General features: G+C 73.6%; 50 protein-coding genes and 4 tRNA genes (1 of these 54 only partly in view). 22 read left to right on the forward strand and 32 right to left on the reverse strand.

From position 1 onward, the window contains the following. The first annotated feature begins 142 nt into the window (after nucleotides 1-142). Together ACIGW4_RS09605 and ACIGW4_RS09610 are read left to right on the forward strand one after the other, a co-directional pair. Entirely contained in the window at nucleotides 143-808 is a 666-nt protein-coding gene (locus ACIGW4_RS09605; protein ID WP_398708564.1) for a DUF4097 family beta strand repeat-containing protein, read from the forward strand. A 45-nt stretch (nucleotides 809-853) separates the two neighbouring features. Further along, a complete protein-coding gene (locus ACIGW4_RS09610; protein WP_399579528.1) occupies nucleotides 854-1,936 on the forward strand; it encodes a serine hydrolase domain-containing protein in 1,083 nt (360 codons plus the stop codon). Between the two features lie 18 nt (nucleotides 1,937-1,954). Here the strand turns inward: ACIGW4_RS09610 and ACIGW4_RS09615 are convergent, their stop codons facing one another. After that, nucleotides 1,955-3,583, reverse strand: a complete 1,629-nt coding sequence (locus ACIGW4_RS09615; RefSeq protein ID WP_185094551.1) for a beta-N-acetylhexosaminidase — start codon at nucleotides 3,581-3,583, stop codon at nucleotides 1,955-1,957. A 232-nt stretch (nucleotides 3,584-3,815) separates the two neighbouring features. Here ACIGW4_RS09615 and ACIGW4_RS09620 point away from each other — a divergent pair, with 232 nt between their 5' ends. Both ACIGW4_RS09620 and glmS read left to right on the forward strand, forming a co-directional pair. Next, nucleotides 3,816-4,091 (forward strand): hypothetical protein, encoded by a 276-nt coding sequence (locus tag ACIGW4_RS09620; protein ID WP_030210307.1) that lies wholly within the window; start codon nucleotides 3,816-3,818, stop codon nucleotides 4,089-4,091. A 58-nt stretch (nucleotides 4,092-4,149) separates the two neighbouring features. Continuing rightward, nucleotides 4,150-5,967 carry a glutamine--fructose-6-phosphate transaminase (isomerizing) gene (gene glmS / locus ACIGW4_RS09625; protein ID WP_123452597.1) on the forward strand — a complete coding sequence of 606 codons (1,818 nt, stop codon included), beginning with the start codon at nucleotides 4,150-4,152 and terminating at the stop codon, nucleotides 5,965-5,967. Nucleotides 5,968-6,124: 157 nt separating this feature from the next. Here glmS and ACIGW4_RS09630 read toward each other — a convergent pair whose 3' ends face one another. Together ACIGW4_RS09630 and ACIGW4_RS09635 are read right to left on the reverse strand one after the other, a co-directional pair. Further along, nucleotides 6,125-6,688, reverse strand: a complete 564-nt coding sequence (locus ACIGW4_RS09630; RefSeq protein ID WP_359587438.1) for a GPR1/FUN34/YaaH family transporter — start codon at nucleotides 6,686-6,688, stop codon at nucleotides 6,125-6,127. 214 nt (nucleotides 6,689-6,902) lie between these two features. Next, complete coding sequence (locus ACIGW4_RS09635) at nucleotides 6,903-7,424, reverse strand: universal stress protein (RefSeq protein ID WP_123452601.1); 522 nt, start codon at nucleotides 7,422-7,424, stop codon at nucleotides 6,903-6,905. 342 nt (nucleotides 7,425-7,766) lie between these two features. On the opposite strand from ACIGW4_RS09635, the gene ACIGW4_RS09640 reads away from it, so the two are divergent. The 4 genes from ACIGW4_RS09640 to ACIGW4_RS09655 all read left to right on the forward strand — a co-directional run bounded on the left by ACIGW4_RS09640 (nucleotide 7,767) and on the right by ACIGW4_RS09655 (nucleotide 10,703). Continuing rightward, on the forward strand, nucleotides 7,767-8,129 hold the full coding sequence (locus ACIGW4_RS09640) for a hypothetical protein (protein WP_398708557.1): 363 nt from the start codon (nucleotides 7,767-7,769) through the stop codon (nucleotides 8,127-8,129). A gap of 421 nt (nucleotides 8,130-8,550) precedes the next feature. After that, complete coding sequence (locus ACIGW4_RS09645; protein WP_359587437.1) at nucleotides 8,551-9,711, forward strand: helix-turn-helix domain-containing protein; 1,161 nt, start codon at nucleotides 8,551-8,553, stop codon at nucleotides 9,709-9,711. Between the two features lie 189 nt (nucleotides 9,712-9,900). Next, nucleotides 9,901-10,503 carry an oligoribonuclease gene (gene orn, locus ACIGW4_RS09650; RefSeq protein ID WP_093875966.1) on the forward strand — a complete coding sequence of 201 codons (603 nt, stop codon included), beginning with the start codon at nucleotides 9,901-9,903 and terminating at the stop codon, nucleotides 10,501-10,503. Nucleotides 10,504-10,630: 127 nt separating this feature from the next. Next, nucleotides 10,631-10,703, forward strand: a tRNA-His gene (locus ACIGW4_RS09655). Nucleotides 10,704-10,952: 249 nt separating this feature from the next. Here ACIGW4_RS09655 and ACIGW4_RS09660 read toward each other — a convergent pair. The 3 genes from ACIGW4_RS09660 to ACIGW4_RS09670 form a co-directional block, all read right to left on the reverse strand. Further along, on the reverse strand, nucleotides 10,953-12,476 hold the full coding sequence (locus ACIGW4_RS09660) for a cellulose binding domain-containing protein (RefSeq protein ID WP_399579536.1): 1,524 nt from the start codon (nucleotides 12,474-12,476) through the stop codon (nucleotides 10,953-10,955). A 229-nt stretch (nucleotides 12,477-12,705) separates the two neighbouring features. Continuing rightward, nucleotides 12,706-14,079: a sensor histidine kinase gene (locus tag ACIGW4_RS09665; protein ID WP_399579539.1), complete on the reverse strand. Its 1,374-nt coding sequence runs from the start codon at nucleotides 14,077-14,079 to the stop codon at nucleotides 12,706-12,708. Next, complete coding sequence (locus tag ACIGW4_RS09670; RefSeq protein WP_185094552.1) at nucleotides 14,076-14,777, reverse strand: response regulator transcription factor; 702 nt, start codon at nucleotides 14,775-14,777, stop codon at nucleotides 14,076-14,078. Before ACIGW4_RS09670 ends, ACIGW4_RS09665 begins: the two co-directional genes overlap by 4 nt. An 87-nt stretch (nucleotides 14,778-14,864) precedes the next feature. Between ACIGW4_RS09670 and ACIGW4_RS09675 the strand changes: the two genes are divergently transcribed. After that, nucleotides 14,865-15,443, forward strand: coding sequence for a hypothetical protein (locus ACIGW4_RS09675; protein ID WP_399579541.1), 579 nt, complete (start codon nucleotides 14,865-14,867; stop codon nucleotides 15,441-15,443). A 75-nt stretch (nucleotides 15,444-15,518) separates the two neighbouring features. Here the strand turns inward: ACIGW4_RS09675 and ACIGW4_RS09680 are convergent, their stop codons facing one another. Further along, nucleotides 15,519-16,385 carry a spermidine synthase gene (locus ACIGW4_RS09680; protein WP_398708552.1) on the reverse strand — a complete coding sequence of 289 codons (867 nt, stop codon included), beginning with the start codon at nucleotides 16,383-16,385 and terminating at the stop codon, nucleotides 15,519-15,521. A gap of 34 nt (nucleotides 16,386-16,419) precedes the next feature. Next, nucleotides 16,420-16,971 carry a hypothetical protein gene (locus tag ACIGW4_RS09685; RefSeq protein WP_399579543.1) on the reverse strand — a complete coding sequence of 184 codons (552 nt, stop codon included), beginning with the start codon at nucleotides 16,969-16,971 and terminating at the stop codon, nucleotides 16,420-16,422. 225 nt (nucleotides 16,972-17,196) lie between these two features. Between ACIGW4_RS09685 and ACIGW4_RS09690 the strand changes: the two genes are divergently transcribed. Beyond that, nucleotides 17,197-18,486 (forward strand): tetratricopeptide repeat protein, encoded by a 1,290-nt coding sequence (locus ACIGW4_RS09690; protein WP_359587430.1) that lies wholly within the window; start codon nucleotides 17,197-17,199, stop codon nucleotides 18,484-18,486. Between the two features lie 66 nt (nucleotides 18,487-18,552). Here the strand turns inward: ACIGW4_RS09690 and ACIGW4_RS09695 are convergent, their stop codons facing one another. Beyond that, on the reverse strand, nucleotides 18,553-19,149 hold the full coding sequence (locus tag ACIGW4_RS09695) for a histidine phosphatase family protein (RefSeq protein WP_123452626.1): 597 nt from the start codon (nucleotides 19,147-19,149) through the stop codon (nucleotides 18,553-18,555). Between the two features lie 143 nt (nucleotides 19,150-19,292). Here ACIGW4_RS09695 and ACIGW4_RS09700 point away from each other — a divergent pair, with 143 nt between their 5' ends. Genes ACIGW4_RS09700 through ACIGW4_RS09720 form a run of 5 tightly spaced genes read left to right on the forward strand, consistent with a single transcriptional unit; the run spans nucleotide 19,293 to nucleotide 24,332 of the window. Next, nucleotides 19,293-20,135, forward strand: coding sequence for a phosphatase PAP2 family protein (locus ACIGW4_RS09700; RefSeq protein WP_399579546.1), 843 nt, complete (start codon nucleotides 19,293-19,295; stop codon nucleotides 20,133-20,135). Beyond that, on the forward strand, nucleotides 20,065-21,219 hold the full coding sequence (locus ACIGW4_RS09705) for a hypothetical protein (protein ID WP_359587428.1): 1,155 nt from the start codon (nucleotides 20,065-20,067) through the stop codon (nucleotides 21,217-21,219). The genes ACIGW4_RS09700 and ACIGW4_RS09705 overlap by 71 nt, the downstream gene beginning before the upstream one ends. 37 nt (nucleotides 21,220-21,256) lie before the next feature. Continuing rightward, nucleotides 21,257-22,846, forward strand: coding sequence for a hypothetical protein (locus ACIGW4_RS09710; RefSeq protein WP_398708544.1), 1,590 nt, complete (start codon nucleotides 21,257-21,259; stop codon nucleotides 22,844-22,846). Beyond that, entirely contained in the window at nucleotides 22,843-23,004 is a 162-nt protein-coding gene (locus tag ACIGW4_RS09715; RefSeq protein ID WP_398708543.1) for a hypothetical protein, read from the forward strand. The genes ACIGW4_RS09710 and ACIGW4_RS09715 overlap by 4 nt, the downstream gene beginning before the upstream one ends. 2 nt (nucleotides 23,005-23,006) lie before the next feature. Further along, on the forward strand, nucleotides 23,007-24,332 hold the full coding sequence (locus ACIGW4_RS09720) for an AAA domain-containing protein (protein WP_399579635.1): 1,326 nt from the start codon (nucleotides 23,007-23,009) through the stop codon (nucleotides 24,330-24,332). Between the two features lie 166 nt (nucleotides 24,333-24,498). On the opposite strand, the gene ACIGW4_RS09725 is transcribed toward ACIGW4_RS09720, so the two are convergent. Continuing rightward, nucleotides 24,499-24,666, reverse strand: coding sequence for a hypothetical protein (locus ACIGW4_RS09725; RefSeq protein WP_185094555.1), 168 nt, complete (start codon nucleotides 24,664-24,666; stop codon nucleotides 24,499-24,501). A 335-nt stretch (nucleotides 24,667-25,001) separates the two neighbouring features. On the opposite strand from ACIGW4_RS09725, the gene ACIGW4_RS09730 reads away from it, so the two are divergent. The 3 genes from ACIGW4_RS09730 to ACIGW4_RS09740 all read left to right on the forward strand — a co-directional run bounded on the left by ACIGW4_RS09730 (nucleotide 25,002) and on the right by ACIGW4_RS09740 (nucleotide 26,218). Further along, complete coding sequence (locus tag ACIGW4_RS09730) at nucleotides 25,002-25,358, forward strand: hypothetical protein (RefSeq protein WP_030693847.1); 357 nt, start codon at nucleotides 25,002-25,004, stop codon at nucleotides 25,356-25,358. Between the two features lie 166 nt (nucleotides 25,359-25,524). Beyond that, nucleotides 25,525-26,154: a hypothetical protein gene (locus ACIGW4_RS09735; RefSeq protein ID WP_398708541.1), complete on the forward strand. Its 630-nt coding sequence runs from the start codon at nucleotides 25,525-25,527 to the stop codon at nucleotides 26,152-26,154. Then, nucleotides 26,145-26,218: transfer RNA gene (locus ACIGW4_RS09740), tRNA-Lys, on the forward strand. Before ACIGW4_RS09735 ends, ACIGW4_RS09740 begins: the two co-directional genes overlap by 10 nt. Before the next feature lie 50 nt (nucleotides 26,219-26,268). Here ACIGW4_RS09740 and ACIGW4_RS09745 read toward each other — a convergent pair. Then, entirely contained in the window at nucleotides 26,269-27,549 is a 1,281-nt protein-coding gene (locus ACIGW4_RS09745) for a M6 family metalloprotease domain-containing protein (RefSeq protein WP_398708539.1), read from the reverse strand. Nucleotides 27,550-27,873: 324 nt separating this feature from the next. Here ACIGW4_RS09745 and ACIGW4_RS09750 point away from each other — a divergent pair, with 324 nt between their 5' ends. After that, nucleotides 27,874-29,781: an EAL domain-containing protein gene (locus tag ACIGW4_RS09750; protein ID WP_123452635.1), complete on the forward strand. Its 1,908-nt coding sequence runs from the start codon at nucleotides 27,874-27,876 to the stop codon at nucleotides 29,779-29,781. 125 nt (nucleotides 29,782-29,906) lie between these two features. Here ACIGW4_RS09750 and ACIGW4_RS09755 read toward each other — a convergent pair whose 3' ends face one another. Beyond that, a complete protein-coding gene (locus tag ACIGW4_RS09755; RefSeq protein ID WP_123452637.1) occupies nucleotides 29,907-31,610 on the reverse strand; it encodes a glycosyl hydrolase family 18 protein in 1,704 nt (567 codons plus the stop codon). Nucleotides 31,611-31,851: 241 nt separating this feature from the next. Then, nucleotides 31,852-32,958: an LLM class flavin-dependent oxidoreductase gene (locus ACIGW4_RS09760; protein WP_359587423.1), complete on the reverse strand. Its 1,107-nt coding sequence runs from the start codon at nucleotides 32,956-32,958 to the stop codon at nucleotides 31,852-31,854. A 315-nt stretch (nucleotides 32,959-33,273) separates the two neighbouring features. Between ACIGW4_RS09760 and ACIGW4_RS09765 the strand changes: the two genes are divergently transcribed. Both ACIGW4_RS09765 and ACIGW4_RS09770 read left to right on the forward strand, forming a co-directional pair. Next, nucleotides 33,274-34,032: an IclR family transcriptional regulator gene (locus ACIGW4_RS09765; protein ID WP_017237127.1), complete on the forward strand. Its 759-nt coding sequence runs from the start codon at nucleotides 33,274-33,276 to the stop codon at nucleotides 34,030-34,032. An 87-nt stretch (nucleotides 34,033-34,119) separates the two neighbouring features. Continuing rightward, nucleotides 34,120-34,193 (forward strand) — tRNA-Lys (locus tag ACIGW4_RS09770). A gap of 164 nt (nucleotides 34,194-34,357) precedes the next feature. Here ACIGW4_RS09770 and ACIGW4_RS09775 read toward each other — a convergent pair. From ACIGW4_RS09775 to ACIGW4_RS09800, 6 genes are all read right to left on the reverse strand, one after another. Further along, nucleotides 34,358-35,020, reverse strand: a complete 663-nt coding sequence (locus ACIGW4_RS09775) for a response regulator transcription factor (protein ID WP_123452641.1) — start codon at nucleotides 35,018-35,020, stop codon at nucleotides 34,358-34,360. Then, nucleotides 34,951-36,258 (reverse strand): sensor domain-containing protein, encoded by a 1,308-nt coding sequence (locus tag ACIGW4_RS09780; RefSeq protein ID WP_123452643.1) that lies wholly within the window; start codon nucleotides 36,256-36,258, stop codon nucleotides 34,951-34,953. The genes ACIGW4_RS09775 and ACIGW4_RS09780 overlap by 70 nt, the downstream gene beginning before the upstream one ends. A gap of 210 nt (nucleotides 36,259-36,468) precedes the next feature. Beyond that, nucleotides 36,469-38,136: an AMP-binding protein gene (locus tag ACIGW4_RS09785; RefSeq protein ID WP_123452645.1), complete on the reverse strand. Its 1,668-nt coding sequence runs from the start codon at nucleotides 38,134-38,136 to the stop codon at nucleotides 36,469-36,471. 39 nt (nucleotides 38,137-38,175) lie between these two features. Then, nucleotides 38,176-38,769, reverse strand: a complete 594-nt coding sequence (locus ACIGW4_RS09790) for a lytic polysaccharide monooxygenase auxiliary activity family 9 protein (protein ID WP_359587418.1) — start codon at nucleotides 38,767-38,769, stop codon at nucleotides 38,176-38,178. A 126-nt stretch (nucleotides 38,770-38,895) separates the two neighbouring features. Next, entirely contained in the window at nucleotides 38,896-40,494 is a 1,599-nt protein-coding gene (locus tag ACIGW4_RS09795) for an SPFH domain-containing protein (protein WP_399579557.1), read from the reverse strand. A gap of 827 nt (nucleotides 40,495-41,321) precedes the next feature. Further along, entirely contained in the window at nucleotides 41,322-42,944 is a 1,623-nt protein-coding gene (locus tag ACIGW4_RS09800) for a peptidoglycan-binding protein (RefSeq protein ID WP_399579559.1), read from the reverse strand. Between the two features lie 183 nt (nucleotides 42,945-43,127). Here ACIGW4_RS09800 and ACIGW4_RS09805 point away from each other — a divergent pair. After that, nucleotides 43,128-43,201 (forward strand) — tRNA-Lys (locus ACIGW4_RS09805). A 73-nt stretch (nucleotides 43,202-43,274) separates the two neighbouring features. On the opposite strand, the gene ACIGW4_RS09810 is transcribed toward ACIGW4_RS09805, so the two are convergent. From ACIGW4_RS09810 to ACIGW4_RS09870, 13 genes are all read right to left on the reverse strand, one after another. Further along, entirely contained in the window at nucleotides 43,275-43,946 is a 672-nt protein-coding gene (locus ACIGW4_RS09810) for a class F sortase (RefSeq protein WP_398708525.1), read from the reverse strand. Further along, entirely contained in the window at nucleotides 43,943-44,539 is a 597-nt protein-coding gene (locus ACIGW4_RS09815; protein ID WP_398708523.1) for a hypothetical protein, read from the reverse strand. The genes ACIGW4_RS09810 and ACIGW4_RS09815 overlap by 4 nt, the downstream gene beginning before the upstream one ends. A gap of 73 nt (nucleotides 44,540-44,612) precedes the next feature. Beyond that, nucleotides 44,613-45,392: an HAD-IIA family hydrolase gene (locus tag ACIGW4_RS09820; protein ID WP_123452652.1), complete on the reverse strand. Its 780-nt coding sequence runs from the start codon at nucleotides 45,390-45,392 to the stop codon at nucleotides 44,613-44,615. A 93-nt stretch (nucleotides 45,393-45,485) separates the two neighbouring features. Continuing rightward, nucleotides 45,486-47,039, reverse strand: coding sequence for an alkaline phosphatase family protein (locus tag ACIGW4_RS09825; protein ID WP_399579562.1), 1,554 nt, complete (start codon nucleotides 47,037-47,039; stop codon nucleotides 45,486-45,488). A gap of 166 nt (nucleotides 47,040-47,205) precedes the next feature. After that, a complete protein-coding gene (locus tag ACIGW4_RS09830) occupies nucleotides 47,206-48,264 on the reverse strand; it encodes a 2-aminoethylphosphonate ABC transporter substrate-binding protein (protein ID WP_399579563.1) in 1,059 nt (352 codons plus the stop codon). Nucleotides 48,265-48,344: 80 nt separating this feature from the next. Further along, nucleotides 48,345-49,142, reverse strand: a complete 798-nt coding sequence (locus ACIGW4_RS09835) for an ABC transporter permease (protein ID WP_123452656.1) — start codon at nucleotides 49,140-49,142, stop codon at nucleotides 48,345-48,347. Beyond that, nucleotides 49,129-50,025, reverse strand: coding sequence for a 2-aminoethylphosphonate ABC transporter permease subunit (locus ACIGW4_RS09840; protein ID WP_359587410.1), 897 nt, complete (start codon nucleotides 50,023-50,025; stop codon nucleotides 49,129-49,131). Before ACIGW4_RS09840 ends, ACIGW4_RS09835 begins: the two co-directional genes overlap by 14 nt. Next, nucleotides 50,018-51,070 (reverse strand): ABC transporter ATP-binding protein, encoded by a 1,053-nt coding sequence (locus ACIGW4_RS09845; RefSeq protein ID WP_398708514.1) that lies wholly within the window; start codon nucleotides 51,068-51,070, stop codon nucleotides 50,018-50,020. The genes ACIGW4_RS09840 and ACIGW4_RS09845 overlap by 8 nt, the downstream gene beginning before the upstream one ends. Then, complete coding sequence (locus tag ACIGW4_RS09850; RefSeq protein WP_398708513.1) at nucleotides 51,067-51,753, reverse strand: phosphonatase-like hydrolase; 687 nt, start codon at nucleotides 51,751-51,753, stop codon at nucleotides 51,067-51,069. Before ACIGW4_RS09850 ends, ACIGW4_RS09845 begins: the two co-directional genes overlap by 4 nt. After that, the gene (locus tag ACIGW4_RS09855) at nucleotides 51,750-52,871 is read right to left on the reverse strand and encodes a TIGR03364 family FAD-dependent oxidoreductase (protein ID WP_399579567.1); all 1,122 of its coding nucleotides are present in this window, start codon (nucleotides 52,869-52,871) and stop codon (nucleotides 51,750-51,752) included. The genes ACIGW4_RS09850 and ACIGW4_RS09855 overlap by 4 nt, the downstream gene beginning before the upstream one ends. Before the next feature lie 134 nt (nucleotides 52,872-53,005). Next, nucleotides 53,006-53,764: a GntR family transcriptional regulator gene (locus ACIGW4_RS09860; protein WP_123452664.1), complete on the reverse strand. Its 759-nt coding sequence runs from the start codon at nucleotides 53,762-53,764 to the stop codon at nucleotides 53,006-53,008. Between the two features lie 50 nt (nucleotides 53,765-53,814). Continuing rightward, nucleotides 53,815-54,687, reverse strand: a complete 873-nt coding sequence (locus ACIGW4_RS09865) for a hypothetical protein (protein ID WP_399579569.1) — start codon at nucleotides 54,685-54,687, stop codon at nucleotides 53,815-53,817. Nucleotides 54,688-54,949: 262 nt separating this feature from the next. Continuing rightward, nucleotides 54,950-55,816: the 3' portion of an ROK family protein gene (locus ACIGW4_RS09870; protein ID WP_399579571.1), read on the reverse strand. The gene runs 180 nt beyond the window's last position; the window shows 867 of its 1,047 coding nt (coding positions 181-1,047); its start codon lies off the right edge, out of view — the gene reads right to left on this strand; it ends in the stop codon at nucleotides 54,950-54,952.

The raw sequence follows: 55,816 nt of genomic DNA on the forward strand, positions 1-55,816 counted from the left end.
CGTTATCTCCAGAACCGTTGCAACGATATTCGTGCTTCTACCTGCACTTTCTCCGTTTTGACGCAACAAGCTCGTTGCCTGATACGAGAACGCAACGTAGCGTTTGTCCTGTCAGAAACGAGATGCGCCCAAGGAGAGCACCATGCAGAAGTTCGCCACCACCGCCCCGATCACCGCCGCCCTCGACATCCCCGCCGGCCGTGTGCAGCTCATCGCCGCCGACCGGGCCGACACCACCGTCGAGGTCCGGCCCGCGGACGGGACGAAGAGCCGGGACGTGAAGGCGGCCGAGCGGATCACGGTCGAGTACCGCGACGGCGTCCTGCGGATCGCGGCCCCGGCCGCGAAGAACCGGGTCCTCGGGAACTCCGGCTCCGTCGAGGTGACCGTCCAACTGCCCGCCGGCTCCCGGGTCGAGGCGCAGGCCGCCCTGGCCGACTTCCGGGGCGTGGGGCGCCTCGGCGACGTCACGCTCGACGCCGCGCAGGGCACGGTCAAGCTCGACGAGACCGCCGCCGCCCGCCTCGCCCTCCAGGACGGCGACATCACGGTCGGCCGGCTGGGCGGCCCCGCCGAGATCAGCACCCAGAAGGGCGACCTCCGCGTCGCCGAGGCCGTGACCGGCACCGTCGCCCTCACCACCCGGGCCGGCGACATCACCGTCGGCGCCGCTCCGGGCGTCTCCGCCACCCTCGACGCCGGCACCGCCCTCGGCCGTGTCCACAACTCCCTCAGGAACACCGGGGACGCCGCCCTGGACATCCGCGCCACCACCTCCCTCGGCGACATCACCGCCCACAGCCTCTGACGCACCGAGACCTCTGACGACACCGAGAAGAGAGAAGGAACGAACATGAGCCAGCGACCCGAACTGCAGAAGGCGGTCCAGGAGTTCGTCGACGCCGGTTTCGCCGGGGTGCAGATGCGCGTGACCGACGAGCGGGGCTCGTGGGCCGGCAGCGCCGGGGTGTCCGAGCTCGGCGCGGGCGCCCCGCCGTCCACCGACGGACGGTTCTGGATCGGCAGTTCCACCAAGACCTTCACCGCCGCCCTGGTGCTGTGCCTGGTGGCCGAGGGGGCGATCGGGCTCGACGATCACGTGGCCGATCGTCTGCCCGCCTTCGGGCTCGACGAGCGGATCACCGTGCGGATGCTGCTCCAACACACCAGCGGGCTCCACAACTACACCGGCGAACCCGACCCCGACGGGACCTTCGTGCCGGGGATCGACGCGACGGGCAGGGACTGGGTGGAGAACCGGTTCCGCGAGTACGCGCCGGAGGAGCTCGTGCGGTTCGCGCTCGACAGGCCCGCGCGGTTCGAGCCGGGGACGGACCAGAGCTACTCCAACACCAACTACACCCTGGCCGCGCTGCTGGTCGAGGCGGTGGCCGGCCGCCCGTACGCCGAGGAGATGGAGCGGCGGATCCTCGGGCCGCTCGGACTGCGGGACACCCTGGTGCCGGGCGCCCGGACGGAGCTGCCCGAGCCGTACGCCCACGGTTACTGCCGCTACCGGGACGGCGAGGAGTGGAAGGTCGTCGACGTCAGCCGGCAGAACCTCTCCCTGCTGTTCGGCGCCGGGGACATGATCTCGACGACCCGGGACCTGCTGACGTTCTTCTCCGCGCTGCTCGGGGGCCGTCTCCTGCCGGGTCCGGTCCTGGCCGAGATGCTCGTGCCGCACGGGATGCTCGGCTACGGCCTGGGGGTGTTCGTGCAGGACCTGGGCCCGGGCGGCGGCACCCTCGTCCACCACCACGGCGGCGCCCCGGGCGGCTACGGCGCGCTGATGATGGGCACGCCCGACGGCAGCAGGACGCTGGCCGCCGGGCTGACCACCGGGGACTCCGCGGCCGACCCCGCGCAGACCTTCCCGAAGGCGCTGGCCGCGCTCGTCGGGAGCGTGTTCGGCGGCGGACCGGCCGCGGCCTGACCCGCCGTGCGGAGCGTGCTACTCGGCCGGCCAGGGAACCTCCGGCGAGCGGTACCAGGCGATGCCCAGCGCGTCGAAGCGGGGGGCCTGTTCGGCGAGGCGCTCCCGGTAGGCGTCCCAGTCGTGGGTGGCCGCCGGGGACCAGCCGAGCTCGGCGATGCCCGGGAGGCGCGGGAAGGCCATGACGTCGAGGTCGCCGGTGGTGGCGAGGGTCTCGGTCCACAGCGGGGCCTCGACTCCCTTGACGGCGCTCTCCGGGGCCCCGGGGAGGTAGGCGGCGGGGTTCCAGTCGTACGACCTGCGGACCTCGACGTATCCGGCCCAGGCGAGGCCGAGCGGGGTGTCCTTGGTGTACTTCATGTCGAGGTAGGTGCGGTCGGCGGGCGAGAGGATCAGGCCCGTGCCGTTGCGGGCGGCCGCGGCGACCCTCTCCTTCTCCTCGGCGGGGGTGCGGTCGAGGCCCCAGTACTGGACGAGGGCGCCCTTGGCGGGAGTGGCGCCGGTCAGCTGGTGCCAGCCGACGACGGTCTTGCCGTACTTGGCGACGACCGGCTGCACCTTGTCCATGAAGGCCACGTAGTCGGCGTGGCTGGTGGAGTGGGCCTCGTCGCCGCCGATGTGGAGGTAGCGGCCGGGGGTGAGGGCGGCGATCTCCCGGACGACGTCGTCGACGAAGTCGTACGTGACGTGCTTGGGCACGCACAGGGAGCTGAAGCCGACCTTGGTGCCGGTGTAGAGGGGCGGGGCGACGCCGTCGCAGGTGAGGTCGGCGTAGGAGGCGAGGGCCGCGTTGGTGTGGCCGGGCATGTCGATCTCGGGGATCACCTCCTGGTAGCGGGAGGCGGCGTACTCCACGATCTCGCGGTACTGCGCCTTGGTGTAGAAGCCGCCGGGGCCGCCGCCGACCTCGGTGGAGCCGCCGTGGGTGGTGAGGCGGGGCCAGGAGTCGACGGCGATGCGCCAGCCCTGGTCGTCGGAGAGGTGCAGGTGGAGGGTGTTGACCTTGTAGAGGGCGAGCTGGTCGATGTACCGCTTCACCTCGTCGACGGTGAAGAAGTGGCGGGCGACGTCGAGCATGGCGCCCCGGTAGGCGTAGCGCGGGGTGTCGGTGACGGTGCCGCCGGCGATCTTCCAGGGGCCCGGCTGGACGCTCTTCCGTTCGACGGCGGAGGGGAGCTGCTGGCGCAGGGTCTGGACGCCGCGGAAGAGGCCGGCGGGTTCGCGGGCGGTGAGGGTGAGGCCGTCGGGCGCGGAGCGGAGCCGGTAGCCCTCGTCGCCGAGGGCGGTCTCGTCGGGGTCGAGGCGGAGCCGGATGCCGCGGCCGGCGGCGCGGTCGTCGACGACGGGGAGGGGGAAGCCGGTGGCGGGGCGGAGGAGGCCGGCGAGGTAGCGGCCGAGGGCCTGGGACTCGCCGGATCGGGCGTCGACGCCGATGCGGGTGGCGGCGGTGAGGGTGTAGGGCTCGCCCTCGGGGGTGACGGAGGCGGGCACGGGCACGATGCGGCCGAGCGGGCGGACCTCGGGTTCGGCGGCGGTCCTGCCGGGTGCCTTGGCGTCGGTGCCGTCGGTGTCGGCGGCGGCCTCTCCGCAGCCGACGCCGGCGGTCGCGAACAGGAGCAGGGATCCGATCAGGCGCGGAATCGTCATGCGCTGTCTCACAGGCGGGCTCCCCTTCGGGTGATCGGCTTCGGATGGGCGGCTTCGGGTGAGCGGCACGTCCGTCGTTCTGTATATCCCCTCGGTGGCCCCGCGTATCGCCGGGATGGCCGGATTCAAGGTCTGGACCAAGGGGCCGAAAGAGCGGGCGAACCGTGCACGCCCTGCCCGAATTCGGGCAGGATTCTTGCGGAGGCCCACGATGACCCCTCAATATGCACGGGTGCTCGAACGCCGCCCGTCGCACGACGACCTCATCGACCACCTGGTGCGCAGCACCGCGCTCCAGCGCGGTGAGGCCGCCCGGGTGGTGCTCGACGTGCTGGCGTACTTCGACGAGACGACCGAGGAGTTCGTCCGCCGCCGCCACCGCGAACTGCAGTCCGGCGGCGCCGTGAACGCCGAGATCTTCGAACGGATCGCGGCGGAGCTGCCGCACCGGGCGGTGGCGCCACCGGAGCTCTCGCTCCGGCAGCTGCGCCGCATCGTCTACGGCTGAGCGCCGCCCGCCCGAGGGCGTCCGAGTACATCCACCAACCTGGAGGGGTTTCACCTTTATGTGCGGAATTGTCGGTTACATCGGTAAGCGCGACGTGGCTCCGCTGCTCCTGGAGGGCCTGGCCCGCCTGGAGTACCGCGGATACGACTCGGCCGGCATGGTCATCACCAGCCCGAAGGCCGCCGGCCTGAAGATGGTGAAGGCCAAGGGCCGCGTCCGCGACCTGGAGGCCAAGGTCCCCAAGCGCTTCACCGGCACCACCGGCATCGCCCACACCCGCTGGGCCACGCACGGCGCCCCGAGCGACATCAACTCGCACCCGCACCTGGACCCCGAGAACAAGGTCGCGGTCGTCCACAACGGCATCGTCGACAACGCCCAGGAGCTCCGCGCCAAGCTGGAGGCCGACGGCGTCGTCTTCGCCTCCGAGACGGACACCGAGGTCATCACCCACCTCGTCGCCCGCTCCCAGGCCGAGACGCTGGAGGAGAAGGTCCGCGAGGCCCTCAAGGTCATCGAGGGCACCTACGGCATCGCCGTGATGCACGCCGACTTCAACGACCGCATCGTGGTGGCCCGCAACGGCTCCCCGGTCATCCTCGGCATCGGCGAGAAGGAGATGCTCGTCGCCTCCGACGTCGCCGCCCTGATCGCCCACACCCGCCAGGTCGTCACCCTGAACGACGGCGAGATGGCCACCCTCAAGGCCGACGACTTCCGCACCTACACGGTCTCCGGCGCCTCCACCACGGCCACCCCCGAGACCGTCGAGTGGGAGGCCGCCTCCTACGACATGGGCGGCCACGACACGTACATGCACAAGGAGATCTGCGAGCAGCCCGACGCGGTCGACCGCGTGCTGCGCGGCCGGATCGACGACCGCTTCTCCACCGTGCACCTGGGCGGCCTGAACCTCGACGCCCGCGAGGCCCGCACCATCCGCCGCATCAAGATCCTCGGCTGCGGCACCTCGTACCACGCCGGCCTCATCGGCGCCGGGCTCATCGAGTCCATGGCCCGCATCCCCGCCGACGCCGAGCCGGCCTCGGAGTTCCGCTACCGCAACCCGGTCGTGGACCCCGACACCCTCTACATCGCCGTCTCCCAGTCCGGTGAGACCTACGACGTGCTCGCCGCCGTCCAGGAGCTCAAGCGGAAGGGCGCCCGCGTCCTCGGCGTCGTCAACGTCGTCGGCTCCGCCATCGCCCGCGAGGCCGACGGCGGCGTGTACGTCCACGCCGGCCCCGAGGTCTGCGTCGTCTCCACCAAGTGCTTCACCAACACGGTCACCGCCTTCGCGCTGCTCGCCCTGCACCTGGGCCGCATCCGCGACCTGTCCGTCACCGACGGCAAGCGGATCATCGAGGGCCTGCGCAAGCTCCCCTCACAGATCGAGGAGATCCTCAAGACCGAGGAGCAGATCAAGGAGATCGCCGCGGAGTACGCCGGCGCCCAGTCGATGATGTTCATCGGCCGTGTGCGCGGCTACCCCGTCGCCCTGGAGGCCTCCCTCAAGCTGAAGGAGATCTCCTACATCCACGCCGAGGCGTACCCGGCCTCCGAGCTGAAGCACGGCCCGCTCGCCCTCATCGAGCCGGCCCTGCCGACCGTCGCGATCGTCCCCGACGACGACCTGCTGGAGAAGAACCGCGCCGCCCTGGAGGAGATCAAGGCCCGCAGCGGCCGCATCCTCGCGGTCGCGCACCAGCCGCAGGCGAAGGCCGACCACACCATCGTCGTCCCGAAGAACGAGGACGAGCTGGACCCGATCCTGATGGGCATCCCGCTCCAGCTCCTCGCCTACCACACGGCGCTCGCCATGGGCCGCGACATCGACAAGCCGCGCAACCTGGCGAAGTCCGTCACCGTCGAGTAGGCCTCCACACCGTCGCGGCCGAGGCGCGGCGCCGGGCCTGTCCCCCGCCGCCGCGCCCCTCCGGGCCTGTCCCCCGGAGCCTCGGCCGGACACACGGCGGTCCCCGTGCACACACCTCCCGTGCACGGGGACCGCTGCACTTTCCGGACCTTCCGGCTCAGCCCGCGGCCGGGGCACCGCCCGCCGCGCGGCGCAGGGCCGTCGGCCAGCCGGCGACCGCGGCCGTGGCGCCGTACCAGGCGGCCAGGCCCGCGACGGCGGCGACCCAGCCGCCCGCCTTGCCGAGGCCGCCGTTGTCGGCGAGGGCGCCGATGCCGAGCAGCAGCAGCGCGACGAACAGCAGCCCGTACACGCCCTGCCCGAAGAGTCCGCTGCCCGCGGAGGCCACGGTCAGCGTGAGCGCGAGGAGCGCCCACAGGAGCAGGAAGAGGCCCATGGCGTCGGCCGAGGCGTGCCCGCCGGCTCCGCTGCCCCAGGTGAACCAGAAGGCGCCGAGCGCCGCGTACGCCGTGCCTTCGCCCTTGTCGCCCGCGCGCAGGGCGAGCAGTCCGACGAGGAAGAGCGTCACGCCGCCGACCCAGGTGGCGAGACCCGCGGCATCCGCTGCCGCGACGTTGTCGATGACACCGGTTCCGCCCAGGCCGAAGGCCAGCAGGGTCAGTCCGAGCGCCAGGTGGCCGAGCGTGGAGGTGGTGTTTCCCGCGGCGACTTCGTTGTTCACGGCGGGCTCCCTTCAGGTGTGCAGTTGTCCTGCGTGAGCTGCTGCGTTCCGTGACCTTTATGTACCCTTCACAAGCACACAATTCACCTGAGGAAGGCCGAATTTATGGCCGGATGACGGCAGTTGAGGGAGCGATCTGACGGGCCGTACGGGACGGAGGGGGCCCGCGGGCGTGTGACGGGAGGACGACGACGGCGACGGGGCGCCGGACGCGTTACGGGATGACGATGACGGGCCGCTGGGCGCGGCGCGCGAGGCGGCCGGCGACCGAGCCGAAGATCCGGCCGACGATCCCGTGCGTGGAGCCGACCACGATCGCGTCGGCCGAGTACTCCCGGCCGACCTCCTCCAGCTCGTGGCAGATGTCCCCGCCGCGCTCCACCAGGATCCACGGCACCTCGGAGAGGTGATCGGCGCAGGCCAGTTCCAGACCGAGGACCTCGGTGCGGTGGTCCGGCACGTCGACGAAGACCGGGGGTTCGCAGCCGGCCCACACCGTGGTGGGCAGCCGGTTGGCCACGTGCACGATGATCAGGCCCGATCCGGAGCGGCGGGCCATGCCGATGGCGTACGCGAGGGCGCGCTCACTGGACGTGGAGCCGTCGAAGCCGACGACCACCCCGTGCCGGAAGGCCGGGTCGCAGGCATGACGTGGCTGTTCCACCGCGAGGGGGTCGACCGTGGAATCGGCGACGCGCTTGCGGTCCGCGGGTTCGGGGAATTCGTGACCGGCCATCGGTGTCTCGGCGAAGAGGGTCCTCGTGGGAAGGGACGGGGAAAAGGGGGGACGAACGACGGGTGACGGCGGAGCTGTGTCCGGGAATCATCTTCCCAAGCCCATACCCCCAAGGGTACGGCGACACTCCTCTCCTGCCCAGAGCCCGCCGTGCCGAGCCCGGCGTGCCCGCCGCTCGCACGCGGCGTTCCAGGGAGCATGCACGAGGGGTTCGGGATCTGGCAATGCCGGATGTGCCCTACAGGCGTCCGTACGGGGGCCAAACGGACGTCGCCGAGAGTGACCGGAAGGTTCCGCTCCTCGTTGCCACAGGTCCAGCCCACCGTCGCAGGGAGACCGCCCGTGCCCGCACCATCGACCGCCGTCGGCCAGACCTCCGCCGCCCCCGCCGCCGCTCCGGCGCCCGGCGCGCCCCGTGGCCGCCGCCGGGCGCCGGTCCTCCCCCCGGCCGGGGGCGCGGACCCGGAGCAGCCGGGGGCGGCGGGGGGCGCGGGCGCGGCGGAGCAGGGCGGTGACGTCGTCCGCTGGGCGGTCTTCTGCTGCGTGCTGGTCCCCGTGGTGCTCGTCGCCTACGGCACCTCGCTCGGCGGGGCGGCCGGGACCGCGCTCGGGCTCGTCTCGGTGACGACGGCCTGCCGGGTGCTGCTGCGCCGCTCGGAGCGCGGACTGCGCGCGGAGACGGCCCGCCCCCGGCGCCGGAACTAGTTCCGGAGGGGTCCGGAGCCGCCCCCGCCCCCCTTCGAGTTGACAGGTTCGTACACCCGACCCCATATGTTTTCAGCCAACTTGAAGTCGACGGCGAGTCCTTGGCGGAACGATTGACCAAGCCCGGTGCCGACGACCCCGAAAGCCTTGTCCCGGGGGCCCACACCCCCCGCGTACGGGGACGTTCGCCGCCCCGCCCCTCCCCCGGGCGGCCGTCGGATGCCGGACTTCGCGATCGATCGCTTCACGCCAAGTTGCCTTGTCGACAATCCACCGGATGGAGAACTTGTCACGCCGGCGCCACGGGACACAGTAGATTCGATCATGGGTACCGAAGACTGGGGTCTCGTGCAAAACCGAGGGGAAACGTGCAGGAGCGACACGACCAGGGAGACGCGAACACCGAGGGGGGCTTAGCGTCATGAGCCAGGACTCCGCCGCACCGGAGGTCGCACGGAAGCTGTCCGGGCGCCGCCGTCGCGAAGTCGTCGCGGTGCTGCTGTTCAGCGGCGGCCCCATCTTCGAGAGCTCCATCCCGCTCTCCGTGTTCGGCATCGACCGGCAGGACGCCGGGGTGCCACGTTACCGGCTGCTCGTCTGCGCCGGGGAGGAAGGCCCGCTGCGGACCACCGGCGGGCTCGAACTCACCGCGCCGTACGGCCTGGAGGCCATCGGCCGGGCGGGCACCGTCGTCGTCCCGGCCTGGCGGTCGATCACCTCGCCGCCGCCGCCGGAGGCGCTCGAAGCGCTGCGCCGCGCGCACGAGGAGGGGGCCAGGATCGTCGGGCTGTGCACCGGGGCGTTCGTCCTGGCCGCGGCCGGACTGCTCGACGGCCGGCCGGCGACCACGCACTGGATGTACGCGCCGACGCTCGCCAAGCGCTATCCGTCGGTCCACGTGGACCCGCGGGAGCTCTTCGTCGACGACGGGGACGTGCTGACCTCCGCCGGCACCGCGGCCGGAATCGATCTGTGTCTGCACATCGTGCGGACCGACCACGGCACCGAGGCCGCGGGCGCGCTGGCGCGCCGGCTGGTCGTCCCGCCGCGGCGCAGCGGCGGCCAGGAGCGCTACCTCGACAGGTCTTTACCCGAGGAGATCGGCGCCGACCCGCTGGCCGAGGTCGTCGCCTGGGCGCTGGAGCACCTCCACGAGCAGTTCGACGTGGAGACGCTCGCCGCGCGCGCCTACATGTCACGGCGGACCTTCGACCGCCGGTTCCGCTCGCTGACGGGCTCCGCCCCGCTCCAGTGGCTGATCACCCAGCGGGTGCTGCAGGCGCAGCGGCTGCTCGAGACCTCCGACTACTCGGTCGACGAGGTCGCGGGCCGGTGCGGCTTCCGCTCCCCGGTGGCGCTGCGCGGCCACTTCCGGCGCCAGCTCGGCTCCTCGCCGGCCGCCTACCGCGCGGCGTACCGCGCCCGGCGGCCGCAGGGCGAGACCGGCGCGGCCGTGCTCGAGGCGGCGGTGCCGGCCCAGGGTCCGGCGGGGCTCCGCAGGCCGCTGGAGCCGGGCAAGCCGCAGTCGGACGTGTACACCTCCGGCCGGCCGGCCCTGCCGGGCCAGCGCAGCGCGCCGTAACGAGGACCGACGCCGCCACAAGCGGCGCGACGCAGGACCGACGGGCCTCCGGGGACACCTCCCCCGGGGGCCCGTCGGCCCGCCGGGGGCGTTTCCGGAGGCCGTCGGGGCCCGGCCGGCCCGTCGGAGCCGTCTCCGAAGGCCTCCGGGCCCGGTCCGATCGGCGGGACACGCCCTAAGGTAGGACGCATGAACGATCGCATGGTGTGGATCGACTGCGAGATGACCGGGCTCTCGCTGACGGACGACGCACTCATCGAGGTGGCCGCACTGGTCACCGACTCGGAACTGAACGTGCTCGGCGACGGCGTGGACATCGTGATCCGCCCGCCGGACGCGGCCCTGGAGACCATGCCCGAGATCGTGCGCCAGATGCACACGGCCTCGGGGCTGCTCGACGCGCTCGCCGGCGGCACCACGCTCGCCGACGCGGAGGCCCAGGTCCTCGCGTACATCCGCGAGCACGTCAAGGAGCCGGGCAAGGCGCCGCTGTGCGGGAACTCGGTCTCCACGGACCGCGGCTTCCTCGCGCGCGACATGCCCGCCCTGGAGAGCCATCTGCACTACCGGATCGTCGATGTCTCCTCGGTCAAGGAGCTGGCCCGCCGCTGGTACCCGAGGGCGTACTTCAACAGTCCGGAGAAGAACGGCAACCACCGGGCGCTCGCCGACATCCGCGAGTCCATCGCGGAGCTGCGCTACTACCGCGAGGCGGTCTTCGTCCCGCAGCCCGGCCCGGACTCGGAGACCGCGAAGAAGATCGCGGCCCGTCACGTCCTGCCCGCGGAGTGACCGTCCGCTCGCGCCCCCGGGAGCCCCGGGAAGCCCCCGCGGAAAACGGTGGCGCGAGCACCCTCCGGAACCCTGTAGACTTCTTCTCGGCCGGTCGGGGAAACCTTCGGGAAAACCGCCGGTCGTGGTGGGTATAGCTCAGCTGGTAGAGCACCTGGTTGTGGTCCAGGATGTCGCGGGTTCGAGTCCCGTTACTCACCCTGATGGCTCAGGCCCCGGTTCGGAAGAACCGGGGCCTGAGCCGTTCTCATGTGCGCTCCGCCACCCTGGGAGCGCTCCCCCGTGGGGGTCTCGCCGGACCACGGCCGATGTCAGGGAACGCGGCTGATGTCAGGGAAGACGGTCGACCCCCGGAAACACGGCCGACGTCCGGGAAAGGGTGCGCGCCCCGGTCGGCGGTGGGGTGGTTCCGGCCGGGGCGCGCGGTGTGGGGGGACTCGGGGGTTCGGTCACCTGTAGGCGCCGAGGGCCTTCGTGAAGGCCAGCGGCTGCTGGAGGATCGAGGAGCAGGTGGGGTCGGCGTAGGTCACGGCGCCGGCCGCGCACTGCTTGTCACGGGCCGCGGACCACATCGAGAGCCGGCCGATCCCCTTGGCCCTCGCGAAGTCGACGAGCTGGCCGGCGTCCTCCACCCGGAAGACCTCGGAGGCGACGTCGTTGACGCCGATCATCGGGGTGACGGCCACGGCCTTCCAGGCGGCCGCGTCGGAGAGGCCGAGGACGCCCTTGATCTGGGCCTGGGTCGCGGTCGCGGCCTGGACGGCGTACGTGCCCATGTCGGCGCTGTACGCCGGTCCGTAGTCCATCGCCATGATGTTGACGGCGTCGACGCGGACGCCGTTCCTCCTGGCGTCGGCCAGCAGGTCCACGCCCGGCTGGGTCAGGCCCTCGGGCATGACCGGCAGGGTGAAGGAGACGTCCAGGCCCGGGTGGTCCTTCTGGAGCTGGGCGATCGCCTGCGAGCGGCGGGTGTTGGCGGCGGTGTCCGGGAGGGCGGCTCCCTCGATGTCGAAGTCGAGCTTGGTGAGCGCGTACCGGTCGACGACCTTGCCGTACGCGGCGGCGAGCGCCGAGGACGTCGGGCAGTTCAGGGCCAGCTCGTGGCCGGCGGCGCCGCCGAAGGAGACGCGGACGTCGCCGCCCTTGGCGCGCAGGGCGCCGATCTGGGCCGCGACCCTGTCGCTCGCGAGGTCGGTGACGCCGCCCCACAGCGGGGCGCAGGAGCCGCCGGAGGTGATGAAGGCCAGGTTGAACTCCTTCACGCCGGTGGCGTCGGCGGTCGCGAGCAGGTCGTACGCCGGGTAGAGCGAGGTGTCGACGTACGGGGCGTACTTGGCGGCTGCGGCGGGAGCCCCGGTGGGGGTCGCCGTCGGGGTGGGCGCGGGGGCGGTCGGCTTCGGGCCCGTGGTGGCCGTGGCGGTCGGCGTGGGCCTCGCGGTCGCGGTGGCCGTCGGCTTCGTGGTGGCCGTCGGCTTCGGGGAGGCCGTGGCGGTGGGCTGCCCGGTGGGGCGGCCGCTCGGAGTGGGGGCGGCGCCCCCGACGGAGCAGACGGCCTTGTCGATGAGGCAGCCGGTGGGGTCGCCGGCCCGGCCGGTGGCCGAGGTGACGAAGCCGACGGTGACGGACCGGCCGGGCTCCAGGCGCTTGTTCCAGCTCGCGGGCGTCACGGTGACGTGGTTGCCGGAGACGGTGTACTCGCCGTTCCAGAGGGAGCCGATGGTGGTGCCGGCCGGAAGGTCGAACTCCAGCGTCCAGCCCCCCGACCGGACGCTGGAGGTCTCGTTGGTGACGACGTACTGGCCGGTGTAGCCACCGGTCCAGGAACTCGTCCGGGTGTAGGCGGCGCCGACGGCGGCGGCCTGGGCGGTGCCGGTGAGCGCGAGGGCCCCGCCGCCGACGACGGCGGCCGCGACGACCGCTCCGACGACCTTGTTCCGGGTGCTCGTCCTGCGCCGGTGCGAACTGCTGCCCATCGCGTGCCTGCCTCTGCGTGCCGGGGGTGGGGGTGGGATGCGGCAGCACGCTAGCGCCGGGGAAACGGACAATTGCCGCCCTCGGCACCGTTGTTCGGATTCTTAGGGTCCGCTTAAGGCGGGCATCGGAAGCAGGAAAGGTTCGGCACGGGAGACCGGCGCGGCACGCAGGGCCCGGCACGGAGGACCGGGCGCGTCAGGCAGGGCCCGGCGCGGAGGACCGGGTGCGTCAGGCCTTGCGGCGGCGGCCACGACGGCCTCCGCCCCCGCCCATACCGGCTCCGCGTCCGTCGAGGCCGATCCAGATCCGTACCTCCGTACCGCCGAGGACCGAGTGGCCGATGCGGACGTCGCCGCCCGTCGACTCGGCCATGCGGCGCACGATGTCGAGGCCCAGGCCGGTGGAGCCGTCGCGTCCGCTGCCCGCGCCCCGCGCGAGCGCGGCGGCGGGGTCGGCGATGCCGGGGCCCGCGTCGGAGACGAGGACGATGACGGCGTCGTCGCCGTTGTGGACGTCGAGGGAGAAGGCGGTGCCCTCGGGGGTGTGGCGGAAGACGTTGCCGAGCAGGGCGTCGAGGGCGGCGACGAGTTCGGGGCGGGCGACGGGGATGCGGACCGGGCGCTCGATGCCCGCGACCCGCACCCGGCGGCCCTCGTCCTCGGCGAGCGCCGACCAGAACTCCATCCGCTCGCGGACCACTTCCGCGGCGTCGCAGCCGGCGCCGGGACCGGTCGCCTGGGTCTGCGGCTTCGCCTCGCGGGCCGTGCGGATGATGATGTCGACCTCGCGCTCCAGCTGTTCGACGGCCGCGCGGGTCTGTTCGGCGGCGGGCGAGGAGCCGAGCGAGGCCGCGTTGAGGCGGAGCACGGTGAGCGGGGTGCGGAGCCGGTGGGAGAGGTCGGCGGCCAGTTCCCGCTCGTTGGCGAGGAGCTGGACGACCTGGTCGGCCATCGAGTTGAAGGCGACGGCGGCCGACTTGAGTTCGGGCGGCCCCTCCTCGGGAACGCGGGCGCCGAGCCGGCCCTCGCCGAGGTCGTGGGCGGCGCCGGCGAGCCGCTGGGCGGGGCGGACCATGCGGACGCCGAGGCGGTCGGCGACGGCGACGGAGCCGACGACGAGGGCGACGCCGACGCCGGCGAGGACGAGCCAGGCGGTGGCGACGCCGTTGCTGACCTCGCCCTCGGGGACGAAGAGTTCGACGACGGCGACCTGGCCGCTGCTGAGCGCGGTGGGCTGGAGCAGGGCGAAGCCGCCGGGGACCTCGGCGATGGAGGCGCGGCCGAGGCCGCGGGTGGCGGCGAGTTCCCGGGGGTCGGCGCGACGGGTGCCGATCTCCAGGGCGGTGCCGCCGGGTTCGGGGGCGGGCACGTGGATCGCGAGCCGGCCGGCGGCTCCGTCCTCGGTGGTGGCGACGGCCTTGTCGAGTTCGTCGCGGTCGGTGGTGATCGCGAGGACGGGGGCGAGGCCGGCGGCCCGCCGCTCGGCGTTGGAGAAGGCCCGGTCGCGGGCCATCTCCTTGACGACGAGGCCGAGGGGGATGGCGAAGGCGAAGACGACCATGACGGTGACGGCCAGCGACACCTTGACGAGCGCCCATCTCACGGCTGGGTCTCCACGGGCGGCTCCAGCTTCACGCCGACCCCCCGCAGGGTGTGCAGATAGCGGGGCCGGGCGGCCGTCTCGCCCAACTTCCGCCGCAGCCACGACAGGTGTACGTCGATGGTCTGGTCGTCCCCGTACGACTGCTGCCAGACCTCGGCGAGCAGCTCCTTGCGGGGAACGACGACGCCGGGCCGCCCGGCGAGGAAGGCGAGCAGGTCGAACTCGCGGCGGGTCAGGTCCAGCGGCGTCCCGTCGAGCTCCGCCTGGCGGCGCAGCGGGTCGACGGTGAGGCCGCCGACGCGGAGGGCCCGGGAGGGCGGCGGCTCGCCGGCGCCGGCCCGGGAGCGGCGCAGGACGGCGGCCATCCGCGCGGAGAGGTGGTCGACGGAGAAGGGCTTCACGAGGTAGTCGTCGGCCCCGGCGTGGAGGAGCCGTACGATCTCGGCCTCGTCGTCCCGGGCGGTCGCGATGATCACCGGGACGTCGGTGATCCCGCGCAGCATCTTGAGCGCCTCGGACCCGTCGAGATCGGGCAGACCGAGGTCCAGGATCACGACGTCGAAGCGGAAATGGGCGACCTCGCGCAGCGCCTCCAGAGCCGTGCCGACGCTCCGTACGGTGTGGGAGGCCTCGGTCAGCTGCCGGATGAGGGCGGAGCGCACGAACTGGTCGTCCTCGACCACGAGCACACTTGCCATGGGCGGCACCGTACGCCATCCGGGTGAGGCCGCGGGCGGTGTCCACCCTCCGGTACGGGCCCTCGTCCGGTGGTGCACTATGTCCCGGTGCGAAGAGGACCCGTTCACGCCCTGGCCTGGTCGCTCGCCACCGGCGCGGCGGTCACCCTGTCCTGGTGGGGGGTGCACACGGTGCTGTCCGGCACGGTGTACGACCCGCCCCGCGCGCTGCCCCTCCCGGCCGGCCCGGCCATCGGAACCGCTGCCTCCGGGGTCGGCCCGGGGACCTCCTCCACCCGGCGGCCCGAGAGCGCCCCGCCCTCCCCGCCCGCCGGCCCGACGCCCGCGCCGAGCGGGACCCGCACGCCCCCGGCCACCCCGTCCGCGGCCCCCTCGCGCCGCCCGGACCCCACGACGCCGACGCCCGCCACCGCCCCACCGCCGTCCCCGGACGCGCGCTCGGGCGTGAAGACCTACACCGTGGACGGCGGCCGGGTCACCTTCGACCTCGGGCAGGCCTCGGCGGAACTGGTCTCGGCGACGCCCGCGTCGGGCTGGCAGATGCAGGTGTGGAAGCAGCCGACCTGGATCCGGGTCACCTTCACCGAGGACGGCCGGGAGCTGTCGGTCTTCTGCGTGTGGCACGACAGCGCGCCCCGCGTGGAGATCGACGACCGGCGGACGTAGGGACGACGACCGGCGGACGCGGGGACGACGACCGGCGGACGCGGGGGCCGGTCTTCCGCGCCGGCTCCGGGGCGGTCAGCGGAAGGCGGACGCCGGGGGTACGGGTGAGGGCTTGGCGTTCGCGTCGGTGACGGGGACCGCTCCGCCCGCGAAGTCGGCGAGGGCCCGGCCGTGTTCCACGCGTCCCGGGTGCGGGTCGGTGGCGACCCGGCGGGTCAGTTCGGCCACCGGCAGCTCGCGGTCCGAGGCGAGCAGCACCGCGTTGCCGAAGCGGCGGCCGCGCAGGACCGTCGGGTCGGCGGCGAGCGCCAGTTCGGGGAAGACGGCGGCGGCGGTGGCGATCTGGCCGCGCAGGTGGGTCAGGGGCGGGCCGTCGGCGAGGTTCGCCGCGTAGAAGCCGCCGGGCCGCAGCACCCGTCGCACCTCGGCGAGGAACTCGGTGCTGGTCAGGTGGGCCGGGGTGCGGGCCCCGCTGAACACGTCGGCGATGACGAGGTCGGCCCAGCCGTCCTGGACCTTGACGAGGCCGGCGCGGGCGTCGGTGGAGCGGACCCGGATGCGGGCCCCGGCGTCGAGGGGCAGTTCCCGGCGGACGAGCTGGACCAGGGGCGCGTCGAGCTCCACGATCTGCTGGGTGGAGCGGGGCCGGGTCGCGGCGACGTAGCGGGCGAGGGTGAAGGCGCCGCCGCCGAGGTGGACGGCCTGGAGCGGCCGGTTCGGCGGGGCGGCGAGGTCGGCGATGTGGCCGAGGCGCCGCTGGTACTCGAAGGTGAGGCGGGCCGGGTCGTCGAGGTCGACGTGCGACTGCGGGGCGCCGTCGATGAGCAGCGTCCAGCCGCGCGGGCGCTCCCGGTCGGGTATGAGTTCGGCGAGGCCGCCGTCGACGGTCTCGACGACGGGGACGGCCGCCGCCGCCCGGTCCCGCTGTTTGTTCCTGGCCACGGGCCCATTATCGGGGCATGCCGGGCAGGAGGGCTCAGTGGCAGCCGTCGGCCGCCTCGATGAGCCGGGCGGCCTCGCCGAGCGCCTCGCGCAGGACGGCGGGGTCGGTGACGGGGTCGGTGTCGCCCGGGGGCAGCAGCCAGCCGGCGGGGCGGGGCGCGTCCCCGGCCGGTTCGGGGAGCTCCGGCAGCTCGGGGAGGCGCAGGCCCCGCCCCGAGGTGCGCGTACAGGCGCTGCCCGGCATGTCCCAGGCGGCGGCGGTGCCGGGCGGCACCAGGAAGCCGAGGGTGTCGCAGGTGCCGTCGTGGACGACCGGTCCGACGGCGGGGCCGGCGGCGCGGCGCAGGATGTCCACGGCCTCCAGGCCCTGGCGGGCCGGGACGGTCACCAGGTCCCAGGGCCCGACGACGGAGCGGGGACCGTCGGCCTCCGGGGCGGGCGCGTGGCGCGTGACGTCCGGGGTGGGCACGTGACGCGTGACGTCCGGGGTGGGCGCGTGCCGCGTGACGTCCGGGGTGGGCGCGTGCCGCGTGACGTCCGGGGTGGGCGCGTGCCGCGTGGCCGCCTGCGAACCGATCTCCGACATGGGGGACCCCTCCTCGCTCCAGAGGAGACACGTTCCGTCTCTCCTTTACGGTTCAACGCCCGTGCGCGTCAACGGCTACGGCGGTATCCCGCCGCAAAGGATGGCAGTTCATGGCAGATCGCAGGCGAGATATCCGATTTGTAGCCAAACTCAGCGTACGCATCCGGTCACAGCAGGTACGTTCTTGCCGCCGGAAACCCGGCAGCACCAGGAGAGGGCTCGGCCATGGCGATGTCACGGGCAGTTCCCAATCTCGCCTTCCGCCGGCTCCGCGGACAGCACTCGCCGGCGGAGTTCGCCGCGGCGGTCCGCCGGGCGGCGCGGGAGATCGGCGAACAGGTCGCGTGCGACGCCCGCTACATCGGGCGCGTGGAAGCGGGCGAGATCCGCTGCCCCAACTACGCGTACGAGCGGGTCTTCCTGCACATGTTCCCCGGTCTGAGCCTCTCCGACCTGGGGTTCTCCGCGCGGGAGACGGTGCGCGGCCGGCGACAGGCCGTCCCGGCCGGGGCAGCGCCTCCCGCCGCCATCACCACCCGGAACGATGAGGAGAGCGACGTGCTGCGTCGCGCATTCATGACGAGCGGCTCCGCCACCCTGGCGGCCGCCTCGCTGGGACTCGGCGGCCCCGCCGTCGCGATCCCCTCCCCCCGCGGCACCCACCGGATCGGCGAGACCGAGGTGCGGGCCGTCGAGGACGCCGTGCGGCGGATCCGGCTGCTCGACGACCGGCACGGCGCCGACGGGCTCTACAAGGTGGCCGCCCAGCCGCTCCGTACCGCGTACGCGCTCCTCGACGCCGGCACCACGGCCCGCCGCTCCACCGAGGACCGGCTGCACGCGGGCGCGGGCGAGCTCTCCCTCTCCGTCGGCTGGCTGGCCCACGACTCGGGCCGGCACGAGGACGCGCGCTCGCACTACGCGGAGGCGCTGGCCACCGCGCGCGTGGCGGGGAACGCGGCCCTGGAGGCGCACGCCTTCTGCAACACCTCGTTCCTGGCCCGGGACACCGGCCGCTACCGCGAGGCGGTCCGGGCGGCCCAGGCGGGCCTGCGGGCCGCGCAGCCGCTGGACTCGGCCCGGCTGCTCTCCCTGCTGTCGCTGCGGGAGGCGGGCGGGTGGGCGGGGCTCGGCGACCGCTCCGCCTGCGAGCAGGCCCTCGGCCGCGCGCACCGGTACTTCGAGCGGGGCCCGGCCGAGGGCGACCCCGAGTGGATGTCCTTCTTCGGCGAGCCGGAGCGGGAGGCGCTGGAGGCCGGGTGCTGGTCGGCGCTCGGCGAGTGGGGCCGGGCGGCGCGCCACGCCCACCGGGCGGTGGTCCTGCAGAACCCGCACTTCGCCCGGAACCTCGCGCTCTACCGGGCCCACCTCGCCAAGGACCTGGCGCACGCCGGCCGCCGGGACGAGGCGGCGGCGGAGGCGCGGCGCGTCGCGGACTCCCTCGACGGCATCGCCTCGGCCCGGATCCGCGACCTGCTCTCGGAGACCGGCAGGGTCCTGGCCGGCACGTCCTGAGCCGTACGGAGCCCCGCGGCCCGGACCGCCCCGGCCGGCCGGCACGTGCCGGGGCCGCTCAGGCCGTCACTGCTCCAGGTGTCCCGTGTCGTTCCAGCGCTCGATCGCCGGGGCGTCGTACGCCCAGCCGAGGACCGAGAGGCTCGTCGGGTCCAGGCGGATGCGGGCGGCGAAGGAGACGTCCTCGCCGAGCCAGCGCGCGCCGATCGAGCGCAGGATGTGGCCGTGGGCGAAGACCAGGACGTCCCGGTCGGCGGAGCGGGCCCACTCCACGATCTCGTCGGCGCGGTCCGAGAGCTGGGCGAGCGTCTCCCCCTCGGGGACGCCGTCGCGCCAGATGAACCAGTCCGGCTGGATCTTCTTGATCTCGGGCGGGGTCAGCCCCTCGTACGCTCCGTAGTCCCACTCCATCAGCGCGTCCCAGGGCTCGGCCCGGTCCCCGAAGCCGGCGAGCTCGCACGTCTCACTGGCGCGGACGAGCGGGCTGGTGCGCACCTCCACGCCGGGCAGCCCCTGCCAGGGGCCCCGGTGCAGGCGCTCGCCGAGCAGCTTCGCCCCGCGCCGTCCCTCGTCGAGCAGCGGTATGTCGGTCCTGCCGGTGTGCCGGCCGAGGAGGGACCACTCGGTCTGGCCGTGCCGGGCGAGCAGGATGCGGGGTGCCATGGGAAGGACGCTCCAGAGGTTCACGGTGCGGACGTGCCTCTCCCATCATCGCCGACGTGAACGCGCGGTGGCGTCCGGGCAACCCCCGGGGACCGCCCCGCGTCCCCTCCCCCGGGCCGATCACCGACCGGGGGGACTCGTTCATGCGCAAGCCACGCTGGTGGGCGGAGCTGTCCCTGATCGCGGTCGTGTACGCGGCCTACTCGGGCGGGCGGCTCCTGGTGAAGGGCGACGAGGCCTCGGCCGTGGCGCACGGGCTCGCGGTCCTGCGGTTCGAGGAGGGCCTCGGGATCGACGCCGAGCACCCGTTGAACCGGTGGTTCACGGACGTCCCCGCGCTCGGGGTCCCGGCGGACTTCGCGTACGCCTCGCTGCACTACCTGGTGACCCCGGCGGTCCTGGTGTGGCTCTTCCGCCGCCGCCCCGCCCACTACCGGACGGCCCGCACCTGGCTGATGCTCGCCACCCTCCTCGGTCTCGTCGGCTTCACGCTGCTGCCGACCTGCCCGCCCCGGCTCCTCGACGCGGCCCAGGGCTTCACGGACACGATGGCGCACTTCAGCGCGTACGGCTGGTGGGGCGGCGAGGCCAGCGCGCCGCGCGGGCTCGGCGGTCTGACGAACCAGTACGCGGCGATGCCCAGCCTGCACGTCGGCTGGGCGCTGTGGTGCGGGGTGATGCTGTGGCGGTACGGGCGCACGCTGCCCACGAAGGCCCTCGGGGTGGTGTATCCGCTGGTCACGGCGCTGGTCGTGATGGGCACCGCCAACCACTATCTGCTCGACGCGGTCGCCGGGGCGGCCGTGATGGGCGCGGGCCTGCTGCTCGCCCCGTACGCGCTGCGGCTCGCCGACCGGATCCGTACGACACCGGAAGCGCCCCCGGTTGTCAGTGGCGGATGGGACACTTCGGCGGGTGAGCGCATCCCCGGACAGCGGTCTGTCCCGAACACCGCGGACGACACCTCCTCGGCAACTACTCGCTGAGCTGCGCGGACCGGCCGTCGTGCCGCGTCCGCTGGACGCCCGAGCCCTCGCGGCGCTCGCGGCCAACCCGGGCTGCAAGCGGCGGGCCGTCCTCGACGGCGCCGGCGTCGACAAGTCGGCGCTGGCCGCGAAGCTCGGCTCGCCCGCGCCGTTCGGGCAGTCGCAGTTCGCGATCGTGCGGGGCAACTCCTTCGAGGCGAAGGTCAAGGCGGACGGCGGACGCGAACTGCTGCGCCTGATCGGCGTGGAGGAGCCGGTCGAGGTGTCCGTGCCCGATCTGGCGGCGGCCGGACCCGAGGGGCGGGTGGCGCGCACGGCGCTGGCACTGCGGGAGGCGACGGGCGCCGGGGCGTGGACGCTGCTCGACCATCCGCTGCTCGCCCTGGAGGTCGCCGGCTCCCCCGTCCACCTGGAGCCGGACGCGGTGGTGGTGCACCCCGACGGCGGCTGGACGGTGGTGGAGATCAAGTCGTTCCCGATGATCGACGGTTCGGCCGACGCGGCGAAGGTGGGCGCGGCGGCCCGTCAGGCCGCGGTCTACGTGCTGGCCCTGGAGCGGGTGGCGGCCCGTACGGAGGGCGCGCGGGTCGCGCAGTCGGTGCTCCTCGTCTGCCCGAAGGACTTCTCGAACGTGCCGACGGCCTCGGTGGTCGACGTGCGCAAGCAGCGGTCGGTGACCCGGCGTCAGCTGGACCGGCTGACCCGGATCGACGAGATCGCGCGGGCCCTGCCGGAGGGCATCAGCTTCGACGTGGTGGAGCGGACGGCGGAGGAGCTGACGGCGGCCGTGGAGTGCGTCCCCCATCAGTACGCGCCGGAGTGCCTGGCCGCCTGCGAGTTGGCCTTCCACTGCCGGGCGCGTTCCCGGGAGGCGGGCGCGGTGGAGACCCTGGGCCGTTCCGTGCGGGGGGAGTTGGGCGGTCTGACGACGGTCGGCGCGGTCCTGGCCGCGGCGCGCGGCGAGGAGGGCGACCCGGAGGACCCGGCGGTGGCGGCGCTGCGCCGGGCGCGGGCGCTGCGCGAGGAGGCGCTGGCGTCGGCGCCCGCCCGCACCCCCCGGGAGGTCGTCGAATGCCCCTGCTGAACCCTCGCTTCCGCGCCGCTCCCCGGGAGGCCCTGGCATGTCGCTGATCTCCACGCTCGCCCGGATGGAGGCCGTCGAGTCGGGCCGGGCGCAGCCGCTCGCCACGGTCCGGCACCGGCGGCTGTCCGCACGGCCGTTGGTCCTCGTGCCGCTGACGACGGCCGGTGAGGCGGGCGCCCCGCTGGGCGCGCTGGTCGGCACCGATCCCGAGGAGCCGCGGCTCCTGGTGGTGCCGCAACCCCGTGACCGCGACCTGCGGTTCGCGTTCCTCGCGGACCTGGCCGAGGAGGTCCTGCCGTACGTCGACTCGTTCACGGACGTCGTCGAGGCGGCGGAGCGCAGCGAGGTCGACCCGGAGACCGGCAAGAAGGTGAAGGTCGAGGTCGAGCTGTGCGCCGACGCGCCGCAGCTGATCGTGCCGAGCCGGGCGGGCATCGAGTACGTGCGGCTGCTGGGACGGTCGACGCGGTTCCGGCGGACGGCCGAGCAGGACCCGGAGACGCCGTTCCCGGCGCCGCCGCGGGTGCCGCTGCTCGGCCGGTGGCTGACGCACTTCGGCGAGCGGGCCCGGGTGCCCGGCTCCTCGCTGCTCCTCGCGGCGACGGACCTGCTCAACCGGCACTGGGCGACCGGCCAGTCGTCCCTGGAGGACCAGCACCTGGGCGCGCTGCTCGCCTGGATCGACCCGCGGGACGGCGAGTCGGGCGCCGAGGCGGCCCTGCGGGCCGAGGTCGGCCGGGACGCCCAGGGGCAGCTGCTCTGCCCGCCGGCCGGGCCCGCGACCGACCCGGCCTTCGACAACAAGCTCCTCGCGCCCGCGATCGAGCGGTACGACCGGGCCCGGCAGGCGCTCGGCGCGGCCGAGGACGGCGAGAGTGCCGACACGGGCCTCGCCGCGCTGCACGGGGCCGAGCGGGAGCTGCGCCGGCTGATCGCCTCGCAGCTGAAGCCGACCTGGGACGCGGTCTGGCGGGCGATCGAGCTGCTGCGGGAACTGCCGGAGGGCGCCAGGGTCGAGGACCGCTGGACCCGTGACCGCTGGTCCTTCACCGGCCACCGGGACCGGATCGCGGCCGGCGAGCCGCCGCAGCCGCGCCGGGACGACGCGGTGACGGCGGCGCAGAAGCTCGCGGCCCGGGAGCAGGCGCAGGGTCAGCTGGAGGCGCAGGAGGCCCTGGACGACCCGCTGGTGATGGCGGGGCGGCGGCTCGCGGGCGAGGCGTTCTCGGCCGAGGTGGTCGAGGTGACGATGGCGTGGACGGAGTCGAAGCGGCCCGCGCCGCGCCCGCTCGTCGCGGTCCGCACGGACGACCGGCCGCACCTGGGCGAGAAGGTGAGGGTGTACCGCTCGCTGGACGGCAGGCCGCAGGCGGCGGAGTTCGTGCGGTACGAGGAGGACGGCTCGCTGCTGCTGCGGATCCTGGACCGGATGGGCCGGTCGAAGGAGCCCGCGGAGGGTTCGGTGCCGGAGAAGGGCGAGCGGATCGCCTGGACGCTGTTCGAGCACGACCAGCGGGTCGGGCCGAAGCTGCCGGACCCGGAGGAGACGCCCTGGACCCACGGCGGCCCGCCCCGGACGGACGCCGTGGAACTGCCCGACGCGGTGACGCCGGAGGACGTCCTTTGACCGGGTTCGACGTCGTGACCCCCGAGTTCGCGACCCCTGACTTCGTGACACCTGACTTCGTGACACCCGAGTTCGCGACCTCCGTGTTCGCGACCCCCGAGTTCATGACCCTTGACTCCGTAGCCCCCGAGTTCGTGACCCCCGAGGACGTGCAGTGACCATGTTCGACCCGTCCGCCGAGGCAGCGCGCGCGACCTCCGCCATCCTGGCGGACACCCTGCACGGCACCGCGCGGGGCGTCGTCGTCGACTCCCCGCCGGGTGCCGGCAAGTCGACGCTCGTGGTCCGGGCCGCCCTCGAACTGGCCGCCGCCGGGCGGCCCCTGATGGTGGTCGCCCAGACGAACGCACAGGTGGACGACCTGGTGCTGCGGCTCGCGGAGAAGGAGCCGGACCTGGAGGTCGGCCGACTGCACTCCAGCGACTCCGACCCGTACGACAAGGCGCTCGACGACCTGGCCAACGTACGGAAGTCGGCGAAGGCGGGCGAGCTGGCCGGGCTGCCGGTCGTCCTGTCCACGGCCGCCAAGTGGGGGCACGTGAAGAACGTCGAGCCGTGGGCGCACGCGATCGTCGACGAGGCGTACCAGATGCGCTCGGACGCGCTGCTCGCGGTGGCGGGCCTCTTCGAGCGGGCGCTGTTCGTGGGCGACCCCGGGCAGCTCGACCCGTTCTCGGTGGTGGGCGCGGAGCAGTGGGCGGGGCTGTCGTACGACCCGTCGGCATCGGCGGTCTCCACGCTCCTGGCCCACAACCCGGAGCTGCCGCAGCACCGCCTCCCGGTCTCCTGGCGCCTCCCCGCCTCGGCCGCTCCCCTGGTCTCCGACGCCTTCTACCCCTACACGCCGTTCCGCAGCGGCACCGGGCACGGCGACCGGAGGCTCTCCTTCGGCGTCGCCCCGGACGGCTCGGCCCCCGACCGGGTCCTCGACGAGGCCGCCGAGTCCGGCTGGGGCCTCCTCGAACTCCCGGCCCGGCACACCCCCCGCACCGACCCCGAGGCGGTCGGCGCGATCGCCCTGGTCGTGCGCCGGCTCCTGGACCGGGGCGGCGCGACGGTCTCGGAGCGCTCGGAGACCCCGGTCCCGCTCACCCCGGACCGGATCGCCGTCGGCACCGCCCACCGCGACCAGGCGGCGGCGATCCGGGCGGCACTCGCGGACCTGGGCGTGACGGGCGTGACGGTGGACACCGCGAACCGGCTCCAGGGCCGCGAGTACGACGTGACGGTCGTCCTGCACCCGCTGTCGGGCCGCCCGGACGCGACCGCCTTCCATCTGGAGACGGGCCGGCTGTGCGTGCTGGCCTCGCGGCACCGGCACGCGTGCATCGTGGTGTGCCGGGCGGGCGTGGCGGAGCTCCTCGACGAGCACCCGTCGACGGACCCGGTGCGGCTGGGGGTCGCGGTCTCGTTCCCCGACGGCTGGGAGGCGAACCACGCGGTCCTCTCCCACCTGGAGGAACACCGGGTGACCTGGACGCCGTGAGGCGGCGCGTCGAGGAGACCCGGACGCTGCGGAGCATCCGCCCCGCGCGGCCTGCCTCCACGGCGCGCCGCCGATGCCGGTGCGGATCCGTCCTGCCGATCGGAGGGCCGTCCGGCCCGATGTCACCGTACGGGAGGGCGTCTCCGCCCGGCGTGACCTGGACCTCCTAGTGCCGCGGTGGCTTCTTCGGCTTCTTCCTCACGGCGTCGACATGGGTCTGCTGGGTATCGGTCACGACCGACACCACTTCCATGGCCGCCGGTGCGGCGAGGGCCCCGCAGAGTGCGAAGCCGCACACGCTCAGGGCGGCGCGTTTTCGAAGGGCTGCTTGCATGGTGCATCACCTGACTCATGACGAATCGCAGGCTCACCTTCCACGATTCTCCTCGCCTCCTCGTGACGTCAAGAGGCAAGGGCCGCAAAGGAAGTTGAACGCTCCACCACGGTGCGGGTGATGCCCGCCGCCTCCGCGACGGGCGCCCGCGCGGCCCCCTCCCGCCTGGAGGAACACCGGGCGGCCCGGACGGCGTGACCCGTCCCGCGGGTCGAAACCGGGGCCCGGGAGGGCCCCGGGGGCGTACGGGGAAGGGTTCGCGCTCTTGCGGGGCGCGCGACAATGGAAGACGGCCCGGGAGTCCGGGCCGTGCCTGTGCGAGGAGGAGAAGGACGATGGCGGAACCCGCGGAGCGGAGCGCGCAGCGGCGGCTTCGGCCGGCACCGCTGATCTTCGAGCCTGCCGAGGCGACCGCCGATCCGGAGCACTTCTTCGACCTGGAGTCGATAGAGGATCCCCGCGAGCTGCTGTCCCGGGCGACGGAGCTGACGCTCGCGTTCCGGGCGGCGACGGACCGGGCGACCGAGTTCCAGGCGATCGCGGCCGCGCAGCTGGCGGATCCGCGCCGGTTCGACCGGCTGACGGCGGCGGACGTCGCCGAGCGGGCGGCGTGGACCGAGGACTACGCCCGGAAGATGATCGAGTTCGGCCGTGACCTGATCCGGACGAACGGACAGCCGACGGAGGACTGAGCCCGCCCGGCGGGGGGCGGCTCGGTGTGGCTCGGAGCCGTATGTCTGACCGAAAAACAACCCCTGGCATATGCCGAGGGGGCACGATACTCCTCCCCCACCCCTCCTGTCCGGGATTCCGCGAACCCTCGGCAATCGTCTCGTCACGCCCGGTACACCTGGACGCATGACGACCTGGCTGCGCGACGAGACCCCGCACGACATCTTCCGGTTCCTCCGGCAGGGCGACGAGGGACGGCACCAGACGGCCCGGGTGACCGCCGACGGGGCCGCCTGGCTCGCCTCGGCCGCCGGGGGCCGGGCCGGCGCCGCGCTCACCCGCTGGGAGTCCCGCCCCGCCTCCCCGGCGGCGCTGCCCTGCGGGACCCTCTTCGACGTCGTCAACGTGGACCCGGTCTTCGGGCGCCGGATGCTGGACCGGCTGTGGGAGGAGGGCCCGGGCTCCGGGCCCGTCGCGACGCACCGGGGCCGGGTGATGCTGTTCGCCGCGCCGGGGACGGCCCAGCGGCTGCCGGCGCTGCTCGACTGGGAGGAGTGGAGCCGGGAGGTCCCCCGGCCGCTCTGTCACGGGATCGGGGACGCGGTGACCGTGCCACCGCTCGTGCCGTCCGACTCCGCCGGGCCCCGCTGGCTGGTGGCCCCGGACAGCCGGCATCCGTGGCTGCCCGGCCCCGAGGTCGTGCTCTGGGCCTGCGTGCGGGCCGTCCGGGCGGCCTCCGCCGCCGACGTGCGGGTATCGATTTTTCCTCCCGCCGATCCGGATGCTAATGTCTACGACGTCAGCAGGCGCCGCTAGCTCAGTTGGTTAGAGCAGCTGACTCTTAATCAGCGGGTCCGGGGTTCGAGTCCCTGGCGGCGCACAGACAGGAGGAGCCCCTCGCGGAAGCGGGGGGCTCCTTCGCGTTCTCGATCAGGATCCCCTGGGCGGGGTGATCTTCACCGTCCAGACGCCCGCCTCGGTGCGGTCGGTGACCTCGACGCGGATCCCGGTGCCGGGCACGGTCAGGGTCTCGCCCTCCTCCAGGGGGGCGTCCGCGAGCGGCGGGTAGACGGAGTGGTCCGCGCACGCCTGGGTGGCGGGGTGCGCGTCCACGACCTCGACCGGGCCGTCGCCGGAGGCCGCGTCGCCGTGGACCCGGTAGACGAGCACGCCCTCGGCGCAGGTGTCGGCGTCGTTCCCGGCGCTGCTGCGGGCCTCGATCGCCAGGACGCTGTCCGGGCCGGTGCGGACGACGGCGAGCCGGGTGCCGAGGGTGCCGCCGGCCGGGGGCGGGGCGTCGACCGGCTCCAGGCTGACCAGCCGGGAGCCGGAGCCCTGGACGCAGGTGACCTGGGCGCGGGAGAGCCAGCCGAGCTTCCACTTGTTCCAGCCGAAGAGGTCCGGGGAGAGTCCGAACTGGCTGCCCATGACGTCCCAGTCGCCCACGTGGGTGTCCCAGTCGCCCTTGCCGTCCACCGGCCGGTGGTAGAGGTCGGGCAGGTCGAAGACGTGGCCGGTCTCGTGGGCGAGGACGTTGCGGTCGGGCGGGTGCCGCTCGAAGACGGTGACGACGCGCTTGATCTCGGTGCCGTCGGCCTCCAGCGGGTGCTCCAGGTTGACGACCTTGGTCGCGTCGGAGTCCACGCCGGGCGCGTCCGGGTCGGCGACCAGGTAGACGATGTCGTACCGCGAGAAGTCGACGTCCTTGTCGGCGGCGGCGATCGCGTCGCGGAGGTAGGCGGCCCGCTTCCCGGCGTCCCAGTCCCGCCGTATGTCGTACTCCTCCGACGCGTGCGGCATCGGCGTCCAGGAGGACCGGGGGTGCGGGCGCAGGTCGAAGCGTCCGTAGGAGGCGCGGGCGAAGTACTCGCTGGTGGCGGGGAAGTGGTCGGCGGCGAGTTCGGCCGGTTCGGTGAGCGGTGCGGAGTCCGGGAAGGACAGGAAGATCATGACCGCGTCGAGGTCCTGGTTCGGCCGGGGGTAGGAGTCGTTCCAGGTGTCGAGGCCGAGCGAGTGGTGGGCGGCGGTACGGGGCAGGGCGCAGGGGTTCGCCGAGGACGCGCCGGCGGCGGGGCCCGCGACGAGCCCCGTGGCGGCCAGTGCGGCGAGGGCGGTGAAGGCCGCCGCGCCGGCGCGCAGCCGTGGGCGTTCCACTCCCCCGGGTGGCTGCTGAGCCCTCACGTGGACCTCCGGATCGGGAATGCGGGACACCTCACCCACCTTGTGACGGTTTGCGGCGTTTCGCACGTTTCCGCTGCCCCGGTCGGGTGAGGGCGCGCCATGGGGTCGACGCGACACGAGCGCGCTTCAGCTCACGGAAAGTCACATTCGGTCATGCCCTCGACGCCCCGCGTCAGACCCGCGCAGAAACGATCGGGCGGGTCGGTCCGGTGGGCAGCCTCACAGCGCCGGAGGCCCCTCGGAGACGCCTCGGAGCTGGAACGCTCCCCCGGCTGGCTCTATGATCGGCTCACTCTTCCTTGGCCGACCGTCCCGACCACATGTGACCGGCCCGACTGCACACGGGAGCGAGCGGTGAGCGGAACCCCCGAAGGACCGGTGCACCCAGAGCCGGCGGAGACACACGCGGCCGAACCCGCACTCACGGAGCGTCACCTCGTGCGCCGTGCGGCCGAGCTCCGCGACTACCGCGCCGCCTTCCGGGTCTCCCAGCTCGCCATGGCCGTGGTCGACGAGGACGGCGTCGTCGTCGCCGCCAACGACTCCTTCGGGAGCCTCCTCGGCACCGAACCCGCGGCGCTCCGGGAGCAGGCCGCGGCCGACCTCGTCGACCTCGCCTCCGACGGCCGCACCTGGCACGCCTACCGCGAGGTGCTCGGCGGCCGCCGCTCCCGCTTCCGCTGCACCCGCCGCCTCAAGCACGCCGACGGGCGCTCGCTGTGGGCCGAGGTCACCGTCGCCCCCGTCCCCGACAGCCGGCGCGTCCTGCTGTCGATCGCGGACATCAGCGAGCGGCGCGAGCTCCACGCCCGGCTGCGCCACCTCCAGATGCACGACCCGGTGACCCGGCTGCCCAACCGGGCGCTGTTCTTCGAGCGCCTCTCGGCGGCCCTGGAGGCCGCCGCCCAGGACGCCGCGGCCGCCGAGGCCCGTGCGCGGCACGACGCCCAGGAGTCCCCCCGCTCGCACGAGTCGTACGAGTCACATGAGTCGTACGAGTCGTACGGCTATGGCAGAACAGGGCGGATCGGCCTCTGCTACCTGGACCTCGACGGCTTCAAGGCGGTCAACGACACCCTCGGCCACCGGGTCGGCGACCGGCTCCTGGCCGCCGTCGCCACCCGGCTGACGGAGTGCGCGGACAGCGACGGCTACACCCGCAACGGCGGCCACCTCGTGGCGCGGCTCGGCGGCGACGAGTTCGCGATCCTGGTCGAGGACTCCACCGGGACGGAACAACTGGCGGACCTGGCGCGCTCGGTGCTCGACGCGCTGCAGCACCCCTTCGACCTCGGCGGCCGGCGGCTCTCGGTCTCCGCCTCGATCGGCGTGGTCGAGCGGGCGGCGCCCGGGACGACGGCGACCGCCCTGATGCAGGACGCGGACACCACGCTGTACTGGGCGAAGGCCGACGGCAAGGCCCGCTGGACGCTCTTCGACCCGGAGCGCAACGCCCACCGCATGACCAGGCAGGCGCTCTCCTCCACCCTGCGGCCGGCCGTGGAGCGCGGGGAGTTCGCCCTGGAGTACCAGCCGCTGGTGGACCTGACCGACGGGGCGGTGCGCGGGGTGGAGGCGCTGGTGCGCTGGAACCACCCGCAGTTCGGCTCGCTCTCGCCGAATCGGTTCATCGGGATCGCCGAGGAGGACGGCTCCATCGTGGAGCTGGGCCGGTGGGTCCTCGCCACCGCCTGCCGCCAGGCCCGGCAGTGGCAGAAGGACCATCCGCGCGAACGCCCCCTCTTCGTCAGCGTCAACGTGGCGGTCCGCCAGGTCTGGGACTCCGACCTGGTCGCGGACGTGGCCGGCATCCTCGCGGAGACCGGTCTCGCACCGCACCTGCTCCAGCTGGAGCTGACCGAGTCCGCGGTGATGGGCTCGAACGGCCGGCCGCTCCAGGCGCTCCAGGCGCTGAGCGACATGGGCGTGCGGATCGCCATCGACGACTTCGGCACCGGCTACTCGAACCTCGCCTATCTGAGCCGGCTGCCGGTCTCCGTGCTCAAGCTGGACGGCTCCTTCGTCCGGGGCTTCCAGGACGAGGAGCACGCCAACCCGGCGGACGAGCTGATCGTCGAGGCGCTCGTGCAGCTGGCGCACCGGCTCGGCCTCACCGTGACCGCGGAGTGCGTCGAGACGGCCGGACAGGCCAGTCGGCTGCGCCGGATCGGCTGCGACACCGGGCAGGGCTGGCTGTACTCGCGGGCGGTGGCCCCGGACCGCATCGCCGAGCTGATCGGCACGGAGCCGCTGCCCGTATAGGAACCGAACCGCTCCCCGTACAGGAACGGAAAAGCTCCCCCGTACAGGGGCGGAGACGTGGAACTGCCCCCGGCCGGAGGGACATTCCGGGCGGGGGCAGTGGTCTTACGGGGTTCCGCGGAGGGTCAGCAGGCGCCGAGGTCCTGCCAGACGCCCCACTCGCCGGTGCTGCCGGGCGCCTCGTTCTGCGTCCACCACTTGGCCTTCCAGTTGTGGCCGTTGTAGGAGACGGTCTGGCCGCCGGTGTAGACCTGGCCGGCCACGTACGCCGGGGCGGTGCAGCCCGTGGGCGGCGTCGTCGGCGGGGTGGTGGGCGGCGTGGTCGGCGGAGTGGTGGGAGGCGTCGTCGGCGGGGTCGTGGGAGGCGTGGTCGGGGTCGTCGGGGACGAACCGACCGCCGTCACGATGTCCTTGAAGAGGGTCGCGTTGGCGTCGAGGCCGAGGAGCGAGTACATCATCGCGCCGGCCAGGCCGCGGTTGTGGGCGTAGTCGGCGCGCGCCTGGATGGTGCGCTTGTCCAGGCCGGTGAAGAACTCGCCGTCCTTGTAGAAGTACGCGGACTTGGCCTGGTCGTCCCAGAAGGTGGTCGACGGGTTGTCGACGATGCCGCCGAGCTCCTTGTAGTACGCGATGCCGGCCGCCTGGCTCAGCGGGCGGGCGTTGGAGCCGCCGGTCGCGGTCTGCGCGAGGCCGTTGGTGGTGCCGGCCGGGACGCCCTTCCAGCCGCGGTAGTAGAACTCGTAGCCGAGCGTCAGCTTGTTCGCCGGGAAGCCGCCGGTGATGCCGTAGGCGGGCTTGCCGTCGATCCAGGAGTCGATCGCGTTCTCGATCGAGTACTTCTCGGTGCCCGGCTTGATGACGTCGGTCGGGTCGTTGGCGCCGGAGCGCAGCGGGGACTGGTGGTACGTGGGCCCGTCGCCGTCCCAGGCGCCGTGCATGTCGTACGTCATGATGTTCGCGTAGTCGAGGTACGCGCCGATCTTGTCCGTCTCGATGTTCTTGATCTTGTCCTGGCCGGCCGGGAGCGCGGCGGTCAGGAGGTACTTCTTGCCGCCGTGGGCCGCGCCGTACTCGTCGAGCTGCTTGCGGAACTCGGCGAGGAGGAGCGTGAAGTTCTGCTTGTCCTCGGGGGCGTAGTGGTTGCCGAGGTGGCCGTCGGGCGAGCCGGGGTACTCCCAGTCGATGTCGATGCCGTCGAAGATGCCGGCCGCGCTGCCGGGGCCGCCGTAGCCGCCCTCGACGGGCAGGTCGCCCTGGATGTACTGCTTGATGCAGGAGGCGACGAGCTTCTTGCGGCTCGCGTCGGTCTTGGCCGCGTCCGAGAACCACTTGGAGTAGGACCAGCCGCCGATCGAGATGTTGATCTTCAGCTTGGGGTGCTTCGCCTTCAGCTCCTTGAACTGGTTGAAGACGCCCACGATCGGCTGGTCCCACTTGTCGGCGACGCCGTCGACGCTGTCCGCCGCCGAGAAGGACTTCTGGTAGTCGGCGTACGAGTCGCCCGCGCCGTCGCCCGCGTTGGGGTTGTTGTCGTCGCCCGCGGCCTTGTTGGCCTCGAAACAGGTGAGGTCGGTCGGGTGGATGTTCCCGAACGAGTAGTTGATGACGTCCAGGCCCGCCGCGATGCCCCGCTCGTCGAGGTGCTTCGGGTAGAAGGCGTTCCCGTAGACGCTCCACTGGTCGTAGTACGCGATTTTCACGCCGCCCGTGGAGGCGGTGGTGCCGGTCTCGGCGGCCTGGGCGGAGCCGAGTCCGGCCGTGGCGGCGAGGGCGCCGGCGGCGAGGGCCGAGCTGAGGAGCGCGGCGATCAAGGGCTTACGGGGGTGCACGTGCTGCCTCCGGGAGGGGGTGGCGGTACGGAAGTTGGAGCAGTGATATCCGCCGCGTGAACAGCACGTCAATGGTCTGAACCAGATTGAGGACTAGACCAATTCGAGGGAGAAAGCCCTTGTCAGAGGGGTGAAGCACAAAAGAAGACCGCCCGCCACCATCGGTGACGAGCGGTTTAAGGTTCACTTAGGGAAGGGCGGCGGTCCGTTCGGGTACGAACCAGGCGGCCCGGTTTTCGCGTTACTCCGACGGCTCGGCGAGATCCGGGAGCCCCGCCGGGTCCGGGAGCTCCGGCAGCTCGTACGCGTCGGCGATCAGCTCGTAGCTCCGCACCCGCTCCGCGCCGCCGTGTCCGTTGGCCGTGATCATCAGCTCGTCCGCGCCCGTCCGCTTCCGCAGGTCGTCCAGGCCGACGCGCACCTCGTCCGGAGTGCCGTACACGACGTTCGCGAGCCAGCCGTCGACGAACTCCCGCTCGGCGGGGCTGAATCCGTACGCCTCCGCCTCCTCCGGCGTCGGCACCAGACCCGGCCGGCCGGTGCGCAGCCGCAGCATCGCGAGCGCGCCGGCGAGGACCTGGCGACGGGCCTGCGCCGCCTCCTCGGCGGCGAACGCCGAGACGCCGATCATCGCGTACGGGGCGTCGAGGACCTCCGAGGGCCGGAAGGAGTCCCGGTAGAGGTCGAGCGCCGGAATCGTGTTCCTGGCCGAGAAGTGGTGGGCGAAGGCGAAGGGCAGCCCGAGCAGTCCGGCGAGGCGGGCGCTGAAGCCGGAGGAGCCGAGCAGCCAGATCGGCGGCCGCCCCTTCGGACCCTGTACCGGCCCCGGCACGGCGTGGATCCGGGCGTACGGGTGGCCGTCCGGGAAGTCGTCGTCCAGGAACCGGGTCAGCTCGGCCAGCTGCTCCGGGAAGTCGTCGGCGCCTTCGTCGAGGGTGTCTGACCGGCGCAGGGCGGCGGCCGTGGCCCCGTCGGTGCCGGGCGCGCGGCCGAGGCCGAGGTCGACCCGGCCCGGGGCGAGGGCCTCCAGGGTGCCGAACTGCTCGGCGACGACGAGCGGGGCGTGGTTGGGCAGCATGACGCCGCCCGAGCCGAGCCGGATGCGCCGGGTGTGGGCGGCGAGGTGCGCGAGGATCACGGCCGGGGAGGAGGAGGCGACCCCGGGCATGGAGTGGTGCTCGGCCACCCAGTGCCGGTGGAAGCCGCGCCGCTCGGCGAGCCGGCTCAGCTCGACGCTCGTGGCGAGCGCCTGGGTCGCGGTCCGCCCGCTGCCGACGGTCACCAGGTCCAGCACGGACAGCGGCACGGGCGCGCTGCCCCGCGCCTCTCCTCGAATAGCGTCGGACACCGTCGGGACCCTCCTCGGCACATGTGCGGATACATCCGGACCACAACAGGAGGGTGTCTCCGTTTATTCCGCGCCCTCGCGGGCGGAAAATTTCTGCCGCGCGCCGGTGGCCGAACTCCGACGCCGGCACCCCCGCGCACGCCCCTGACCTGAGGCTCCACGCACCACTCATGACGTGGGCATATGCCAGGGTGTCGCGCCCCAGCCCAGAGGCCCGGTCCGCCGCATCATTCTCGCCAACAGCCGCCCCGTAAAGGGCCCTTGGCGGTTATCGTGGTACGAAAGCTTGCGGTCACAACCTGGTAGGGGGAAACCGTGGCGCTGAAGCCCGAGCCCACCGCGCCGTTCCACTCGGTGCAATACGCCCTGCGCGTCCTCGAGACGGTCTCCCGGCACGGTGGCGGAGTGACAGACGTCCAGATCGCGCGCGAGACCGGCCTGCCCGTCGCCCACCTGTCCTCACTGCTCCTCATGCTCCGTCGCGAGGGGTACGTCGAGCAGGTCGCCGACGGCGCGTACGTGATCGGGGACTCCCTCGTCCTCCTCGGCTCCGGCCTGACCCGCCGCGAAGCCCTGGAGGCCAAGCTCCAGGAGACCCTGACCGAGCTCCGGGACTCCGTCGGCGCGGCGGTCTACATCAGCCGGTACATCGACGGCGAGGTGAAGATCACCCAGTTCGCCGACGGCCCGCGCACGCCCAAGGTCAACGAGTGGGTGGACTTCCGCTCGGCCGCGCACGCCAGCGCGGTCGGCAAGTGCCTGCTCACCCAGCTCGACCAGAACGGCCGCCGGGACCACCTCTCCCGGCACAAGATCGCCCGGCTGACCTCCCGGACGATCACCAGCGAGCGGATCCTCTTCTCGAAGCTCGACAGCCAGCCGGCGACCGTCCCCGTGCTCGACCTCCAGGAGTACGCGGTGGGCACGGTCTGTGCGGCCGTCCCGCTGACGGCGGGCTCGGCCGTGGGCTGCCTGGCGCTCTCCCTGCCGATCGAGCACGCCCACCGGCTGCGCGCGGCGGCGGACACGCTGAACCGCAGGGCCGCTCCGGTGGTCCTCTCGCTGGCGATCTGAGGCGTGATCCGAGGGGTACGGAGAGGGGTCCCGGCGGGGTGGTCACGAGCACCCCTCGGGACCAGGTAGTATTTTCTCTGTCAGCAGGCGCCGCTAGCTCAGTTGGTTAGAGCAGCTGACTCTTAATCAGCGGGTCCGGGGTTCGAGTCCCTGGCGGCGCACAGACAGGGAAGGCCCCCTCACTTCGGTGAGGGGGCCTTCTTGTCGTGCCGGGAGGCTCCCCGGGGCCACGCCGGGGGTGCCCGGGGTCATGCCGGGGCGTGTCCGAGGGGTCATGCCCGGAGGCCCGCCCTCCCGGGGGCCTGCCCGGAGTCCCCCCGGGGGGTCACGCCCGGAGGTACGTGAGGACCGCGAGGACCCGGCGGTGGCTGTCCTCGGCCGGCGGCAGGTCCAGCTTCGCCAGGATGTTGCCGATGTGCTTGCCGACGGCGGCCTCGGTCACGACCAGACGGCGGGCGATCGCCCCGTTGGAGCGGCCCTCCGCGACGAGCCCCAGGACCTCGCGCTCGCGCGGGGTCAGCGCCTCCAGCGGATCCCGGTGCCGGCGCAGCAGCTGCCGCACGACCTCCGGGTCGACGACCGTGCCGCCGGCCGCGACCCGGGACAGGGCGTCCGCGAACTCCTCCACCTGCCCCACCCGGTCCTTCAGGAGGTAGCCGACGCCGGTGCCGTCGCCCGCGTCGAGGAGGTCGGCGGCGTAGCTGCGCTGCACGTACTGGCTGAGGACCAGGACCGGCAGGGCCGGCCGCTCGGCGCGGAGCGCGACCGCCGCGCGCAGGCCCTCGTCCTGGAAACCGGGCGGCATCCGGACGTCGGTCACGACGATGTCGGGCTCGTGGGCGGCGACCGCCTCGCGCAGGGCGTCGGCGTCGCCGACGGCGGCGACGACCTCGTGGCCGAAGCGGGCCAGGAGTCCGATCAGTCCCTCCCGGAGGAGGACGCTGTCCTCGGCGAGGACGACGCGGAGCCTGTCGGCAGTGCGGGACACGGGATCTCCACTCTCAGGAGGGTCGGCCCGCCCGGCGGGCTCATGATCGTCAGTGTGCCATCGAGGACGGCGATCCGGTCGGCGAGTCCGGTGAGGCCGGAGCCCCGGGCCGGGTCGGCGCCGCCGTGCCCGTCGTCCTCGACGTCGAGCCGCAGGACACCGCCGGTGTGCCGGGCGGTGATCCGCGCCCGGCGGGCGCCGCTGTGCTTGCCGATGTTGGCGAGGGCCTCGCAGCCGGCGAAGTACGCGGCGCTCTCCACGCTCGCGGGCAGCCGGGGCAGCGCGTCGGCGTCGGTGTCGACCGGGACGGCGGAGCGGTCGGCGGCGTCGGTGAGCGCCGGGCCGAGTCCGTAGTCGGCGAGGACCTGCGGGTGGATGCCGTGGATCAGCTCCCGGAGCTCCGTCAGGACCTGCCCGGCCTCCGCGTGGGCCTTCGCCAGCTGCTCGGCGAGCGGGCCGCCGGGCGGGGCGTCGAGCCGGGCCAGGCCCAGGGTCATGGTGAGGGCGACCAGGCGCTGCTGGGCCCCGTCGTGCAGGTCGCGCTCGATGCGGCGCCGCTCGGCCTCGAAGGCGTCGACGAGCCGGGCGCGGGAGGCGATGACCTCGCCGATCGCGCCCGGCCGCTCGGTCTCGCGCGGGGTGAGCAGGGCGCGGGCGAGGGCGGCGCGGGCCCCGGCGACGGCGGCGAGGGGGTGGGCGAGGACGACGAGGAGGACGGCGCCGACGAGGGCGGCGCCGAGGGCCTCCGGATAGGAGGTCGCCAGATACGCCTTGACGACCTTGGCCTCGTGGCCGTCCACGGCGAGCTGGAGGGGCGCGCCGAGGAGGGCGAGGGGCAGGCCGACACCGACGGCGAGGGCGAGGAGGTCGAGCGGCCACAGGACGGTGGCGAGCAGCAGGGCGTACGCGAGCTCCCGCCAGGTGGCCTGCTCCGCCACCCGGGTCCGGAGCCAGGCGGCCAGGCCGGGCGCGGCGGGCACGCGGTGCGGGTCGGGGACGGGATCCAGGTCGACGAGGCGGAGCCGCAGGCGCTCGGCCCGGCCGGAAGCAAGCCCGGAGAGGAGGAGCAGCGGCAGCCCGACGAGGAACAGCGAGAACGTCCCGAGGACCAGGAGCACGGCACAGGCGAGGGCCCCGACGACGCCTCCGCCGGCCAGGTACCCGACGGACCGCCACGGCCAGGAGCTGCGGAGGTACCGGGGTCCGGCGAGTGCCTGCCAGGGCGTACGGGGTTCCATGGCGCCCACGGTAGGGCCGGCGGGCGGGGCGGGACCATGGCTCTGGAGGGCGTACGGGGGGTGGGGCAGGCCCTACCCCCTCGCTCAGGTGCGGGGCTCCGGGCGGCCCTTCGAGCGGCGCCTCGACTCCGCCGGGCCGTCCATCGCGCTCCGGACCCTGCCGCGCCTGCCCGAGGCGGTCCGCACCCCCTGGAGGAGGGACCGACAGCCCTAGCCGTACGCCTCGGGGCGGCCGTGCCGGGTGTAGTGGGCACGGAGGGCGTCGAGCGCCGCCCGCGTCAGGGGCTCGTAGGGGGCGTCGGGGGCGGGGCGCCACCAGACGGGGTCCGGGCAGCGGAACGAGGTCCGGCGCAGGGCGACCCGGTGGATCTTGTTGGTGGCGGTCAGCGGCAGTTCGGGCAGGACGCGGACGAAGCGCGGCGCCATCTTCGTGCCCAGGTCCGGCTGGGCGGCCAGGAAGCCGGCGAAGGCCGCGGGTTCGAAGTCCGCGCCCTCCCGCAGGGTCAGCGCCGCCATGACCTGGTCGCCCGTCACCGGGTCGGGTATCGCGTAGACGGCGACCCCCGCCGCCCGGTCCCAGCGGGCGAGGATGTTCTCGATCATCGCCGCGGCCAGGTTCTCGCCGTCGACCCGCAGACGGTCGTCCGTGCGGCCCGCGAAGTAGAGGAAGCCGTCCGCGTCCCGGTAGAAGAGGTCGCCGGTCCAGTACCAGCCGCCGCGCAGCCGGGCCGCCTCCGCCTCGGGGTTGCGCCAGTAGCCCTCGAAGGGCGAGCGGCCCCGGTTGACGAGCTCGCCGACCGCCTCGGCGGCGTTGAGGAGCCGGCCGGTGGGCGAGAAGCGGGCGGGGGCGCACTCCACGCCGGTGTCGGCGGCGACGACCGCCAGGTCGTCGCCGGGTGCCGCCCGGCCGATCGCGCCCGTCGGCGTGTCCGGGGTCCGCTGGATCGCCGCGCCGCCCTCCGAGGAGCCGTACCCCTCCACGAGCGGGACCCCGAAGCGCTCCCGGAAGCGGGCCGCGTCCACCGCCCCCGCCTCGGTGCCGAAGCCGAGCCGCAACGGGTGCGCGCGGTCGTCGGGGCCGGGCGGGGTGGCGAGGAGGTACTGCACGGCCCGTCCCACGTAGGTGAAGTACGTGGCACCGAAGCGGCGCACGTCGGGGAGGAAGCGGGAGGCCGAGAAGCGGGCCCGCAGCGCCACCCCGGCCCCGGCGGCGAGCGCGGGCGCCCAGTCGGCGATCACGGCGTTGCCGTGGAACATCGGCATGCAGACGTAGTGGACGTCGTCCCGGCCGACGGAGAAGTGGGCGACGAGGGAGGCGCCGGCGGCGGCCAGGCGCCCCTGGCTGCACAGGGCGGCCTTCGGCGCGCCCGTCGAGCCGGAGGTGAAGGAGAGCAGGAAGCGGCTGTCGGGGCGTACGGGGCCGAGGGTGGCGTCTCCCGGCCGGGCGTTCCCGTAGGGGGCGAGGAGCTCCCGGTAGGCCTCGGTGTCGGTGACCAGGATCCGCAGGCCCGGCAGCGCGAGCCCGTCGAGGAGCGGCAGGTGGGCGCGCTGGGTGACGAGGACCCGGCACTCGGTGTGGAGGATGTCCCGGGCGAGCTCGGGGCCGCGCCGGGTGGGGTTGATCCCGGCGACGGCGGCCCCCGCGAGGGCCGCCGCGCTGAGCCAGAGCGGGTACTCCGGCGTGTTGTCGAGCAGGATGCCGAGGTGTGGCTCGCCCCTCGGCACGGGCGGCATCAGGTCCACGAGCAGTGCGGCCCGCGCGGCGGCGCCGGCGGCGACCTGGTGGTGGGTGAGGGTGTGGTGCTCGTCCCTCAGACCGGTCCGGTGGTCGCCCCACTGGCGCCGTACGAGCTCCGCGACGGTGTCCGCGCTCCTCATGGGCCGGACTGTAACTGACGCTCCGTCAGAACTGAACGCCTAGAACGAGACGTCCGAGCAGGCGTAGAAGGCGTTCGCGGTGTCCGCGACCGTCCACACCGCCAGGATCAGGTGCCGGCCCGTCTTGCCCGCCGGGATCGTCCCGGAGTGCGAGAGCGTCGCCGGCGGTTGCTGGTTGTTGTAGGGGACGGTCAGGAACGGCTGGGGGTCGAGGTCGGCCCGGGTCAGGGCCTTGGTCCCGGTCCAGCCGTTCTTGGTGATGTAGTAGCGGAAGTCCGTGGTGGCGTGGCGGGCGGTGAACTGCCACCGGAAGCCGTAGCTCTGCCCGGCCGTGAGCTTCGTCGTGGGCCAGGCGCCGCCGCGGGGGTCGTCGAGCTGCGAGAAGCGGGAGTTCCCGCCCGCGCAGATCTTCCCGTCCGCGGGGCCCGCGGCCGGGAAGCCCTTGAGCCCCTCGACCGACTGCGGCTCCCACTGGATGTCGCCGCAGTTGGTCACGGTGCGGTTGGCGCAGAGCTTCTGACGGCTGATCGGCGCGTCGGTGTAGCCGTGGCTGCCGGCGGTGCCGGTGGCGAGGACGGTGGCGCCGGCCATGCCGAGCGCCACCACCGCCGCCCCTAGTGCCTTGTTGCGCATGCTGTCGCTCCTGGAGAACGTGGGGAGTTCCGTGGGGCCGTGCGCGCGTACGGGTGTGACACAGGTACTGCTTTTGGTCTGGACCAAGTATCAAGGTAGGGACGGACGTTGCCGCTGTCCATCCCCTCAGGCACCCTCGACCGGCCCCGTCCTGCCCGTGTAGAACGCCACCGTCAGGTCCTTGACCAGCGCCTTGCGCTCGTAGTCGTCCAGCTCCACCAGACCACGACTGGTCAGCCGGTGGACCACGTCGTCCACCGCGTCCACCACCGAGGTCAGCACGCTGTCCCGGTGCTTCGCGTCGATCGCCGCGATCCGGCGCCGGCGCATCGCCGCCGCCACCTCCGGCGCGTACTCGATGCGCGTCGGCTGCGCCGAGAACACGTCCACGCCGACCGGGGCGCACTCCGCCGACAGCATCCGCGTCAGGGCCTCGCCGACCGCCTCCGCGTCCCGCAGCGTCGGGGCGTCCTCGTGGAACGCGTCCGCCGGGAGCTGCGACAGCACCCGGGCCATCGCCGCCTCCACCTGCTCCCGCAGGTACTCCTCGTGCCCGTCCACCCCGAGCACCGCCCGGACCGTGTCCCGCACCCGCCACACCACCAGGACGGTCACGTCGAGCGCGGTGCCCTTCGCGTCCACCGCCGACAGCGGCTCACTGCGCCAGTGCCGCAGCCGGACGTCCACCCGACGGCGGAGCAGCAGCGGACTGACCCACACCAGGCCCGTACGGCGGACCGTGCCGCGGTAGTCGCCGAACAGGGACAGCACCCAGGCGTAGCCGACCCGGCCCCGGCCGAGACCGCCCAGCGCGAACAGGGCGAGCACCACGCCCAGGGCCAGGAGGGCCCACTGGCCGAGGGGAATGCCGTGGTACGGGCGCGTCGGCAGCCGCAGCATCCGCGCCGCCTCGGCGGGCACCGCCCCGACCCACCACACGATCCCCGCGCACCAGGCGATCGCCAGCACCCCGCCCACCACCCCGACCCACCCGGGCAGCACCGGCCCCGGCCGCTCCACGAGCGCGGGATCGGCGGTGGGGGCGGGACGCGACGCGGCCTTCGGCCCCGGCCGGAGCTCCGGCCCGTTCGCGGGCTGCGGACGGGCCGGGGCCTTGGGCCGGGCGGGGGGCTGGGTGAAGGGCTGGGCGTGGGGCCGCGACTGCGGCTTCGCCTTGGAGTTCGGCTTGGGAGCTGCCTTGGAGTTCGGCTTGGAGTTCGGCTTGGAGTTCGTCTTGGTCCGGGGCTCGGGATCCGCCTTGGTGGGGGCGGCCTGGACCTTCGACGGGGCCGGGATGGCGGGCTTGCGCCCCACCGCCGGCGGGGTCGGCGCGGCCATGGAGATCGTGTCGGGCCCCCCGTCCTCGTCCGCCGCGACGGGGGCGGCGGTCTCCGGCTCGTCCCGGAAGAGCAGGTGCACCGGGATGGAGCCGGTGGTCTCGGTCCCGATCACGTTCTTCCGCCGCGCCACCCGCACCACGGCGGCGACGGGCATCGCGACGGCACTGACCCGCGCCCCGCTGATCCGCCGGAGGTCGAGCACGGCGGGGGCGGGAGCGGGGGCGAGGGCCACGGCGGGGGCGAGGGCCGGGGCGGAGGCAGGCTCCGGGACGGAAGCAGGGTCCGGGACGGAAGCCTTGTCGCCGTCGCCGTCGCTGTCGCCGCCCTCGTCGACGGTCTTCCCGGTGGCCTTCTCGGTGGGGCGACCGGGAGGGGAACCGCTCACGACGGCAGCTTCTCCACCCTGGGCGGGCCCGACCGAGGGCCCCGGCGTGGTGCCGGGAGGAACCGGTGCCGGGCCGGTGCCGGACGTGGGCCCGGTGGGGGCAGACGCCTCCGAGGCGGGTGCGGGTCCGTCCGGGGCGGCCGGCCCTGATCCGGGCGCGAGACCGGCCGGGGCCGGACTTCCCGCCCCGGACGGGGGTTCGGCGGAGACCACCGGCCCCGCCCCGGACGCCGGGCCGACCGAAACCGCCGTCTCCGAGCCCGACGCGGGACCCGCCGGGACCGGCATGCCCGCCGGGACCGGCGCGCCCATCGGGATCGGCGCGCCCATCGAAACCGGCGTGCCCGCCGGGACCGGCGTCTCCGGTGCCGTACCGGACGCGGACCCGGCCGGGGGCGCCCCCGGCGTGTCCGCCGGTGTCACCGGCGTCGCACCGGGCACGAGCCCGGTCCCACCCGGTCCCGTCGTGACCGGTCCCGCCCCACCCGGTCCCGTCGCGTCGGGCACGGGTCCGGTCGGGGGTGTCCCCGGCGCATCCGTCGGGGACACCGGTGCCGTACCGGGCACAGGCCCCGTCGACGGCTCCCCCGCCCCGTCCCGCGCCGGCCCCGCCAGGGCCCCCGGTGCCGCGCCCGGCTCCGTACCCGGCCCCGGGTCCGGTTTCGGGGCGGACGGGGAGCGGTCCTTGTCCGGTGGGGAGGTGCGCGGGAGGGTGCCGTCCGTCAGGCGTCTGGCCGTGCGGGCCGCGTCACGCGAGGCCGCCGCGCCGGAGTCCGCGGGGTTCGGGGTCGATGCCGTCATTCGGGGTCCACCTCATGCTCTCGGGGTCATCGGAACAAACGCCGCCAGGTCTCCGGGCCCGGGTAGCCGTCGGCCGCTCCGCCGCGCCAGCCCTGTGCCCGCTGGAACGCCTCGACGTTGCGGCGGTCCGCCTCCGTCCAGCGCGGACCGGGTCCCGACAGGTAGTGCTTGCCGAAGCCCCGCTTCACCAGTTGTTTGCCCAGCTTCTCCACATATGCGTTGGATTGGCCCGGACGGAAGTAGCCACGCCCGGGAAACCCCGTCGCATTCGCGCTCGGGCCGCTCGAACCACTCGAACCGCCGATGTCCTTGCCCCCGCCGGTCACCAGGAGCCGCCACGTGTGCGGCCCGGGCAGCCCGTCCGCCTCCGCGCCCCTCCAGCCCTGCGCGAGCTGGAACGCCTGGGTCGCCCTCCGGTCCGCCTCCCCCCACTTCGGGCCGGGGCCCCGGCTGTAGAACCTCCTGCCGCCGCGCTCGACGAGGAGCTGCCCGAGCTGGGTGACGTACGCGTTGTCCGCGCCCGGCCCGAACTTCCCCGCCCCCGGGAACGGCGTCGCCTCCGCGGCCTCCGCCCCGCCGCCCGCGCTGCCGCTGACCACGCCCTTGTAGCGGTAGGGCACGTACCGGTCGGAGTTCTCCCAGTACGCCATGGGCGTCGCCTGCTTCCGCGTGCGCGGCTTCGTCTGCTCGTAGGCGATGTAGGAGGTGTGGGTGTAGTCGGTCCAGCCGCCGAAGATCGTGACGTGCGAGCCGCGGGTCGGGTTGGCCGGGTTGTGGAAGAGCAGGATGTCGCCGGGCTGGAGCTCGGCGCGCCCGATCCGCTCGGCGAAGCGGTCGAGGCTGCCGGTCCACTCGTTGCTGCGCAGGTTCCAGGCCATGGAGATGTAGCCGGAGCAGTCCTGGCGGTAGCCGTCCGACCAGTACTCCTCCATGGAGTACGGGACTTGTGCGGCGATCCACGTCTTGGCCCGGTTGATGATCTCCGCGCGGGTCGTCTTCCGCAGCGACTCCACCGAGATCTGACTGGTCGTCGGGGCGGAGCCCGGGGTCGGGTCGGCACCGGGCCCCGGCGCGCCGTGCAACGGCCCCCGCCCGCCCTGCGGGGTCTCGGGCCCCGGCCAGGGCGGGTCGGCGGTGACGGAGCCCGCGGAGCCGACGGCGTCGGCCGAGCCGGCGGATCCGACCGAGCCGCCGGAGTCGGCCGAGCCGACCGACCGGGTCGCGGCCCGCTCCCGCAGGACCGCGGCGTCCGCCTCCACCGGCCCGGTTCCCACCGACACGGTTTCCGCCGGCTCCGCTCCCGCCCGTCCCGCCTGCGCCGACCCCGCTTCCGTCCGCCCTGCTCCCGTCCGACCCGTTCCCGCCTGACCCGCTTCCACCCGGCCCGTTCCCGCCCCGCCCCCCGGCGCATCCGCCGGGGCGAAGGGGTTCGGTGGGCCGGTGAGGGCCGTCGCCGCTCCGGCTCCGCCTCCGCCCAGGACCACGCCCGCCGCCGTCACCAGGACCAGCGCGCGGCGGGCGCCGTGGGCCGCCGGGTGGCCGCCCGCCCGGACGGGCAGGCCCAGGGCGAGGTCGCGCCGCTGCCGGGCGCAGCCCGGGCAGCCGCAGTCGGCCGCGGGTTCGAACTCCTCGAAGACCGGCACGCTCATGCGATCCCCTCCACACTCGTCAAGATCTTTTGGACCCTCGTTTCGGGCGTCAGTGTCTCAACTGTCTGGACAAATCGCATTTTGACGGATTGAAGGCCCCATACGACCATCCGACAGGCCGGAGGCGGTCGGTATTGGTCAGGAGCACGCCTTCACGTCAGGTAGAGTTCTCTCTGTCAGCAGGCGCCGCTAGCTCAGTTGGTTAGAGCAGCTGACTCTTAATCAGCGGGTCCGGGGTTCGAGTCCCTGGCGGCGCACGCAGAGTCGAGGCCCCCTCACCATCGGTGAGGGGGCCTCGATCTTTCTCCGGGGCCGGGCGGGGGACGGCCCTCAGGCTCCCGTCCCCGTCAGGTACGCCGAGACCACCACGTTCGCCGTGTACGCCCCCGTCGCCCGGTCGAAGCTTCCACCGCAGGTGATCAGGCGCAGCTCGGCGCGGTGGGGGTCGTGGGGACCGTAGGCCCTGGCCGGGTCGAAGCCCTCGCGCGGGAGGACCTGGACGTCGTCGACGGTGAACTCGGCGACCGATCCGTCCGTCCGGGTGACGCGGACCTTCGCGCCGGGGCGGACCGCGCTCAGGCCGTAGAAGACGGCCGGACGGGTCTCGGTGTCGACGTGGCCGACGAGGAGGGCCGCGCCGGCCGCGCCCGGCCGGGTGCCGGAGCCGTACCAGCCGACCGTGTGGGGCATCTCGAAGGGCGGCGGGTCTATGGCGCCCGCGTCGTCCAGGCCGCGCGCCACGACGGGCGCGCCGATGCCCAGGGAGGGGATCTCGACCCGCCGGGGTTCGAGGGGCGGGAGCGGGGCGTGGGCCGGGGGCAGCTCGACGCCGAGGGGGCGGCCGACGGCGGCGATGTCGCCGGTGGTCGGCGCGGAGCTGCCGCCGGGGCCCTCGGTGGCGTCGCGGCCCCAGAGCCAGAGCCCGGAGAGCAGGACCGCCCAGGCCAGGCCGGTGACGAAGCGCCCGGAGCCCGCCGGGCGGGTGCCGGACGGCACGGTCACTCGCCGTCGCCGCCGGTCTCGGCGCGGCGGCGGGAGCTGCGGAAGGCGACCGCGACGGCGGCGACCGCGGCCATGCCGAGGCCGAGCAGGGTGTACGGGGTGCCGAGGCCGCTCTCGGAGGTGGTCTGGGCGACGCCGGGAGCCACGGGCGCGGCGAAGGCGGCGGTGCCTCCTCCGCCGGCGCGGACGGGCGCGATCGGGGTCGCGTGGTGCGTCGGCCGGTGGGTGGGCTCCCGGTGGTGCCGGACCTGCACGGTTCCGGCGTCCGGGTGGTCGTGCCCGTCGCAGGTCACGGCGACCTCGTACGTGCCGTCCTCCAGGCCGGAGCGGATCGTGGTGTCGCCGAACAGCGGGTGTCCCCCGCCGTCCCGGCCGGTGAGCTCCGCATCGGCGACGAACGCCTTGGACGTGGCGGCGCCGGTCGTGCCCTTGCAGCCCTGGACGCGGACGTCGACGTCGACGCCGGGCGAGGCGGTGGACGGGGTGACGGTGACCTTCACCCCGTCGTGGGCGTACGCGCCACCGGCCGCCGGGGCCAGGACGAGCGCCAGGGCCGCCCCTGCGGCACGGAGAGCAATGGGAGCTGAACGCATCGTGACCTCCTGATACTGGCAGGGTCACCCGGATCGGCGCTGATCGCATCCGCAGGGGCGGCGTCGGGGGTCCTTACACGCGGTCGACGATGTCCGCGATGGACTGGACGATCTTCGACGGGCGGAACGGGAAGCGGTCGATCTCCGCCTGGGTCGTCAGGCCGGTCAGGACCAGGAAGGTCTGCATGCCCGCCTCCAGGCCCGCCAGGATGTCGGTGTCCATCCGGTCGCCGATCATCGCGCTGGACTCGGAGTGGGCGCCGATCGCGTTGAGGCCGGTGCGCATCATGAGCGGGTTGGGCTTGCCCGCGAAGTACGGCTCCTTGCCGGTGGCCTTCGTGATGAGGGCGGCGACGGAGCCGGTGGCCGGGAGCGGGCCCTCCAGGGAGGGGCCGGTCTCGTCGGGGTTGGTGCAGATGAAGCGGGCGCCGGCGTTGATGAGGCGGACGGCCTTGGTCATCGCCTCGAAGGAGTACGTGCGGGTCTCGCCGAGCACCACGTAGTCCGGGTCGTGGTCGGTGAGGACGTAGCCGATGTCGTGCAGCGCGGTGGTGAGGCCGGCCTCGCCGATGACGTACGCGGTGCCGCCGGGGCGCTGGTCGTCGAGGAACTTGGCGGTGGCGAGGGCCGAGGTCCAGATGTTCTCGACGGGGACTTCGAGTCCCATGCGGGCGAGGCGGGCGTGCAGGTCGCGGGCCGTGTAGATCGAGTTGTTGGTGAGGACCAGGAACGGCTTTCCGGTCTCCCGCAGCTTCTTGATGAACGCGTCGGCGCCGGGGATCGGCACGCCCTCGTGGATGAGGACGCCGTCCATGTCGGTCAGCCAGGATTCGATCGGCTTGCGCTCTGCCATGGGTGCGGGACTCCTGCCGTACAGATGCACGCACGGGACGTGCGGTGTGCTGGGGGCGCCGCGACAGCGCTGTGGCGACGCCCCCCAGCGTAATCAGGATGTGCTGATCTTGACCCCGTCGATCGTCCAGTACCAGTTGTTGGATCCGGTGTACCGGAAGCGGAAGCTCACGCTGGAGGCGCCGGCGGGGACGGCGACCGTGAGGGACTGGGGCCGGGAGACGACATCGGCGGTGTAGCTCTTGACGAGCACGGGGGTGCCGCCGTTGAAGCTCGCGAGGACCTGGGCGCTCTGGCCGCCCTCCTGGCGGTAGAGCGTGGTGAAGTCGAGCCGTACGGCGGTCGCGCCGGAGACGGCGTACGCGGGGGTGACCAGGGTCGAGTCGTACGTACCGGAGAAGGACTTGTCGGCCCACTCGTCGGAGTCGGCGACGGCGAAGACGCCGCGGGCGCGGACGTTGAGCTCGCGGGACTGGTCGCGCTGGGCGCGGGACCAGAACTCGTCGGTGGCGAAGGACCAGCCGCGCCACTCCGTCGTGCCGCCGGTGCCCATGGCGTTGTTGATGACGAACCAGCCGCTGGGCGCGGTGTGGGTGAAGCCGAGGACCCCGGCGGGGATGCCGGTCTCGTCGACACGGCCGGAGAGGGACGGGTAGAGGGTGTCGAAGGGGTCGGTGGAACGTTCCTGTATCGGCTTGCCGTCGAGGCCCCAGGCCGGGTCGGGGACGATGCCGAGCTGCTGGAAGACGGTGGCGGCGACGTCGACGAGCCGGGTGTCGATGGGGCGGGCGCCGGCGGCGATGCCGGGGCCCTGGGCGAGGACGAAGGTGCGGCGCTCCTCGATGCTGGAGCCGCCGTGGCCGCCGGCGTCGGTGTGGCCGTGGTCGGTGGCGACGATGACGGTCCAGCGCTCGGCGGCGTAGGTGGGGCGGGCCCGGATCGCGGCGAGGAGCCGGCCGAGGTAGCCGTCCTGGACGTCGATGGCGTCGGTGTACCTGGGGCTGGCGGCGCCGTAGGTGTGGCCGATCTCGTCGGTCTCGCCGAAGTAGACGAAGAGGACGTCGGGGTTCTGGTCGCGGAGGACCTCCTCGGTGATCTCGGTGATCGTGAGGTCGTTGACCGCGTAGTCGTTGTCGTAGACGAGCTTGGCGTCGGCGCCGGGGGTGACCGTGCCGTACGTGTCGAGCTCGGGCCAGTCGACGGCGGCGAAGAGCGAGAGCTCGGGGCGGACCTGGTTCAGGCGGGCGAGGAAGCCGGGGTACCGGCCGTAGTCGCGGCCGGTGAAGGTGTTGTCCTTCACGCCGTGCTTGTCGGGCCAGACGCCGGTGGAGATCGTGGACCAGCCGGGGCCGGAGAGGGTGCCGGCCATCGGGTTGGCGTAGAGCAGGGAGCGGCCGTAGGTGCCGTTCGCCATCAGGGACTTGAGGGTGGGGGCCTTGGCGGCGTCGATCCGGTCGTACCGCAGTCCGTCCATGCCGACGACGAGCACCTTGTCCTGGCTGGTGCCGTCCGGGAGCGTCGGGGCGGCGGGGGCGGCCCGGGCGGCGGGGGCGGTGGCGAGTCCGGTGGCGGCGACGGCCGCGGTGGCACCGGCGGCGGCGAGCACGGTGCGGCGGGAGAGCGGGGCGGAGATGCCGGTGATCGGCATGTCGGAGTCCTCCGTCAGAGGGTCGATAAGGGCACGAACACACGCCAACGCCCCCGATTCCTCGGGGGCGTTGGTCCGTACCCGTTATCTTTCCGCTACATGCGGAGGCTTTCCAGGGTCGTACGGTGAACTCTTGGCTGCGGATGGGCTGCGGATCGGCTGCCGGTCAGCTCCCGGTCGCGGACTTCCACGCGTCGACGTACGCCGCGAGGTTCTTGTCGATGTCGGCCCAGTCCGGCTCGAAGACCTCGACGCCCTCCATCAGCGCGGCCAGCTCGATGGCGTTGGCGTCGGTGCCCTTGACGTCCTTGCGGGCCGGGAAGCCGCCGCCGATCGCGCTGACCTCGCGCTGGGCGCCCTCGCTGAGCATGAAGTCGAGGAGCTTCTTGCCGTTCTCGGTGTGCGGCGCCCTGTTCACCAGGCCGGCGGCGTACGGCAGGGCGAAGGTGGTGGGCTTGCCGCCGGCCTTGGCCGGGAACCAGATGCCGAGGTTCGGCATGGACTTGGCCTGCGCGAAGTTCATCTGGACGTCGCCGTTGGCGACGAGGAGTTCGCCCTTGTCCACCTTGGGGGCGAGCTTGGAGGTGGAGGAGGACGGGCCGACGTTGTTGGCCTGGAGCTTCTTCAGGTACTCCATGGCGGCGTCCTTGCCGCCGAAGTCATGCATCGCCTTGATGAGGACGGCGGTGCCGTCGCCCGCGACGCCGGGGGTGGAGTACTGCAGCTTGTCCTTGTACTTCGCGTCGAGCAGCTCCTCCCAGGTCTTCGGGGCGGCGGGGAGCTCCTTCTTGTTGTGGACGAAGCCGAAGTAGTTGTCGACGACGGAGGTCCAGGTGCCGTCGCCGGCCTTGTCACCGCCGTCGACCTGGTCGGCGCCCTTCGGCTCGTACGACTGGAGCAGGCCCTTGGAGCCGGCCTGCTGGATGAAGGGCGGGAGGGTGACGAGGACGTCGGCCTGGGTGTTGCTCTTCTCGCGGAGGGCGCGCTGCACCATCTCGCCGGAGCCGCCCTCGACGTACTTCACCTTGATGCCGGTCTGCTTCTCGAAGTCGGCGAAGACCTTGTCGTACCAGCCGTCGCCCGCCTCGCCCTTGAGGCCGTCGGCGCTGTAGACGGTGACGACCTTCTCGTCGGAGGCGGCGGAGGAGCCGTCGCAGGCGGTGAGGCCGGCGGCGAGGACGAGGGCGCCGGTGACGGCGGCGACCGGCTTGGTGTACGTACGCATGACGTTGTTCTCTCCTGACGGTACGAGGACTTGGCGGTACGAGGACTCGGCGGGGACGAGGGCTCAGCGGGGACGGTGGCTCAGCGGTACGAGGCTTTGGTGCGGATGCGGGAGACGGCGAGGAGCACGAGGAGCGTCGCCGTCATGAGGACCACGGCGAGTGCCGAACCGGTGAAGAGGGAGCCGCGGTCCGTGGCGGTGAAGACGAGCACCGGCAGCGGCATCCAGTCCGGCGGGTAGAGCATCATCGTGGCGCTCAGCTCCCCCATGGACAGGGCGAAGCAGAGCCCGGCGGCGGCCGTCAGGGACGGCAGCAGGAGCGGCAGCTTCACCCGGAGCAGTACGTACGAGGGGCGGGCGCCGAGACTGGCCGCCGCCTGCTCGTACATCGGGTCCAGGCGCCGGAGGGCGGCCGAGACCGACTGGTGGGCGAAGGCCGTGACGAGGACGGTGTGCGCGAGGATCACGATCCAGCGCGTGCCGTTGAGGAGCACCGGCGGCTGCGAGAAGGCGACGAGGACGGCGAGTCCGACGACCACGGACGGCACGGCGACCGGCAGCATGAACAGGGCGTCGAGGACCCGCTTGCCCTTCTTCCCGAGGGCCGCCGCGGCGAGCGCGGCCCAGGTGCCGACGGTCAGCGCGACCACGCTCGCGGTGACGGCCGTGACCAGGCTGGTGGTGAGCGCCTGGAGGGACTCCCCGCGCACGGCCGCCGTGTAGTGGGCGGTGGTGGGGCCGGAGGGGAAGGCGCCGGACCAGTGCGTGGAGAACGAGGCGGTGAGGATGACGAGGAGGGGCAGGGCGAAGAGCGGGACGAACAGGACGGCGAACAGGGTCCAGGCCGTCCACCTGCCCGTACGGCTATGCACCAGCACGGCGGCTCACCCCCCGGTAGAGGACGTACAGGCCGACCGAGAGGGCGACGTTGACGACGGCGACGACACAGGCGGCGGCGTAGTCGGATTCGAGGATCGCCTTGGAGTAGACGAGCATCGGGAGGGTCGTGACGCCCTTGGCGCCGGTGAAGAGGACGATCCCGAACTCGTTGAGGCACATGACGAGGACGAGGCTGCCGCCGGCGGCGAGCGCGGGCAGCGCCTCGGGCAGGATCACCTGCCGGACGATCCGCGCCGGCCGGGCGCCGAGCGAGGACGCCACCTCCAGCTGGGCGGTCTCCATCTGCGAGAACGCGGCCAGGAGCGGTCGCATCACGAACGGCGTGAAGTACGTGATCTCGGCGAGCAGGACGCCCCAGGGGGTGGTGAGGAACCGGAAGGGGCCGGCCGGGTCGCCGGTGACGTCCGTCCAGATCCCGTTGGCCATGCCGGCCGTGCCGTAGAGGAACAGCAGGGCGAGCGTGATCAGGAAGGACGGGAAGGAGAGGAAGACGTCGATGAACTTCGCCACCGCCTTCCCGCCGGGGAAGGGCACGAACGCGATCACGAGCGCGAGGACGAACCCGAGGACCAGACAGCCGGCGGTGGAGGCGACGGCCAGCCACACGGTGGTGACGAGCGCGTCGCGGAACGACGCGGAGGAGAACACCTGGGCGTACGCCCCGGGGGCGAGGGACTCCTGGACGACGAGGGCGAGGGGGTGGAGGAAGACGAGCGCGAGGACGGCGACGGGGGGCAGGGCCCACGCCCAGGTGGGGACCGCGACCGCCGTCGTGGGCACGGGTTCCGCCGGGGCGGAACGGGTGGGCACGGCCCCCGGTGCCGGGTTCCGTTCCTCGAGCCCGACGGCACGGCTACCCATCGTTCACCCCCGCGGCCAGCAGCACCGCGTCGTCCGGCGCGAAGTGCAACGTCACCTCGGTGCCGAGCGCCGGCGTCTCCTTGAGCTCCCGTACGTCCGCCTTCACCCGGTGCCCGCCCACCTCGACGTACAGCCGGTGCGTGGAGCCCCGCCACTGGACCTCGACGATCCGCCCCCGAAGGGGATTGGGGCCGTCACCGAGGCCGACCAGGTGCGGCCGGACGCAGAGGGTGGCGGCGGAGCCGGGGGCCGCGCCGGAGACCGGGACCTTGAGGTCGGCGCCCGCGAAGGTCACCCCGTCGGTCCCGACGCGCACCGGCAGCAGGTTCGCGTTCCCGACGAACGAGGCCGTGAACTCCGTGCGGGGACGCCGGTACAGGTCCTGCGGGGTGCCGCAGTCCTGGAGCCTGGCCTTGTCCATGACGGCGATCCGGTCGGCCAGGGTCAGCGCCTCGACCTGGTCGTGGGTGACGTACAGGATCGACACGTCGGGGAGCTCGCGGTGGAGCCGGGCCAGTTCGGCCAGCATCCCGGAGCGCAGCTGGGCGTCGAGCGCCGACAGCGGTTCGTCGAGGAGGAGGACCCGGGGGCGGATGGCGAGGGCGCGGGCGATGGCGACGCGCTGCTGCTGGCCGCCGGAGAGCTCGCGGGGGTGGCGGCGGGCGTAGGCCGCCATGCCGGTCATCTCCAGGGCTTCGGCGACCCGCCCCGGGATCTCGCCCTTGGGCGCCTTCTGGGCCTTGAGGCCGAAGGCGACGTTGTCCTCCACCCTGAGGTGGGGGAAGAGAGCGTACTGCTGGACGACCATGCCGATGCCCCGCTTGTGCGGCGGGAGCGCGGTGACGTCGCGGTCGCCGATGAGCACCCGTCCGGAGGCGGGCCGGACGAATCCGGCGACGGCCCGCAGGGCGGTCGTCTTGCCGGATCCGGAGGGGCCGAGGAGGGCCATGACCTCGCCGGGCTCGACGGTCAGGTCGAGGTGGTCGAGGACGGTGTTGCCGCCGTACGCGACGGTGACGGCGTCGAAGCGGATGCCGCTGGTCATGCCTCGTACTCCGCCATCAGGGAGGGGAGTTCCGCGACCGAGGCGAGGACGTGCGTGGCGCCGTGCTCCTTGAGCGCGGTCTCGTCGTGCGCGCCCGTGAGGACGCCGGCGACGATCCCGGCGCCGGAGCGGACGCCGCTGAGCATGTCGTACGAGGTGTCGCCCGCGACCGCGATCCCGCGGACGTCGTCGACGGCGCCGGTGCGGAGGAGCGCGGCGAGGACCATGTCCGGGTAGGGGCGGCCCCGGCCGCCGGCGTCCGCCGGGCAGAGGGTCAGCTCGACGAGGTCCCGCCAGCCGAGGGCGTCGAGGATGGCGTCCTGGGTGACGCGGGCGAAGCCGGTGGTGAGGACGACCGTCCGGCCCTGCTCCTTCAGCCGGGCGATCGCCCCGGCGGCGCCGGGGACCGGGGCGACGAGGCCGCCGGCGACCAGTTCTCCGTACGCCGCCTCGAAGGCGAGGTTGGCCTCCTGGGCGCGGGTCTCGTCGCCGCCGAAGAGGTGGCGGAAGACGGTGATCTTGGACTCGCCCATGGTGGCGCGGACGTGGTCGATCATCGTGGCGGGGTCTTCGCCGAGGCGTTCGGCGGCGGCCGTGAAGGCCTGTTCGACGAGGCCGTCGTCGGCGACGGTGGTGCCGGCCATGTCGAGGACGACGAGGTTGTGCTTCTTCACGGTGTTCACCAGCCCAGTTCGTTCGCGGTCGTCTCGGCGATGGCGGGCGAGCAGGTCATGCCGCGGCCGCCGGGTCCGGTCACCAGCCAGACGCCGTCGCGGACCCGCTGGCGGTGCACGACCCGGCTGGTGTCGACGCACTGCGCGTACACCCCGGCCCAGCGGCGCCGGATCTTCGGCAGCGGGCGGCCGAGGAAGGACTCGACGACGCGGGTGAGGTGCTCGTAGGGGTCTTCGAGGGTGTCGAAGGCGAAGGGGTGCTCGTACTCGTGGGTGTCGCCGATGGTCAGTCCGCCGTCGAGGCGCTGCACCATGAGCAGCTGCATCTTGTGGGCGGCGACGGTCGGGTCCTGGGCCTGGCCCGCGTCGAGGGCGTCGAGGGCGGGGGACGCGTAGGCCGGGTAGTAGCGGAAGGAGTCGGCGTCGGCGACGGAGGTGGTGAGCGGTTCGCCGAGGGGTTCGGTCTGCATCATCTGGAGCCGGACCCGGCGGACCGGTATCTCGCCGGCGACCTCGCGGACGAGGCCGGAGAGCCAGGCGCCGGTGCACAGGACGACGGCGTCGCCGGTGTGGGTCTCGCCCCGGTCGTCGCGCACGGAGTTCTCACCGACGACGTCCCGGACCTCGCGGTTCGGCAGGAAGGTGTACTTCCCGGTGGCGAGGAGGGCCTCGCGGAGGGCGAGCTGGGCGGGGCGCGGTTCGACGGCCGCGTCCCGCTCGCACCACAGGGCGGCCTCGAACGCCCCGCGCAGGGCGGGGTTGACCGCGCGCGCCTCGTCGGCGGTGAGCAGCTTGTAGCCGCGGGCGGCGGCGTCGGGGCGGGCCACGGCGGCCTCGGCGACGGCGAGTTCGAGCTCGTTCCGCACGGGGGTGAGGGAGCCGATGGCCCGGAAGCCGAGGCCGGGGACGCGGGCGCCGATTCCCTCCCAGAGTTCGCGGGCGCGCAGGGCGGTGTCGAGCTCCTCGCCGCCCGCCCGTCCGCTCACCCAGATCTGGCCGAAGTTGCGGAGGGACGCCCCGCGCGCCTCGGCCTCGCGCTCGATGTGTACGACCTCGTGGCCGCGTTCCACTGCGTGCCAGGCGTGCATGGTTCCCACCACGCCGGCTCCTACGACGATCACCTTCATGACGTCGACGGTCGCGGGGGCGGGTGGACCGGACGGATCCGGCGGGCGACGGGACGGTGAACGGACCGACAAGCTTGGACCAGACCCGTTACCGTTCCGTTAGCAAGTAATTGACCATGTGCGATCGGTTGTGATCAGTTCTGCTGCCCCAGATGGGCGGTGAAGCTGAACCGGTCCCCCCGGTAGAGCGTGCGGACGCGCTCCAGGGGCCGCCCCGAGGTGTCCCGGGAGACGCGGTGGAGCAGCAGCATCGGCAGCGCCGGCGGCGTGCCGATGAGCAGGGCCTCGCGCGGGGTCGCGAGGACGGTCTCGATGCGCTCGTCGGCGTCGCCGAAGGAGATGCCGAGCCGGTCGTGCAGATAGGCGTAGAAGGAGGAGTCCGGGTCGAACTCGGTGTCCAGACGGGGGGCACGGGCCTCGGAGACGTACGTGCTCTCCAGGCCGACCCGCTCGTCGTCGGCGAGCAGCACGCGCTCCATGTGCCAGACGGGCTCGCCCCGTTCGACGCCGACCTCGGGGGCGAGCGCCTCCGGGCAGGGGAAGCGGTCGAGCGAGATCAGGCTGCGGCCGGGGCGGCGGCCCTGACGGCGCACGCCCTCCGTGTAGCTGGCGAGCGAGAGGGGCTGCTCCAGCTTGGGTCCGGCGACGACCGTGCCCCGGCCCCGGCGGCGCAGCCGCCCCTCCAGGAGGAGTTCGCGCAGCGCCTGCCGGACGGTCTCGCGGGACACCTCGTACCGGACGGCGAGATCGCGCTCGGTGGGCAGCAGCCCGCCCTCCCCCAACTCGTCGACCATCACGGCGATCTTGGCCTTGACGGCGTAGTACTTGGGGACGCGGCCGTGCTCGGGGATGCCGGAGCGGACGGGGGCGCCGGGGCTGGTCTGGTAGTTCATCCGGGGATGGTCGCAGACCGGGATGAACGGGAAGGTGTACGGAGCATGGCTCAGCGGTGCCGGGGGCGGCGGGCGGCCCGCACCAGCACCGCGCCGATCAGCAGGAGGCCTGCGGCGAGCGGGACGAGGACGCGCGCGTACGCCTCCGACTCCCGTCCCGTACCGGCCAGTTCGCGGTCGGGCAGCGCGTCGGCGGGCCCCGCCGGGCGCCGGGTGGCGGACGCGCTGGGAGCGGGCGGCCGGACCTCCTTGCCGGGCGGCGCCGACGGGGCGGGCGCGCGGCTTGTGTCAGGTGCGGGGGGCGTGGCGGGCGCAGTGGGGGTGCCGGGCCCGGCGGGGCCCACGGTCAGGCGGTAGTCGCCGGACTCGCCGACCCAGTCGCCGTCCTCGCCCTGGCGCTGCACGACCGCCGCGTTCACGACGACCTCGTCGGGCGCCGTCCCCGCCTCGAACGCCAGGCGGACGGGGACGGTGAGCGTCCGGCCCCCCGGCACCGCGAAGCCGCCGAAGCCGGTGAACGCGCCCACGTTCTCGGCGTCCTCGGTCGACTCGAAGACCACCGGGCGCCAGAGCGCCGACCCGGCGTCGTAGAACTCGAACCGGATCTGCTCCGGGCGCAGGGCCCGGTCCCGGTCGGTGAGGACGAGCACCGGGTGGACGCCCGAGCAGGGGGCGTCGGTGGTGTTGGTGAGGTCCAGCTTCCAGCCCTGGAACGGCCCGCCCGCCGGGTAGTCCTCCGGCCCCCCGTGGATCCGGGTGTCCAACGGGAAGCCGCCGTCGTCGGGGGTGCCGCAGGCGGGGGTGGGCGGGTCGGGCGCGGGGGCGGCGAGGGCCGGGGCGGCGATCACGAGCGGGGCGGCCGTGGCGGCGGCCACGGTCACGGCGACGCGAACGCCGCGCAGACGCAGGGGGACGGGTGCCATGGCGGGTGCCTTTGCTGCCGGGTCCTGGAGGGCATGGGAACGGCGGAGACGCTGCCACACGGAAGGGAGCGGGCGGGTCAGCGACGCCGGGGGCGCCCCCCGTTGGACCGGCACATCCGCCCGATCGGCCTACTTTCCGATGATCGGATGGATGGTGGTGAGGAGGAGGCGGAGGCGGACTCGGCGCTTTCGAGGGCGAGGGAGGCGGACTCGGCGCTTTCGAAGACCGACGCCCGGTCACTTCCCGAGGGCCGAGTCCCGGTCACTTCCCGAAGACCGGTGCCAGTGTCAGCCATGCCGCGCCCTCCGCCACCGCGTCCCGGGCGGTCGCGAGGCCCACCGGGGTCGCCAGGTCGAGGCCGGCCAGCACCTCCCGTACCCCCGCCGCGAAGACCTCGGGCGCGGCCAGCACCACCCGGCCGCCCAGGAGGACCTGGTCGATGTCGAGGAGCCGGACGAGGTTGGCCGCGCCCACGCCCAGGATCCGCGCGGCCTCGGCGAGTTCGCCGCGCGCGACGGCCGCCAGGCACAGGACCTCCAGGCAGCCGCGCCCGCCGCAGCCGCACGGCGGGCCGTCGAGCCGGACGGTCTGGTGGCCGAGTTCGCCCGCCCCGGTCCTGTCCCCGCGCAGCGGCGCGCCGCCGAGGACGAGGCCGGCGCCGAGGCCCGTACCGAGGTGGACGTAGGCGAAGGAGCCGGGGGCGGCGGGGCGCAGGGCGAGGCCGAGGGCGGCGGCGTTGGTGTCCTTGTCGAGGACGACGGGCAGCCCGAGGCGGGCGACCAGTTCGTCCCGTACGGGACGGCCGGCCCACTCGGGGAAGCCGGTCACCCGGCCGGGCACCCCGGCGCGGTGGTCCAGCGGCCCGGGCATGGCGACCCCGGCGCCGAGGACGGGACCGCCGGACGGAACCTCTCCGAGCAGCGCCCGCACCTCCTCCGTCACCGCGTCCAGGACGGACCCCGGGCCCGCCCCCAGGTCCACGGGGCGGCGGCGCAGGGCGACGGCGGCGCCCGCGAGGTCGGACAGGAGGACCGTCAGCTCGTCGCGGTCGAGGTGGACGCCGACGGCGTACGCGGCGGAGGGCACCAGGCACAGGACCGTGCGGGGCTTGCCGCCGGTCGAGGCGCG

It is taken from the genome of Streptomyces sp. NPDC053513 (genome assembly GCF_044544765.1).
Classification (GTDB): Bacteria; Actinomycetota; Actinomycetes; order Streptomycetales; family Streptomycetaceae; genus Streptomyces; species Streptomyces litmocidini.

Bases quoted from the DNA above. Each gene is read 5' to 3' on its own strand.
- ACIGW4_RS09845 (WP_398708514.1), bottom strand. From the start codon at position 51,070: ATGACCAGCGGCATCCGCTTCGACGCCGTCACCGTCGCGTACGGCGGC.
- ACIGW4_RS09815 (WP_398708523.1), bottom strand. From the start codon at position 44,539: ATGCGTTCAGCTCCCATTGCTCTCCGTGCCGCAGGGGCGGCCCTGGCG.
- ACIGW4_RS09800 (WP_399579559.1), bottom strand. From the start codon at position 42,944: ATGAGCGTGCCGGTCTTCGAGGAGTTCGAACCCGCGGCCGACTGCGGC.
- ACIGW4_RS09605 (WP_398708564.1), top strand. From the start codon at position 143: ATGCAGAAGTTCGCCACCACCGCCCCGATCACCGCCGCCCTCGACATC.
- ACIGW4_RS09730 (WP_030693847.1), top strand. From the start codon at position 25,002: ATGGCGGAACCCGCGGAGCGGAGCGCGCAGCGGCGGCTTCGGCCGGCA.
- ACIGW4_RS09615 (WP_185094551.1), bottom strand. From the start codon at position 3,583: ATGACGATTCCGCGCCTGATCGGATCCCTGCTCCTGTTCGCGACCGCC.
- ACIGW4_RS09645 (WP_359587437.1), top strand. From the start codon at position 8,551: ATGAGCCAGGACTCCGCCGCACCGGAGGTCGCACGGAAGCTGTCCGGG.
- glmS (WP_123452597.1), top strand. From the start codon at position 4,150: ATGTGCGGAATTGTCGGTTACATCGGTAAGCGCGACGTGGCTCCGCTG.
- ACIGW4_RS09790 (WP_359587418.1), bottom strand. From the start codon at position 38,769: ATGCGCAACAAGGCACTAGGGGCGGCGGTGGTGGCGCTCGGCATGGCC.
- ACIGW4_RS09840 (WP_359587410.1), bottom strand. From the start codon at position 50,025: ATGGGTAGCCGTGCCGTCGGGCTCGAGGAACGGAACCCGGCACCGGGG.
- ACIGW4_RS09855 (WP_399579567.1), bottom strand. From the start codon at position 52,871: ATGAAGGTGATCGTCGTAGGAGCCGGCGTGGTGGGAACCATGCACGCC.
- ACIGW4_RS09720 (WP_399579635.1), top strand. From the start codon at position 23,007: ATGTTCGACCCGTCCGCCGAGGCAGCGCGCGCGACCTCCGCCATCCTG.
- ACIGW4_RS09635 (WP_123452601.1), bottom strand. From the start codon at position 7,424: ATGGCCGGTCACGAATTCCCCGAACCCGCGGACCGCAAGCGCGTCGCC.
- ACIGW4_RS09825 (WP_399579562.1), bottom strand. From the start codon at position 47,039: ATGCCGATCACCGGCATCTCCGCCCCGCTCTCCCGCCGCACCGTGCTC.
- ACIGW4_RS09735 (WP_398708541.1), top strand. From the start codon at position 25,525: ATGACGACCTGGCTGCGCGACGAGACCCCGCACGACATCTTCCGGTTC.
- ACIGW4_RS09830 (WP_399579563.1), bottom strand. From the start codon at position 48,264: ATGCGTACGTACACCAAGCCGGTCGCCGCCGTCACCGGCGCCCTCGTC.
- ACIGW4_RS09710 (WP_398708544.1), top strand. From the start codon at position 21,257: ATGTCGCTGATCTCCACGCTCGCCCGGATGGAGGCCGTCGAGTCGGGC.
- ACIGW4_RS09865 (WP_399579569.1), bottom strand. From the start codon at position 54,687: ATGGCACCCGTCCCCCTGCGTCTGCGCGGCGTTCGCGTCGCCGTGACC.
- ACIGW4_RS09660 (WP_399579536.1), bottom strand. From the start codon at position 12,476: ATGGGCAGCAGTTCGCACCGGCGCAGGACGAGCACCCGGAACAAGGTC.
- ACIGW4_RS09780 (WP_123452643.1), bottom strand. From the start codon at position 36,258: ATGGAACCCCGTACGCCCTGGCAGGCACTCGCCGGACCCCGGTACCTC.
- ACIGW4_RS09695 (WP_123452626.1), bottom strand. From the start codon at position 19,149: ATGGCACCCCGCATCCTGCTCGCCCGGCACGGCCAGACCGAGTGGTCC.
- ACIGW4_RS09725 (WP_185094555.1), bottom strand. From the start codon at position 24,666: ATGCAAGCAGCCCTTCGAAAACGCGCCGCCCTGAGCGTGTGCGGCTTC.
- ACIGW4_RS09690 (WP_359587430.1), top strand. From the start codon at position 17,197: ATGGCGATGTCACGGGCAGTTCCCAATCTCGCCTTCCGCCGGCTCCGC.
- ACIGW4_RS09685 (WP_399579543.1), bottom strand. From the start codon at position 16,971: ATGTCGGAGATCGGTTCGCAGGCGGCCACGCGGCACGCGCCCACCCCG.
- ACIGW4_RS09700 (WP_399579546.1), top strand. From the start codon at position 19,293: ATGCGCAAGCCACGCTGGTGGGCGGAGCTGTCCCTGATCGCGGTCGTG.
- ACIGW4_RS09670 (WP_185094552.1), bottom strand. From the start codon at position 14,777: ATGGCAAGTGTGCTCGTGGTCGAGGACGACCAGTTCGTGCGCTCCGCC.
- ACIGW4_RS09785 (WP_123452645.1), bottom strand. From the start codon at position 38,136: ATGAGGAGCGCGGACACCGTCGCGGAGCTCGTACGGCGCCAGTGGGGC.
- ACIGW4_RS09820 (WP_123452652.1), bottom strand. From the start codon at position 45,392: ATGGCAGAGCGCAAGCCGATCGAATCCTGGCTGACCGACATGGACGGC.
- ACIGW4_RS09610 (WP_399579528.1), top strand. From the start codon at position 854: ATGAGCCAGCGACCCGAACTGCAGAAGGCGGTCCAGGAGTTCGTCGAC.
- orn (WP_093875966.1), top strand. From the start codon at position 9,901: ATGAACGATCGCATGGTGTGGATCGACTGCGAGATGACCGGGCTCTCG.
- ACIGW4_RS09860 (WP_123452664.1), bottom strand. From the start codon at position 53,764: ATGAACTACCAGACCAGCCCCGGCGCCCCCGTCCGCTCCGGCATCCCC.